This is a genomic window from Geodermatophilus obscurus, assembly GCF_900143215.1.
Taxonomy (GTDB): Bacteria; Actinomycetota; Actinomycetes; order Mycobacteriales; family Geodermatophilaceae; genus Geodermatophilus; species Geodermatophilus obscurus_A.
This window is the reverse complement of record NZ_FRDM01000006.1, coordinates 57244-113985: the sequence shown is the minus strand read 5'-3', so window position 1 is coordinate 113985 and position 56742 is coordinate 57244. Positions and strand designations below refer to the sequence as shown.

Genomic DNA, 56742 nt, shown 5'->3' with positions numbered 1-56742 from the left:
GCGGCTCTCGAGTTCTACGAGACGGCGTGGCTGCGCGACCTCGACCTGCAGCGGATGGCGACCTCGTGACGCCCCGCCCGGTCGACGTCGCCTCGGTGCAGGCCAAGCTCCGGTCGCTGGACGAGCTGGTCGGCGCGCTGCGTCTGGTCAGGGACGTGGATGCCGCCCGGCTCGAGCAGGACGTGCTGCTCCGCCTGGCGGTGGTGTTCCGGGTCCGCGGCGGCCGGATCGCCGAGAAGCCCTTCTATGTGAAGGGCTGACCGTTCCGTCGGTCTCAGCGCCCGACCGTCGTCACCCCCATCCCGGCCGCGGGACCAACGCTGCACACGGGTGGCCGCCGGTGTGGTCGGCGTCCTCTTCGCTCGCTGGGCGCCGCCGCCGTCCACGACCAGCTCCAGCGCTGGCTGCCCGGCTACAGGGACGGCCGATCCCTGCGCCGCGAGGTCTGGTCGCTCAGGCGTCACTCAGCCGGTCGCTCACACCGGGTCGAGTAGCCGGCCGAGGTCAGCCGGATCGGCGGGGCGACCGAGGTACGTGCCCTGCCCGGCGTCGCAGTCCAGCTCCCGCAGGATGGTGACCTGAGCCTGCGTCTCCACGCCCTCGGCGGTGACCGTGAGGCCGAGCAGGTGGGCCAGCGAGACGATCGATCCGACGAGCTGGACGTCGACGGGGTCGGCCGCGTCGACGGAGCGCAGGCCGCGGAGGAAGGAACCGTCGAGCTTGAGCTCGGCGAGCGGCAGCCGCCGCAGGTAGGCGAGGTTGGAGTAACCGGTACCGAAGTCGTCGATGGCCAGGCGCACGCCCATCCCGGCGAGCGCGTCGAGGGTGTGACCGGTGAGCGGGTCGGTGCCGATGACCGCGCTCTCGGTGATCTCGAGCTGGAGCTGCTGCGGGTGCAGCCCGCTGTCGGCGAGCGCGATACGGACGTCGTCGACCAGGTGCTCGTCCCGGAGCTGCCGAGTGGCGAGGTTGACGCTGACGAACGGGCCGCTCCTGCCGGCTCCGAACCAGGAGAACGCCTGCCGGCAGGCGGCCCGGAGCACGTGCCGGCCGAGGGGGACGATCATCCCCGACTCCTCCGCCAGGCCGACGAAGCTCCCGGGGCCGAGGAGCCCCATGCGCGGGTGCTCCCACCGGACCAGCGCCTCCACGCCGTGCAGCCGGCCGTCAGCCAGGCGCCGCAGGGGCTGGTAGTGGACCCGCAGGTCCTCCCCCGCCAGCGCCGCGGGCAGAGCGGAGGAGAGCCGGTACCGGGTGATCTCCCGAGCGTTGCGCTCCGGCTCGAACAGCGCCCACTGGCTCCTGCCGTCCGCCTTCGCCCAGTAGAGCGTCATGTCGGCGGCACGCAGCAGCTCTGCCGGGTCGATGTCGGCGATCGACCGCTCCACCACACCGACGCTGGCGGTGATCTCGACCCGACGACCGCCCAGCTGCACCGGCTGCGCCACCGCGGCCAGCACTTCCTCGGCGAGCGCGACCAGCTGCCCGCTGTCCGACGTCCCCGGGACGAGGACGACGAACTCGTCCCCGCCGAGCCGGGCGACCGACAGCCCACGGTCCCGCACCACGGACACCAGGCGCTGGGCGACCGCGACGAGCAGCTGGTCGCCGACCTCGTGTCCCAGCGTGTCGTTGACCGCCTTGAAACCGTCGAGGTCGAGGTAGCACAGTCCCGCCCGGGCACCCGGTGACGCCTGGCCGAAGACGGCGTCCAGGTGGGCGAGGAACGTCCTCCGGTTGGGCAGTCCGGTCAGCGCGTCGTGCTGGGCCTCGAACTCCAGCTGGCGTCGCAGGTGGCGCAGCGTGGTGACGTCGTGGATCAGCGCCAGCTGGTAGCGGGGCCGGCCGTCCCCGTCGCGGAGCAATGACACCGTGAGGTCGGTCCACACCGACTCGCCGTCGGACTTGAGGAACTGCTTCTCCAGCCGGAAGTGGTCCCGTTCCCCGCGGATCAGCTCCCCGTAGAGCCGCCACACGTGCTCGACGTCGGCAGGGTGCATGAACTCCTGCACGGAACGGCGGCGGAACTCCTCGATCGGATGACCCAGGAGCCGCATCAGGGCCGGGTTGACGTCCAGGATCCGGCCCTCCAGGTCACCGATCCCGATCCCGATCGTGGCTCCCTCGAAGACCGCGCGGAAGCGCTCCTGACTGACGTGCAGCGCCTCGCTCGCCTGTTCCCGAGCCGCCGCGGCCGCAGCCAGGATCTCCTCCTGTTCGCACAGCGCCCGCTCCTGCAACGCCGCACTGAAGCCCTCGGCGACCGTCGCCACGAGCGCGTTCCACCGGCGGTCCGGAGGTGCCGGATCGGGCAGCACCTCCCCTCCACCCGACGGCTCCCCCCGGCCCCCGGCCGCGCCGGCGGCGGGCCTGCCGTCCAGCAGCACGCACAGCGTCTGGGAGAGGGACTGCGGGTTGGTGAAGTGGGCGTCGACCAGGGCGGCCCCCACCTGCTTGCCGACGGACGCCTGGCGGAGCGGCGGCTCGTCGACCGCGGCGAGGAGCCGGTGCAGCAGGCCCCGCAGCAGCTCTGCGACCTCGTCCGGCGGCAGCGGTACGTAGCTCGTCCCGGCAACGGCGGCGGCCCACCGTGCGGTGAGGGCACCGACGGGATCCGGCTGGACGGCGGCATCCGCCCGGTCCCCGCCGTCGCGTCGACCTGCCACCGACGTGCTCACCCGCGACGGCCGACCCCGGCGAAACCGGTGGTCCGCTCCGGGTGCTGAGCCGCGTCGGAGGCGTCCGGTCGCCACAGCGGCAACCACACCAGCCCAGGGTCGACGAGCTCGAAGCCGTCGAAGAACCGCGCGATCTCGTCACGGCTGCGCATCGTCATCGGCGTCGGTGTGCGGCTGTAGAGCTCGCGATGGGAGGCGGCCGCGTCGGGACGCCCCTCGTCGCTGGCGTGGGACAGGACGAGGTGGCTGCCCGGGGCCAGTCGGTCCCGGATCCGGGCCACCGCCCCGAAGGGATCGTCCTCCTCGCTCACGAAGTGCAGGACGGCCACAACGAGCACCGCGATCGGCTGGTCCAGGTCGAGGGTCGCCCGGACCGCCGGGTCCTCCAGGACCGTCTCCGCCTCGCGCAGGTCGGCGTGGACCACCGCGGTCTGCTCGTCCCCGCCGAGGATCGCGCGGCTGTGGGCCACCGCCACCGGGTCGCTGTCGACGTACACGACCCGGGCCCCCGGATGCGCCTGCTGAGCGGCCTCGTGCACGTTGCCCACGGTGGGGATGCCGGAGCCGATGTCGAGGAACTGGGTGATGCCCCGTCCCGCCAGGTAGCGGACCGCCCGGCGCAGGAACGCACGGTTGGCCTGCATGATCGCGGGGAGGTCCGGCCACAGGGAGATGGCCTCCCGCGCCATGCGCCGGTCGACCTCCAGGTTGTGCGATCCCCCGAGGTAGTAGTCGTACACCCGGGCCGCACTCGGGCGACTCAGGTCGACCTCGGCCGGGACCCAGCTCGGACGGTGCATGTTCCGTACTCCTCATCCCGTGTCCGCTGCTCGAACCCGACGGCCCGACAGGCGACGGCCTCGGTTCCACCCGCATCTGTACCCGAGATCCGGCCGTTCGGGTGCTCGATCGTGCCGGTGTCGGGCGACACGCCGGAGCGGCTGTCCGCGCCGGACGCCCCGCCCATCTGGTGGCTTCCCGGTGCGGCGCCGCTGCCGTCCGCCGGTGTCCTCCGTCGGGAGCTGTGCTGCGACGGATCGGTCGCCCGGCTTGTTCGGCTGCTCCGGGGTGAGCTGCTGGCGCCGGCCCCGCCGTCGCCCGCGGGAGTTGTTCGCCGACCGCGGCTACGACCATGACGCCTACCGCCGCCGGCTGCGCGCCCGGGGGCATCACGCCGCGGATCACCCGCCGCGGCGTCGCGCACGGCTCGGACCTGGGCGAGCAGCGCCGGGTGGTCGAGCGCGGATTCGCCTGGCTGCACAGCTCCAAACGGTTGCGCACCCGCTACGAGCACCGCGCCGATGTCCATGTCGGTCCGCGCCGATCGGCCTGCGTGCTGATCTCCTACCGCCGCCTGCCGCCGTCCTGCCACGACCGCTCACAGCAGGCGGGGAGTCCGGGCGATAGGAGCCAGCCGAAAGTCGGGTCGGCGGGTCATCGCCGGGATCCGGTCGACGGACTCCCGGAACGGCGCAGGCGCAAGGGCTACGTCGATGCGGGCACGTCCCCGCCGGTGTGGGCGAAGAGCTTGCTGACCACCTTCCAGCTCCTCTCGATGCGCATGAGCTGGAAGTAGTCGATCAAGGAGAGCGACCCCCAGTAGCCCTCCTCGGCCGCCTCGGCCACAGCCGCGTCGCCGGTCTGCTGCACCGAGAGGATGCGCGTCCGGTGGTTGCCCGTGTCGCCCGGCTGCTTCGCCGCCAGCTCGATGAACTCCGCCATCGGCATGTCGTAGCGGGCGCCCCCGACCGACCCGAACATCCGGGCGTCCGGGTGCGAGGCTTCCCGGAGCTTGGCGGCGTCGCCCCTCGACTCGCCGTCGAGGAAGAGCTGCACGATCCTGCGCACCTGGTCGTACTCGCGGACCGCGTCCGCGGGGCCGGCCCGACTGTTGAGTACCTGGCTCATGACACCACTCCTCCGCCTCGCGTGTGCCGCGTCGACACCAGTTGTGGGCCCGGTCGGCAGCCCAACGACCGCTCCGTCAACGCTCGATGGGTCAGGCGTCGACCGCCCCGGCCAGCAGCGTCGACGGGTCCGGAACGGTGTCCGGCACGCGCGGCGCCGGGGTCGTCGCGGCAGCCTTCGCCGACTGGACGTAGGCGACGGCGAAGGCGTCCGGCATCGAGAAGATCGCCTGCTGAGCCGCCCCCGGCACGCCCGCGAGCCGCACGGTCTCCGACAGATCGGACAGGGCGCGCCCGGCCTGCCCTGCGTCCTGCCACACCTCGACGTCGAGCAGCGTCCGGCCGTCGTGCCGCAGCCGCCGCGCCAGGCAGCCGTCGGCCAGCGCGGTGCCGGTCAGGACGTGCTCGGTGATCTTCGCGTACTCGTCCGGCCCCACACCGTCCCAGCGCAGGTGCACGATGAACATCGTCATGACTTCCCCTCGGTGACCCACGGTGGCGACCGGACTCCGACGCTAGGGCGGTGCACCGCGCCGGTCTGTACGCAGTTGCACGTACGCCCTAGGTCCCCGAGCCCTAGGTCCCCGAGCCCTTCGACCCCGAGCCCTTGGACCCCGAGCCCTTGGACCCCGTGACCTCGGTCCCGTGCCGGCCGTCGTCCCGGCCGGACACCGGTGGGCAGGTCAGACCGGCGGATCCGAGCGCGGCAGCAGGCCGAGGCCCCGGGCGCGCTGCACGGCCACCAGCCGGTCGTGGCAGTCCAGCTTCCGGTAGACGTTCTCCAGGTGCTTGCACACCGTCCGGGTGCTGATCCGCAGCAGATGGGCGATGGCGTCCGCGGTGAGCCCGGCGCCGACGTGGCGCAGCACCTCGGCCTCGCGGGCGGTCAGCCGCATCCGCCCGACGGCGGCAGCGTCCAGTGCCGGGAGCGGGAGTCCGGCCGCCCGGTCCAGGGCGACCAGGACCGGCTGGACGGCGCGCGCGACCGCCACCTCCCGGTCGGTGAAGTCGCGCCCGGAGCGGTTGACCGACCAGGCCCGACCGCTGCCCGGCGACAGGTGCGCGGTGAGCACCACGACCTGGTGCCGGACCCCGAACGGGCGCAGGAAGTCGACGTAGGCCCGGTTGCGCAACAGCTCCGAGCGGGTCGCCACGTCGCTGAGCCGCCGCGGCGACACGTCGCCGTCCGAGCGGCCGTCCAGGTAGGCGCCCACCAGCGGGTGCTCGTCCGCCATCTCGCCCAGTCCACGGGACAGCTCGGCGGCGTCCCACCCCGTGAGCGGGAAGGGCTGCACCTCGGCGCGGCCGGTGGGGAGGTCCACGGCGTTCCAGCTCGTGACGTCCCCAACCAGGAGGTGCAGGAGCATCTCGGCCGCGGACCGCAGGAACTCGTCCCGCTCGACCATCCCGGCGAGCTGATGGCTCAGCTCCAGGCCCGGGAGCCGCGCAGCCCGGTTGCCCATGACGTCCCCCCGGCACCGATCGGTTCCTCGGGACGCCTGCTCCCCGGCCGGTCGGTGTCAGGGAAGAGGCTCTCGCCAGGTTCCAGCCGGCGACGGGAACAGTCCGTCGACCCGCACCTGCTCCCGCGAGGCGTGACCCACAGTCGCTGTCCGGTGGCCACGACGACGGACGACGTCCCTGCACCGACCGGTGGCGCGGCCGCTCACCGACCGCCTCGGTCGGCGCTACGGTCCGCCGGTGACCTCCGAGGACGGCGGGCCGCCACGGGGCCGCCTCGCACGGACGGCGCGGCTGGCCGCGCTGCCCGCGGCGCATGCCGGCCGCACCGCCGTCGGGATCGGCAAGCGCCTCGGCGGCCGCCTGGCCGAGGCGGTCGCCGCGCAGGTGCAACAGCGCACCGCCGAGCAGCTGTTCGCCGTCCTCGGGCAGCTCAAGGGCGGCGCGATGAAGGTCGGCCAGGCGATGTCGGCGATGGAGGCCGCGCTGCCCGAGCAGCTGGCCGGCCCCTTCCGCGAGTCGCTGGTGAAGCTGCAGGAGGCGGCGCCGGCCATGCCGACCCCGCTGGTGCACGGCCAGCTCGAGGGGGCGTTCGGACCCGACTGGCGACGGCTGTTCCGCGACTTCGACGACCGGCCGGTCGCGGCCGCCAGCGTGGGTCAGGTGCACCGCGCCGCCTGGTCCGACGGCACCCCGGTGGCCGTGAAGGTCCAGTACCCCGGCGCCGGCGCGGCGCTCGTCGCCGACCTCGGGGTGCTGCAGGCGCTGACGCCCCTCGTGCAGGCGGCCGCGCCCGGCCTCGACGCCCGGCAGCTGCTCGCCGAGCTGCGCGACCGACTCGTGGACGAGGTCGACTACGTCCGCGAGGCAGACGCCCAGACGGCGTTCGCCGACGCCTACCGCGACGACCCGGACATCGCCGTCCCCGATGTGCTGGCCGTCGAGGGGCAGGTCCTGGTCACCCGATGGGTCGACGGCACTCCCCTGGCGCGGGTCATCGCCGACGGCACCCCGGACGACCGGGACCGCGCCGGGCAGCTGCTGGTCCGCCTGCTCGCCTCCGCGCCGGTGCGCGCCCGCCGGCTGCACGGCGACCCGCACCCCGGCAACTTCCGGCTGCTGCCCGACCGCCGCCTCGCCGTCCTCGACTTCGGAGCGACCGAGGCCCTGCCGGACGGCTGGCCGGCCCGGCTCGGCCCGCTGCTCGCCGCCGGGCGGGACGGCGACGCCGTGGCCCTGCACCGCATCGCCGCCTCCGCCGGACTGCTGCGGCCCGACCGGGTCACCGAGACAGCCCTGCTGGCGCTGCTCGACCCCTACCTGCAGCCGCTGCGCAGCCCGTCGTACCGGTTCACCCGGGCCTGGATGCAGGAGCAGACCCGGCTGGCCTCCGACCCGTTCAGCGCCGCCGCCCGCACCCAGCGCCGGCTGACCATCCCGCCGCGCCACCTGCTGCTCCAGCGCGTGGCCGCCGGGCTGGCGGGCGTCCTCTGCTCGCTGGACGCCACCGTGGCCGTCGACACCGAGCTCCGGCGGTGGCTGCCCGGCTACGACGGACCACGGCTCCACCACCGGTGACCTGACGACCGATACCCCCACCTCGCCAGCCCGACTTGTGGCTACGATCAGGCAGCCGGTGATGGCCACAATGAGGAGTAGGCGACGATGAGCTCGGTCGGCGTTCGTGAGCTGCGGGACGGGCTCAGCCGGTTCCTGGCCGAGGTGCGCGCCGGGCGCAGCATCACGGTGACCGACCACGGCCGACCGGTCGCCCGCATCGTCCCGGTGGACGAGCCGAGCCCGTTGGAGCGCCCGATCGCCGAAGGGCTCGTGCAGCCGGCTCGCCAGCGCCGGCGGTCGGCACCTCGGCCCGTCAAGGCCTCCGGGCCCGTCAGTGACCTGGTCGCCGAGCAGCGCAGGTGATCGCCTACTTCGACACGTCTGCAGTCGTGCCGTTGCTCGTCGAGGACGAGCCCGGATCCGCGGTCTCCCTCCGGGTCTTCCTGCAGGCCGAGACCGTGGCGACCGTCCGGTTGACGTTCGCCGAGGTCTGCGCCGCGCTCGCCCGCGCGGCCCGGCTCGGCCGCCTGACCGCCGAGGCGCAGGACAGCGCACTGGTCGAGTTCGAATCCGTCTGGGCCCAGATGGACGTCGTGGACGTGGACGACGACCTCGTCCGCCAGGCCGGGGCACTTGCTCGGACGCACGCCCTCCGCGGCTGCGACGCCGTCCACTGCGCCGCGGCTCTGCGTGTGAGGAGCACGAACACCATCGGACTGGCCGGCGATCGAGAGCTGCTCGCCGCCTGGCACCGTGAGGAACTCCAGGCCATCGACACCGGAGCCTGACGAGGAGCGGTCGCGCCGCAACCGCCGGTGCCTTCCGGTGACGCACGAGGACCGAGCCGTCACTCAACTGTCAGCCCCTCGTGGACGATGTAACGGAGATGACCAGGACCGATTGCGTCGACATCACGCTCTGCACGAACGGCGTGCTGACGTACGACGAGATCGGCGGACACCTGCGGCCCGCGGGCACCGACGCCGTCGAGATCGACCTGACCGGGCTCAAGTTCATCGACCCGGCCGGTCTGGTGAGCCTCGCCGTCATCGCCGAGCGGGCGAGGCTCCAGCGCCGTCCCGTCCGCTTCCGCAAGCCCGAGGGCGGCGACGTCGCCAACTACCTCACCCGGATGCGGCTCGGTGAGGAGCTCGCCGGGCTCGACGTGGTGCACGACCTGCCGCAGGTGCGCGAGCGCCGGCTCGGCCACCGCCTGGTCGAGCTGCGCCGGTTCGACGGGGAGGCCGGGCTGGACAGCGTCGCCGCCGCCCTCGTGCAGACCTACGTCGACGACCACCCGGAGCTCATCCAGCCGCTGTACGCGGCGCTCGACGAGATGGCCCGGAACGTGCTGGAGCACAGCACCCGGTCGCACGGGTACGTGGCGCTGCAGCGGTACGACAACAAGGGCGACATCTCCTTCGCCGTCGGTGACAGCGGCATCGGTCTGCGGGAGCGGCTCGCCGCGGCGATCCCCGTGCCCGACGACCGGACGGCGATCGTGCGCGCCGCCCAGGTGAACGTGACCTCGATCGGCCGCCCGGGCCGCGGGCGCGGGATCAGCCGGGTCATCGGCATCACCGGCGAGCACCGCGGCAGCGTGACGCTGATCAGCGGGGCGGCCAGCGGTACCTTCCGGCACGGTCGGACGGACCCCCAGCTGACCGATCTGCCCGCGTCCTACCCCGGTACGCTCGCCCACGTGCGCCTGAGCCTGTGAGGAGGTCGATGACCGTGCCTGCTGTCCTCCCACCGATCGAGGTCCCGCAGCTGAGCGGCGGCCGCGAGCGTGCCCGTGCCCTGGTCGACGGCCTCGCCGACCGCATGGCCGGTGCCACCATCGTGGTGGACTTCCGCCGCATGGTCGCCGGGACGCCGTCCTTCGCCGACGAGCTCGTCACCCGCGTGCTGGTCGACGGCGGCGCCGCGCTGCTCCGCGCCGAGCACGTCAGCCGGGAGTTCGGCGGGTACCTCCTCGAGGCCGCCCGGGACCACGGCGTCGCGGAGCGCCTGCAGACCGCCTGAGAGCACTCAGTCCGTGGCGCGGACGGCCTCACCTGTCACCCGCATCGCCGTCTCCCACGCCTCGGACTCCGCCGCGGCGGTGCCGGAGTCGTCGCCCTGGAACCAGGGCAGCGCGGCCGCCTCCCACGCCAGCGCCGCCTCCCGTGCGGCGGACGACGACACGCGGTGCACCAGCATCTGGTACCTCGACCGCGCGGCCGACAGCTGCGCCTCCGTGCTCCGCGAGGGCAGGATCTGGCTCCGGTCCCGGCACAGCGCCTCCCGGTAGTCGGCCATGGCGGCCTGCAGCTCGATCAGGGTCTCGCGCTGGAACTCCTGCGACGCGCGCTCCCGCTGCTCCTGCCGCGCCCGCGCCGCGGCACGGGCCCTGAGCGACTCGGCGGTGGCCTGGGCCGCGACCGTGAGCAGCCCGCCGACCACCACGCCGATGAAACCCCAGACAGCTGTGCTCACCGCGCTCCCCCTCGCTGGTCCGCACTGCAGGTTAGGACGGGAGTACGACGAGTATCGGCCGTTTCCCCGCTGCGCTTGAGCGAGGCGTCGTGCACGGCCGGCCCTGGGCGAGCCGAGCGAGGGTCAGGCGAACAGTCCGCGGATGTCCTCGGCGGTCAACGGGCCCGCGAGTGCGCCGCCGTCGTCCAGCACGCGGGCGGACAGATCCCGCTTGCGCTCCTGCAGCGCCACGACCTTCTCCTCGATGGTGTCCGCTGCCACCAGCCGGTAGACCATCACCGTCTTGTCCTGCCCGATCCGGTGCGTGCGGTCGACCGCCTGCGCCTCCACCGCCGGGTTCCACCACGGGTCGAGCACGAACACGTAGTCGGCCTCGGTCAGGGTCAGCCCGAACCCGCCGGCCTTGAGGCTGATCAGGAACACCGGAGCGCGCCCGTCGCGGAACTCGTCGATCCGCCGCTGCCGGTCCCGCGTCCGCCCGTCGAGGTAGGCGTACGGCAGCCCCGCTGCCTCCAGCTGCCGGCGCACCGTGCCCAGGAAGCCGGTGAACGAGCTGAACACGAGCGCGCGGTGCCCTTCGGCGACCACCTCCTGCAGGTGCTCGAGGAACGCGTCGGCCTTGCTCGACCGGATGCCGGCGTAGGCGTCGTCCACCAGCGAGGCGTCGAGGGCCAGCTGCCGCAGCAGCGTCAGCGACCGGAAGATGGTGAACCGGTTGCGCTGCAGGTCGTCGACGAGGCCGAGCACCTTGCGCCGCTCGCGCTGCAGATGCGTGTCGTACACCTTGCGGTGCTTCGGGTTGAGCACCACCTCGAGCACCTGCTCCTGCTTGGGCGGCAGCTCGGCGGCGACCTGCTCCTTGGTGCGGCGGCGCATCAGCGGCCGGATGCGGCGGCGCAGCGCGGCCAGCGCCTCGGCGTCCCCGCCCCGCTCGATCGGCGTCCGGTAGTGCTCGGTGAACCGCTGCGGGCTCGGGAACAGCCCCGGTGCGACGATCGACAGCATCGACCACAGGTCCATCAGGTCGTTCTCGACCGGCGTGCCGGTGATCGCCAGCCTGAACCGGGCCGGCAACCGCCGGGCGGCGGCGTACGTCTTCGCCTGGTGGTTCTTCACGAACTGCGCTTCGTCGAGCACCAGCCCGCTCCACGGCAGCGCGCGGTAGTCGTCCCCGCCGAGCCGCAGCAGCGTGTACGAGGTGACGACCAGGTCGGCGCCCTCGACCGCCTCGGCCAGGGGCACGCCCAGCTTGCGGCCGGTGGCCTCGATGGTCCGCACCCGCAGGCCGGGGGCGAAGCGGGCTGCCTCGCGCGCCCAGTTCGACACCACGCTCGTCGGGGCCACGACGAGCACCGGCGCGGTCAGCTCGCCGGCCTCCTGCGCCCGGCACACCAGCGCCAGGGTCTGCAGGGTCTTGCCCAGCCCCATGTCGTCGGCGAGCACGCCGCCGAGACCGGCGTCCCAGAGCACGGACAGCCACTGGTAGCCCTGCAGCTGGTACGGACGCAGCTGTGCGGCCAGCCCGGCGGGCGCCACGGGCGGCGGCGCGTCGTCCACCTCGAGCAGGGTCCGGACGTCGCGCGCCCACCGCTCGCTCTGCTCGGCCACGACCCCGAGCTCGACCAGCTCGTCCCACAGCCCGGCCTGGTAGCGGCTGATCCGCAGACCCGGCCGGTCGGCGTCCTGCAGCGCCCGCGCCTCGTCGATCAGCCGGCGCAGCCGGTCGAACTCCGGACGGCGGACGTCGAACCAGGTACCGCTCGGCAGCACCAGGTGCGACTCGCCCGCCGCGAGGGCACCGAAGAGCAGGGCGAACGGGATGTCCTCGCCGTCCACGGTCACCGTGACGCCGAGGTCGAACCAGTCGGCGTCCTCGCCGTCGGTGGCCGACACCTGCACCACCGGATCCGCCTCGGACTGCCGGTAGTCCGGCGGCTCGCCGGTCACCTCCACCAGCACGCCGGCGTCCGCCAGCCGGGGCAGCAGCTCGGTGGTGAGGACGACGGTGTCCATGCCGGACAGGTCCGCGGCCGGGACCGGCCGCCGCTCCGGGCCGTCGTGCCACAGCCCCGACAGCCGCTCCGGCGGCCGGGGCAGCTCCCCCAGCAGCCGGGCCTCGGCGGCGGCGTCACGGCCGGCGTCCGGGGCCGCGCCGTCCGCTGCCGCCAGCGGCAGCCGTCGGACGTCCTCGCCCGTGCGGTACTGCACCGACCAGGTGAGGCGGGCCCGGTGGCCGGGAGCGTGCTCGACGTGCAGGCACAGCTGCGGGGGCAGCACCTCCGGCAGCTCGACCGATCCGTCGGGCGAGCGCACCGGCAGCGCCCGGCGCAGCGCCGGGTAGAACCCGGTCAGGAAACGGGCCCGGTCGGCCGCGGGCACGCGCAGGGACCCAGCGGTGAGCAGCTTCTCCACGCGCCGGGGAACCGGCTGCACGGGGACGAGCAGCAGCCCCCGCTCCGGCACGAGGTCCGGGGGCAGCGCCGGCTCGCCGGAGGGCAGCAGGACGCCGTGCGGCGGGTGGCCGAGCAGCCGCACCGCCCCGGCGGGGAGGCAGCCGCCGGAGCCCAGGTCCACCACCGGCTCGATGCGCAGATCCGCGTCGCCGTCCCGGCGCAGGTCCACGTCGCCGTCCCGGCGCAGGTCCACGGCGAGCGACACCGGCTCCCCGGCCACCCGGACGGGACCACCGCGGGTGGTCACCAGGGTCACCCCCTCGTCCACCACCTGCTGCAGGGCCGGCCACAGCGCGGGGCCGAACTGCTCGAGCCGCACCGGCGCGTCCCCGTAGCCGTAGCCGTAGAACCCTGGACCGTCGTCGGCCGCCTGATGCGCCTGGTACAGGGCGAGGAGTGCCGCGGCGTGGGCACGGTTCCGTTGTCCGGTGTAGTCGTACTGCAGCGTGCGCCAGGACATCCCCGTGCGGATCCAGCGGCCCTTCGCACCCCGCACGACCGGGCGCAGGCGCACCGACACCTGGGAGGCGGCGGCGCGGCGGTCGCCCGCGTCCTCGACGTCGAACTGCAGCCCGAGCGGCGTCCCCGTGCCCGATCCGGACGACGGAGCCTGCACCAGCTCGCCCAGCACGAGCTCCCACTCCGGCGCACGGGCCGGCTCCCGCCGGGCCGCGAGGGCCTGCCGAGCGGTGATGAGCACCGCGGCGACGTGCTTGCAGTCCACGCCGACCGGGCAGCTGCACTCCCCCCACCACCGGGCAGCGGCGCCGTCGTACGCCGCCACGGTCTGGTAGATCCGCCGCTGGCTGCCGAGCACCACGGCGTCGAACTGGTCGTTCGCAGCGGAGTGGGCGATGTCCGTGACCCGCCCCTCGGATGCGTACGCGGCGCCGCGGCGGAACGCGTCGTGGCCGACCGAGCGGCGGATGACGGAGTCGGTGAGCGTCGGGCTCAGCTCATCCAGCACCCGTCCGAGGCTAACGGCGGCCAGGGACACGGGAACCATTCGTCCACAGCCGTCCGGGCAGGCGTCCGTGCCGGCGGAGGCCGACCTGCACCCCCTCCCCGTCGACACGGCCGTGGCCGACGGGTGGGCCCGGCTGCGGCTCCTGCTGGCCACGGCGGGACGGCGGGTGGCCGTGGACGACACCTGGATCGCCGCCACCGCGCTCGCGCACGGCGTCCCGGTGGTCACCCAGGACGTCGACTACGCGGCGCTCGCAGAGATCAGCGGCCTCCGCGTCGTTCCCGTGTGAAGACGCGGGTCGCCGACGTCCCGCTGACCGCGCCGGCGAGACACGGATCCCGGTCCTCGACGACGGTGCCCCGGCCTCCGCGTGGAGGCCGGGGCACTGTCGTCGGGGACTGCGGATCAGACGCCGGCGGGCACGCGGTCGGCCGGGCGCCGGCGGGCACCGAGGACGGTGCGGGCCAGCCGCATCGGACCGGTGTCCCACGGCCGCAGCGTCTCCGCCGCCGGCGCCGCCGGCGCCTCGGCCGCCGCGGCAGCCCGCTCGGCCGCGCGGACAGCAGCCGCCCGCTCGGCCGCAGCAGCCGCCTCCGCGGCCTCACGCCGGGCGACGATCGCGGCCTTCTGCCGGTCGATGCGCTCCTTCTCCGCCATCACCAGCATCTCCTCGCGCGCCGCGGCCACCGTCAGCCGCGACTCCTTCTGCAGCTCCTCGATTTCCACGTCACCGGAGTCCCGCAGCGCGGCCAGCTTGTCGTAGGCCGACGGCGGGCCGAAGTTCAGCAGCAGCTTCATCAGCACCGGGAGGATCTCGATGCTCATGAACAGCAGCGACAGCATCACCTGCGCCGCGGCCAGGGTGGCGTTGCGGTCGCCCAGCCGGTCGAGGGCCTCCAGCCGCGCCAGGATCCCGTCGGCGTCCTCGTTGGTCGCGTCGAACGCCGTCTGCAGCCGGGTCTGCTCCGCGGTCAGCCGCGCCAGCTCCGCCCGGTCCGTCTCCAGCGACGCCGACGCCAGCCCGGCGCTGCGTCCCTCCGCCGCCGACGCGGCCGCGAGCGCGGCGTCCAGGGACGACCGGGCCGACGCGACCACGGACGCTTGCGCGTCCGCGGCCGCCCGGGCCTCGACGTACGCCTGGCCGGTGCCGGCGTCCCCGGTGCCGCAGGTGCCGTCCAGCTCGCACTGCGCCTTGGCCTCCAGCTCCCGCTGGGTCGCCAGCGCCGCGTCGTAGGCCTGCTGGGCCGTCGTCGCGCTGCCGTGCACCGCCGCCAGCTGCGGGTCCGCCGCACCCCCGGTGGCCACGATCGACTCGCCCAGCGCCACCTCCGCGCGCAGCGCATCGAGCCCGGCGAACCGAGCGTCGGTCTCCAGCGTCTCCCGGTAGGCGTCGGCGGCCTCGGCCTGCATCGCCTTGACCTCGGTGTCGATCTCCGAGGAGAACACCTGCAGGGTCAGCGGCGTCGCGATGACCGCGCCGAGGATCAGCGCCAGCCCCACCCGCGGCACGGCGAGCACGAGGTTCCGCTTGAGCGAGGCGTCGTGCGCCATCCCGACCAGCAGCATCCGGTCGAGGTTGACCACGACCGCGCCCCAGCCCAGGCCGACCAGCAGCGCCGGCGGCCACCACACGCCCAGCGCCATCGCCACGGCGAACGCCATCGACACCACGGCGAGCCCGCCGGTGCTCAGCAGCACGCCGCCCAGCGCCACGAACCGCGGCCGCGCACCGGGCGCCGCCTCGAGCACGTCCGGGCGCGCACCGCCCAGCACCGCCAGGCCGTCCCCGAGTCGTCTCAGCACTGCCGACATGGAGCCACTCCCCGACGACGGGGGTAGAGATCGATCCGTCGTCTCCCCTGCGCTATCGGCAGGGGGGCGGCGGAACGGGGACCCTCGTCCCACCAGCACCACCCTGTGATCAGCGCCACCGGCTCGCCGCCACGGGAGGCCGCGCCGACCCCGCCCGAGTTGCCCTGCCGTCCGGCCCGGCGGAGGCTCGGCGTCTGTCGACCACGGAGCCGTCATGCCCCGCGTCCGCCGCAGCGCCGCGGCCCTCGCCGTCGTCCTGACGGCTGCCGCGTGCACGGGTGACGGCGACGCGGGCCCGTCCCCGCGCCCCGGCACCGACGGCGCTCCCACCCTGCTCGGCACCGTCGACCTCGACGCGGCCGTCGGCGGCGACGCCCGGCTGCTCGACCTCGCCGCCGCACCCGGCGACGACCCGGTCGCGCTGCTGGGGGACGGCGGCACGCGTGCCTGGCTGGTCGAGGTCGGCCCCGGCGAGGACGGCCCGACCGCCACCGCGCTGCTCGAGCTGCCCCTCGTCGGGGACGACGCCGCGCTCTCCGTCCTCCCCGGCGGCTCGTTCCTCGTGGCCCACACCAGCCCGACCGCCGGCTACCAGCTGCTCACCGTCCCGCGCGACGGGCAGGCGAGAGTCACCGCCCTCGGGCTGCGCCCCGACCGCGCGGCCACCACGCTCTCCCCCGACGGGCGCACGCTCTACGCCGCGCTCACCCTGACCGACCTCGGCCCGGCCCAGCTGCTCGCCGTCGACCTGGCCGCCGGCGTCGTCACGATGACCGCACCCGTCGTCCCGGACGGAACGGTCCCCGCACTCGCGACCCGGCCGGACGGCGGCGTCGCCGCGCTGGTCGAGTCCGAGGACGGGCGCGCCCTGCTCACGGCGTTCGACGCCGATCTGCGGCCGGTCGGCGAGCCGGTCGACCTCGCACCCGACGCCCCGGTCGGCACACCGGCCGGCCTCGACGTGACCGCCGACGGCACCGTCGTCGCCACCCTGTTCGTCAGCGACGGACGCGAGCTGGGGCGGCTGGTCACCGTGGTGGACGGCGTGGTGGCCGGCTCGATCGAGCTGGACGGCGTCGGTGACTCCGCACTGCAGGTCGTCGTCTCGCCCGACGGCGGCTCCGCGTGGGTGCCGCAGGCCGATCTCTCCTATCCCGCCGAGCTGGTGACCGTCGACCTGGCCAGCGGGGAGCGGGTGTCGGCGGTGTCGCTGTGCGCCGGCGCCGCGGTGCTGGGCGACGTCGCCCCGTTCGGTGCGGACGCCGGTCTCGTCGCCACCGGGTCGTGCGTGGACGGCGACGGCCCGCAGGCCACGGCCTTCCTCGTCGGCTGAGATCGTGCGCGACGTGTCCCCGCGTTGATCATGGGGTTCTGGCCGCTGCGCACGGCGTGTCCGCGCGTGTCGGCGGCAACAACCCCATGATCAACTCGGCGGCGGCGGCGGCGGGCGGGAGCGGGCGCGGGGAGCCCCCGCCGCCCTGGGAACCGGCGCGTGTCGAGGCGTCAGCCCTTCATCGAACGGACGGCCAGCGCGGCCGCGCCGTAGGCCACCGAGCTGACGACCGCCCGCAGCGTGGTCGGCCGTCCGGCCTGGGCTGCCGCCGCCAGCGCGGTCAGCGCGTCGATCGCGTTCATGCCGGCCACCACGGCCAGCCCGCGGTCGACCTCCTCGTCGGTGCGGGCGGTCAGCGCCAGGACCGAGATCGCCAGTGCCCGGCTGCCGAACAGCCGCTGCACCTGCAGCCCCGCCGGGGTGACCGGGACGCCGTAGCCCGCGGCGACCACTCTCGGCGCGACGATGCTGGTGAGCCCGAAGGCCGCCCCCGTGGCGCCCAGCACCCTCGCCAGCTGCTGCTTAGACATCCCCGCGACCGTCGTCGCCATGGCTGATCCCTCCCGGGCCGACCCGGACGGCTCGGCCCACCGTCTGCCGGGAGTCAACCAGCAACGCCGTTCCGCCGCAGCGGACGCCGTTGGCTACGGTCGCGCCATGACCGCCGACCCCGGGGTCGCACTCAGCCACCGCCGCACCACCTGGGGGGTGATGCGCAGCCGCACAGTGGGCGCCCGGCGCGACGGCGTCCCCGAGGTGGTCGCCGTCCCCGGCCTGGCCGTGGCCGACTACCTGCAGCCGGCGCTGTGCGAGCTCGGCGGCTGGACCCGCGCCCACCTGGTCGAGCTGCCCGGCTTCTCCGGCAGCGGGGAGCCGCCGCACCCGCTGGACGTCGGCCAGTTCGCCGACGCGGTGGTGCAGTGGCTCGACGCCGGCGGCCTCGGCCGGGTCGTGCTCGCCGGGCACTCCAGCGGCACCCAGGTGGCGGCGCACGTCGCGGTCCGCCGTCCCCGGGCGGTGCGGGCCCTCGTCCTGGCCAGCCCCACCGTCGACCCGCGGTTCCGCAGCCGCCGGCGGGTGCTGATGGCCTGGCGCCGGAACCGGCAGCTGGAGCCGCCGAGCCTCGACGAGCAGCACACCGCCGAGCGCGAGCGCGCCGGCCTGCGCCGCGTGGCGCACGCGCTGGGGGTCCACCTGGCCGACGCCCTGGAGGACGTCGTCCCGTGCGTGCCGGTCCCGGTGCTCGTGCTGCGCGGCGACCGGGACCGGCTGTGCACGGAGGAGTGGGCGCGCGAGCTCGCCGACCTGGCGCGCGAGGGGCGGTTCGTGCCCGTGCCCGGCGCGCACAGCTTCGTGTGGTCGGCGCCGGAGGCCTGGTCCGGCCCGATCGAGGACCTCGCGCGCCAGTCGCCCTGACCCCGGGGAGCGCGGTGGAGCCGCGGCCGGAGGGCGGCGTGCCCCAGCCTCGTCCGCCTCCCTCGTCGATCATGGGGTCGTCGCATCCTCGGGCGGCGTGTCGAGGCGTGTCGGCGGTAACAAGCCCATGATCAACTCGTCGGCGGGCGCCAGGCGGGGTCGCGGCCGGTGAGCCCGAGCAGCCGGTCCAGCGGCGGGGCGTCGTCGGGCACGGGCACCGGCGGGCCGAACAGCCCCGGCGTGGGCCCCTCGGCGGCGGCCTGGGCGGCGAATTCCGTGCACACCGCCACCGACGCCGGGTCGGCCGCGTACTCCTGCCCGGTGGCGACGGCGAGGTCCCAGCCGTGCACCAGCACCTCGTCGAGCGCCACGGCCGCCGCGACCGGCGCGGGCATCGTCACGCCGCCGGCCTGCGCGATCCCCTCCCACGCCGAGGGCCGCCGCCAGGCCTCCACCAGCGCGTCGAGCTGGGCGGGGAGCCCGGTGCGCCAGTCGGGCGGCAGGTCATCCGGTGACGCCGACGGCCCACCGGACACCCGCGTGTTCTCCGCGGCCATCCGGAACGCCGTCGTCAGGCCCACCACGTGCGCGAGCAGCCCCGCCACCGAGGTGCCGGTGCAGGGGGTGGGATCGCCGAGCTGGTCGTCGCGGATACCGGCCACCACCCGGGCCAGCTCCGCCGCCTGTGGACCGAGGTCGGGCTGCATCGTCTCCATGCGAGGACAGACCGGTCGGCGCTCCGGAAGTCACCGGCGCGTCGGCGCGTGTCGCGCTGGCAGAATCCGCCGAACAGGACGACCGAGTTCCGGTATGTCGCTGCGTGACCGATCGGTCACGGATGGGTGATGGTGGTCACCCCACCGCCGTTCTCGGGAGATCCCATGCGCACCACCACCGCCGCCGCCGGCGTCCTCCTCACCGCCGTCCTCAGCCTCGGGTTCGCCGGCACCGCGAACGCCGCCACCGACCGCGACTGCCCGGACTTCGCCAGCCAGGCCGCCGCGCAGGCCGCCTTCGACGCGGTCCCGGGCGACCCCGAGCGCCTGGACGCCGACGACGACGGCATCGCCTGCGAGGACCAGCAGTACGCGCCTGCCTCGTCGACCAGCGGGCAGGCCAGCACCGGCTCGCAGGTCTCCACCCGGCCGGCCGGCGCCGTCGCCGCCGGTGACGGCAGCGCGAGCGAGGACGGGAGCGCCCTGCCGTTCGTCCTCGGCGGCGCGGCCCTGGCCGCCGCGGGTGGCGCGGCCGTCGCGGCCCGCCGCAGCGCCCGCACCTCCGCCTGACCGGCGGGCCGTGCCCCAGCGCCCTCCTGCCGCCCGCCCCGGTCCGCACCCGACCGGGGCGGGCGGAGCCGCGCTCGGCACCGGCACGCTGGCCATCCGGCTCCGCGACGACCCCGACGGCGACGGCGACGTCCGGATCATCGGCGCCTATCCGCCGCCGCTGGTCCCCGCGGACGTCGCCGCGCTGCTCACCCGGCCGCCCCGGGTCACCCGTTACGGCCGCCACCGCCGCCGGCGACCGCGCGCCGCCCGCGCCTGGAGGGCCACCTCCGTGGTCCTCGCCGCGGCCGGTGCGGGCCTCCTCGTGCTCGGCCCCTCCTCCGCCGACGCGCCGGTGCACCGCGTGGTAGCCGCGCCCGCCGAGCTGCCGCCGGAGCAGCCGGCCCGGGCGGCGGCCCCGGCCGTCGCACCGGTGGCCGTCGTCCGCCAGCTGCCGGCCAGCCCGCCCACCGCGGTGCGCATCCCCGCTCTCGGGGTCACCTCCGACGTCATGGAGCTGGGCCTGCGGCGCGACGGCTCGATGCAGGTCCCGCCCGGCGCGTACCCGGTCGGCTGGTACGACCGCAGTCCCACCCCCGGCCAGCTCGGGCCCGCCGTCCTGGCCGCGCACGTCGACTGGGCCGGCGAGCCGGGGGCGTTCGCGGGTCTCGACGAGCTGCTGCCCGGCGACACCGTCGAGATCGACCGCGCCGACGGGAGCACCGCCGTCTTCGTCGTCGACCGGGTCGAGGAGCACGCCAAGGAGGCCTTTCCCAGTGATGCCGTCTACGGCGACCTCGACCACGCCGGCCTGCGGTTGATCACCTGCGGCGGCGCCTTCGACGAGGACACCGGCGACTACGCGGACAACGTCGTCGTCTTCGCGCACCTCACAGGCTGAGCTCCCTGGGCCTCACCCTCCGCCGCTTTACCATGACGGTTCGCGTCCACCAGGGAGAACACCGCCCCATGCCCCACGGCTCACCGGATCGCTGGCCCGGCGTCCGCCGCCGCCGGACCCGCGGCACCACGACCGCCGACCGGCCCGGGAGCGGCTGGTCCGGGTACGACGACGCGGTCCCGTCCCGGCCGGTACCCCCGCTCCGCTCGCCGTGGGACGACGCCGACCGGTACGGGTCCGATGCATACGGCCCCGGGCCGGAGGAGCAGCCCGGGCGCCGGTGGCGGCGCCGCGACCGGGAGGACCGCGACGAGCGGCGTCCCCGGGGCGGACGGCGGGACGGGTACGACCGGCCCCGCCGGCGCCAGCAGCTCGCCGGGCGGGTCGGGAAGGTGCTCGCCGTCGGCTTCGTCGTGCAGGCGCTGGTGATGGTCTCGCTGCGCTGGGTCGACCCGCCGACGACGGCGTTCATGGCGGCCAACCCGAACGGCGCCATCCAGCAGTCGGTGCCGGTCGAGCACGTGTCGCGCAACTTCCTCGCCGCCGTCATCGCGCACGAGGACGCCAAGCTGCCCTACCGGTCCGGCGCCTTCACCTGGGACCAGATGTGGGCCCGCGCGCAGGCGCACCTCGTCGGCGACGAGGACCCCTCGGGCTCGACCATCCCGCAGCAGGTTGCCAAGAACCTCTTCCTGAACCAGGAGATGAGCGCCTGGCGCAAGGCCGTGGAGGCCGGGCTGTCCGCGGAGCTCGCGCTGGCGGTCGACGACCGCCGGATGCTCGAGCTCTACGTCAACTACGCCCAGTTCGGGCCGTCGCTCTACGGCGTCTGCGCGGCCAGCTGGTACTACTTCGACCGTCCGCCGCAGGACCTCCCGGTCGAGCAGGCGGTGCAGCTGGTCGGGCTGCTGCCCTCCCCCGGCCACGTGCAGCGAGCACCCGGCGGCGGCCTGGACTTCGACGTCGCCGACGGTCAGGGCTGGCTGTCCCGCTCGCACGTGATCAACGCGCAGAACCGGGTGCCGCGGCACATCGAACGTCTCGGCTTCCGGCCGGTCGAGGACGCCGGGATCACCGGCCTGGCCGGTGACCAGCCGGCCTCGGGCGACGACTGCTCGACGCGCCCGCGGGCGGTCACCGACCTGATCGCCGCCGAGGGCACCGCCTGACGCGACCTCGTCCCCTGCCCACGGGTGCGGGGAAGGGGACGGCCCTGCGAGGAGACCACGCCGGGTCGGCAGCCCGCTCCGGCTCGTGCCGGTCGGCCCCTTCGACCGCAACCCCCGCGCGGACACTCCGCTCTCGACGTCGTCCTCCCGCACCCCGCGCGGCCGGACCCGCGGTACCGACGCTCCTCTCCTGCCCACGGCGCGGGCAGGGGTGACTTCGGAGAGAACGGCACCACCCCGGCCGGACCTCAGCCCCTGGTTCCACCGGTAAGCAGGGGCTGAGGTGGCCGGAGGGCACCTGGTGCAGGGCTCAGCCCGCGTCGTCGTCCGAGTCGCCGGGGATGTCGCTGCCGGTCGGGTTGTCGGTGTCATCGTCGTCATCGATGCCGCCGGTGCCGGGGTCGACGCCGTCGGCGTCCTCCTCGCCGCCGTCCACCGGGTCCGGGTCGCCGACGCTGTCCGCCTCCTCGTTCGGCACCGCGTCGCCGGGCGAGTCACCCGCCGCGCTGCCGGAGCAGCCGGTCACCCCGAGCCCCACCGCGAGCACCGTTGCCGTCAGCCACCGTCGCGTCGTGCGCATGCCGTCCCCTCTCGCACTGCGGTCGTCCGGATCTCGCTGCCCACGGCGCTGGAGGCCATGCCGGGGACGGCGGTACCGACACGACTTCGTCATCTACGGTCCCTCGGCACGACCGGAGCCCACGGAGGTGCGCATGGACGTCGTGGCGCTGGCGCGCGCCGAGCGCGAGGACCTGCTCGACCTCCTGCTCGCACTCATCCCCGAGCAGGAGCGGGCGCCGTCGCCGTGCGCCGGCTGGACCGTCGCCGGACGGCGCGGGATCGCCGCGGAGCTGACCGGGCCCGGCCGGGAGCGGATCGCCCGGCCTCTCGCCGCCCGAGCCGCGCGGACGGTCAGACCGGGCGGACGGCGGCGGTCACCGAGCGCGAGCCTCCCGCCCAGGTCGGCAGCAACGCCATCTTCCCGCCCGCCCCGCCGGTGACCACGATCCGGACGTCGTCCGCCGAGGCCGCCACCCGCAGGTCCCCGGCGGCGTACACCGGCAGTCCCGCGCGGAACGCCAGCGCGGACGCCGACGCCTGCAGCAGCGCACTGCCCTGCTCGAAGAGGAACCCGGCCATCCGGTCGGCGCCCCAGCCCTGCTCCGCCACCAGCGCGGCCAGCTCCGGCGGCAGCAGCAGGAACTGCTCGCCGTTCCGGAAGCGACCCGGGTCCCCGGCGGCCATCGCCGCGCCCGCCATCGCCGCCGCAGCCGGACCCAGCACGGACGGCGGCTCGCGGTACCCCTCGCCCGGCAGCACCTCGACCAGCCCGCCGACCCCGACCACGGTCACCGCGTCGACGTCCACCCCGAGCCCGCGTCGCTGGGCCAGCGAGGGCAGCGGGCGGGCCGCCTCCGCCGTGCAGCAGCCGTACTTCGCCGGCGAGCCGATCGTGGCCATGTCGGTGAGCCCGGCGCGCGCCCCGCCGATCCCGGCGAGGGCGAGGGAGACCGCCCGCCCGACGCCGGCGTTCCCCGCGTTCCCGGTGCCCAGCCCGCCCGCGCCCGAGGTCATGCCGATCCGGCGGGCGACCGACCCGTGCACCAGCACGCCCACCGCCGGCGCGCCGGTCGTCGTCGCGATGCCGAGCAGGTTGAACCCCGGTTCCAGCGCCGCCCGCACCGCGGCCACCACCACCGGGAGCGCGGGCGCCGGGCACCCGGCCAGCACCGCGTGCCAAGCCACGGCCCGCACGGTCAGCTCGCCGAACAGCGGGGGCACCTGGCCCAGGACGGCGTCCGGGTCGGCGGCCCCGGCCACCATCGCGTCGAGCCGGGCCGCGGTCGGCGGCACCACCGGCAGCCCGTCGCCGTGCCCGGCGTCGAGCAGCTCGGCCGCCACCGCGGCGGGGTCGGCGTCCGGCGCGAACAGGGGCCGGTCAGACACGCGGCACGGCGCGCGACACCGCCGCGGTCGCACCGAACGACGGGATCCACACCGAGTGCTTCCCCGCTCCCCCGGCCACCAGCACGTGCAGCATCTCCGGGCCGGTGCTCACCGGGTACGCGTCGCCGTCGGGCACCACGCCCCAGTCCTCGAACTGCCGCTGGTTGGCCTGCGACACCTTCGACACCGGGATCCGCGCCCGCTCCCACAGCGCGTTCCGCACCGCCTCCGCCGTCCACCCGTCGCGGGCGAACGTGGCCGCGTGCTCCGGACCCAGCACCAGGAAGTGCGGGCCCTTGACGTACACGTTGTTCGACCCGGGCTGGGCCATCGTCCCGGCGATGGTGAGCAGCAGGTCCTCGGCCGTCGTCCCGCCGTGGTCGTTGACGTTGTGCGGGCCCTCGGTCGCCGCGACGGTCACCACCGACTCCCCCGGCGCGAAGCCGCGGCGCACCGAGAAGGGCGGGAACGGGCTGTCCTCCTCGTTCTCGCCGAAGCAGAACGTGTACTTCGCCGGCCCGCCCTGCGTCGCGCGGTCCATGACGCCGGGCCGGGCGCCGCCGATGTGCATCAGCGTCAGCTGCACCGCCCGGCCGATGACGGCGTTGGCCCGGGTGCCCTGGCCCAGGCAGTTGGCGCCCGAGTTGATGCCGAGCTCCCCGCGCACCGGGCCGTTCACGACCACCATCGGCGCGCACGGGTGCGTCGTGGCCAGCACGCCGTGCAGGTTGTACTCGGGGGCCTGCAGCGCGCGGACGGCGGCGAGCACCACCGGCAGGTCCGCGGGCCGGCAGCCGGCCATCACCGCGTTGGCCGCGAAGCTCTCCCGGGTCGGCACCAGCCCGGACGGCGGCAGCGGACCGAGCTCCAGGTCGATGCCGTCGAGCGCGGCCAGCGCCGCCGCCACCCGGGCCGGGGTCGGCGCCACCAGCGGCAGCCCGTCGCCCCAGCCGCGGCGGTACGCCTCCTCCTGCCAGCTCTCCTCCGTGACCCCGGGCAGGTCGAGCACGGCACTCACGACAGCCCCCTCGCCTCGTCGGCCATCCGCAGCAGCTCGGCGGCCGCGCCCTCGATCCGGCCGGCCAGCTCGGCTTCGTTCAGCCCGCCCACGGGGTGCGGGACGACGACCAGCCGGGGCCGCACCCGCCGCGCCCGGGCCTGCGCCTGCACCAGCGGCAGGAACGTCTCGGTCACCACCAGCGGCGCGACGACGCCACGCTTCTCCAGTTCCACCGAGTCGTGGAGACTCCACGACGAGCACGAGCCCTAGTCGCCGACCGCCACCAGCACCATCTTGAAGCGCTGCGACAGCCAGTCGATGGTGTCCTTGTCCGCCGCGACCGAGGCGCTCTCCTTGGCCGCGAAGCCCAGCTCCGGCAGCTCCCAGTGCGCCTGCAGCCGCTGCCCCAGCCCGCGCAGCAGCTCGGTCGCGTTCGGCTTGGAGTTGGTGAACAGCGCGACGTCGGTCCACGTCGCCGTGCTGCCGGCGGCCTCCACCGGCCCGGCGTCGTCCTCCGGCGGCAGGCCGTACGTCGGGTCGACGATCCGCAGCGACCCGGCGGTCGCCGCCAGGGCGGCGACCGCGGCCTCCCCGGCGGCGCGTCCGTCGGCCTCGGCGGCGGCCAGCGACTGCTCCGCACCGGCCCGGGCGTCACCCGCGACCAGCACGTTCCCGGCGCCGACCAGCCGGCCGTGCTCGTCGGCGGCCAGCCCGTCGACCAGGCCCTCGGGCCCGCGGCGGTCCACGAACGGGAACAGCCCGGCGACCGGCAGGTCACGCTCCCCGTCGGCGGTGCGGACGACGACGCCGGACAGCACGCCCTCGCCGCGCAGCGCGGTCACCGCCGCACCGGTCAGCACCTCGACCGTCCCGGCGGCCGCCAGCCGCTCCGCCCGCTCCGGCGACCAGCGCGGCGGGCCCGGCACCAGCACGGTCACCGCCGACGCCCAGCCGGCCAGCTCGAGCGCCTCCTCCGCCGTCCACTCGTCCTCGCCGACCACGGCGACCGCGCGCCCGCGGAACAGCGGGCCGTCGCACCCGGCGCAGGTGGAGATCCCGCGCCCGACCAGCGCCTCCTCCGCCGGCAGCCCGAGCCGCCCGGGGCCGAGCCCGGCCGCGACGACGACCACCCCGGCGGTGACCTCGCCGTCGCCGGTCTCCAGCCGCACCGCCGAGCCCGGGTGCACCCGGGTGACCTCGGCGTAGCCGATCCGCACGCCGGCGGCCTCGGCCGCGGCGGTCAGCGCCGACACCAGCTCCGGACCGGTGCCGCCCGGGTGGTCGTGCAGCGCGGTCAGGTTGACCAGCTGACCGCCGGGGGTCAGCCGGTCGTAGGCGACCACCCGCAGACCCCGGTCGGCGGCGACCCGCGCGGCGGTCAGCCCGGCGATCCCGGCGCCCACGACGGCGACGTCCCAGTCGGTGCTCATGCGAAGCTGCCCTCGGGTGAGCTCGCCGGCTCGCTGACCAGCCCCGTCGAGATGCTCGGCCACAGCGCGTCGGCGCCCGCGGCGGCCAGCCGGTGGCCCAGCTCCCGGCTCCAGTACCGCTCGCTGCCGAACTCGTCGCGCCACGACCACAGCCGGCGGGAGAGCTGGCCGAGCTCGTACTCCTTGGTCATGCCGATCGCGCCGTGCGCCTGGTGGGACGCGCGCGCCGCGATCGTCGCCGCCTCGCCGGCCGCCGCCTTCGCTGCCGCGACGTCGAGGAAGGACGGGTCGGGGCGCGCGTTCAGCGCGGCCACCGAGACGGCGAGCCCGGCCAGCTCCGCCTCCTCGGCGATGGTGACCAGGTGCGCCTGCACCGCCTGGAACCGGGCGACCGGGCGGCCGAACTGCTGCCGCTCGCCGGTGTAGCGGACGGTCAGCTCGGCCACCCGCGCCAGCGCCCCGGCGATCAGTGCTGCGCGGGCCAGCGCGCCGCGCAACCGCAGCGCCGCGCCGTCCACCCCGGGCGGGGCGGGCGCGAACGCGTCGTCGGGCAGCCCGACGTCGTCCCACACCAGGGTGTCGCGCGGCTCGGCGGCGAGGTTGCGGCCGTTCGTGACGGTCGCGGCTGCGGTGGGCGCGGAGACGACGAACCGCTGCCCGCCGCTCCCGGCGAGGGCGACCACCCGGTCGCTGCGCCCGCCCCACGGCACCCGGGACAGCCGCGCGGAGAACCGCCGGCCGGCGAGCTCGACGGCGTCCCCGGGCGCGCCGACGGCCACCGACAGCGGGCCCTCGGGCAGCTCGAGCCCGGCCGCGGCCAGCGCCCAGCCGCCGAGCAGCCCGGTCTCGGCCAGCGGCGCGGGGGCGGCGAAGCGGCCGGCGACGGTGAGCAGCGCGCAGGCGTCGGCGACATCCCCGCCGGAGCCGCCGGCCTCCTCGGGCACCGACACCAGCGGGAAGCCGGACTCGGTGAGCGCCGACCAGAGCCGCTCGCTCCACCCGGTCGCCTCGGCGGCGACGACGTCCCCGGGGGTGCACAGGTCGCGGAACAGGCCGGTCGCGACCTCGGTCAGCACGGTGCGGTCGTCGCTCATGCAGCCAGTCCCTTCGCGGCGACGGAGCGGAGGATCTCGGTGGTGCCGCCGCGCAGCGTGTACGACGGCGAGGTCAGCACCGCCTCGGCGAGCAGCGACGGGAACAGCGAGCGCGAGCCCTGGTCGAGCTCGGTCTCCGCGGCCTCGCGCAGCGCCTCGACCAGGTCCTGCTCGAAGCGGGTGCCGACGTCCTTGACCAGCGCCGCCTCGACCACCGGTGCGCTGCCGCCGTCGAGCGCGCGGGCCACCGACAGCGACAGCTGCCGGATGGCCCGGAACCGGGCCGCGAGCCGGCCGAGGACGACGGCCTCCTCGCCGGAGACCGCTGCGCCGCGCTCGCGCAGCCACTCGCGCAGCACCGGGAAGGTGGACAGCCACCGGTCGGGGCCGCTGCGCTCGTAGGCCAGCTCGCTGGTCACCTGCTGCCAGCCGGAGCCGAGCTCGCCGAGCACCATGTCGTCGGGCACGAACACGTCCTCCAGGGCCACCTCGTTGAAGTGGTGGCTGCCGTCGAGGTACGGGATCGGTGAGATGCGCACGCCCGGTGCGGACAGGTCGACGATCAGCTGGGAGAGGCCGGCGTGCTTGCGGCCCTCCTCGACCGGAGAGGTCCGGCAGAGCACGGCGAAGAAGTGGTTGCGGTGGGCCTCGCTGGTCCACACCTTGGTGCCGGTGACCGTCCAGCCGCCCTCGACCCGGGTCGCCCTCGTGCGCACCGAGGCGAGGTCGGAGCCGGAATCCGGCTCGCTCATGCCGAGGGAGAAGTAGACCTCACCGGCGGCAATGCCCGGCAGGAACCGCTGCCGCTGCTCCTCGGTGCCGAAGTGCAGCAGCGCCGGCGCGGTCTGCCGGTCGGCGACGAAGTGCGCGCCGATGGGAGCACCGGCGGCGAGCAGCTCCTCGGCGACGAGGAACCGGTCGACGGCGCTGCGCCCGTGCCCGCCGTACCGGGGCGGGATCGCCATGCCGACCCAGCCGCGCTCGGCCAGCGTGCGGGAGAACTCCGGATCGTGCCGGCCGGCGAACCCGAGCGCCGGCCGGTGCCCGGCGGGGAGCTCGGCGGCGAGGAACTCGCGCACCTCGGCGCGCAGTGCCTCCTCGGCCGGGGTGAGCACGGTCGGCGCGAACTGCACGGCATCCCTCCTCGGGTGGGTCCCGCCGGGCCGGCTCCGTCGCCGGCCCGGCGGGGGTTCGGATCAGGCGGTCTCGCGCCGCCGCTGCGACCACATCTGGGTCGCCCGCTCGAAGTGCAGCGCGGCCTCCCAGCCGATCCCGGGCGGGCCGGCCTCGGTGCGGAAGGAGCGGACCGCCTCGCGGGCCAGCTCCGGGTCCTTGGCGGCGCGGCCGGCGAGCTCCAGGGCGAGGTCCTCGACCTGGTCATCGGGGACGGCCTTCCAGGCCAGGCCGATCTCGGCGGCGCGCACGCCGTCGATCTCCTCGCTGAACAGACCCATTGCGGCGGTGGCCTCGCGGCCCGCCGTCCGGCTGCTGATGGTGAAGTAGCCGCCGCCGGGGTGCAGGCCGATCCGCAGGAAGCCGGCCATCAGCCGGGCGCTCTCGGACACGATGCGCAGGTCGGTGGACAGCGCCAGGTTGATCCCCGCGCCGACCGCGGCGCCGCGCACCGCGGCGATGGTCGGCACCTGCAGCGTGCCCACCCGGCGGAAGGCGGTGTAGACCGCGCCGAGCTCCTTGTACGTCTTGTCCTCGGCCTGGTCGCTGCCCGGCGTCCAGCGCCGGCGGTCGGCGCCGGAGCAGAAGGTGCCGCCCGCGCCCCGGACGACGGCCGCGCCGATCGCCGGGTCGGCGTCCACCTCGTCGCACAGCTCCGACAGCTGCAGCCCCATCTCCGGGGTGAGCCCGTTCTTGACCTCGGGCGAGTCGACCGTGAACACGGCGACGCCGCCGTGCCGCTCCAACTGGATCTGTCCCACGGGGGTGTCCTGCCTCTCTGCTGGGGTCCGGGGTGTGCCGCTGAGGATGCCTACTCGCCGATCGGCTCCCGCGAGCCGGTGGTGCGCACCAGGACGTCGACGGCGGTCGCCCCCCGCCCGCGCGGCGCGACGATGAGCGGGTTCACCTCGAACTCGGCCAGCCGGTCGCCCGCCGCCAGCGCCGCCTGGGACAGCCGGACGACCGCGTCGACCGCGGCCGGCACGTCGGCGGGCTCGGCGCCGCGGAAGCCGGCCAGCAGCGGCCAGGCGCGCAGGCCGCGCAGCATCGCCCACGCCTCCTCCGGTGAGACCGGGGCGAGCGCCGAGGCGAGGTCGCGGTACAGCTCGGTGGTCACCCCGCCGAGGCCGACGGTCACCACCGGCGGGAAGCCGTCGCGGCCGGCGGTGACCGCGAGGATCAGCTCGGTGCCCGGCGGGACGAGCTCCTGCACGTACACGCCCCCCACGCCCGGGACGTGGTGCCGGCGCGCGGCGTCGAGCAGCTCGGTGAAGACGGCCGCCGCCGCGTCGGGGCCCACGCCGACCCGCACGCCACCGACCTCGCTCTTGTGCGCCAGGTCCGCGGCGGCGAGCTTGAGCACGCCCGGGCAGGGCAGCGCGGCGACCGCGTCGCGCGCGGCCTCCGGGCTGGTCACCAGCGTGGACGCCGGCTGCGCGATGCCGATCGACCGCAGCAGCGCCGCGCCGTCCACCACGGGCGCCTCGAGCAGTGCGCGCACCTCGGCGGCCGGGACGTCGGGCACCGCCGGCAGCGGCGGCGGGGTGCCCCGGTGCCGCGGCGGGGCCAGCCGCGCGGCGACGCGGGCGAGGTCGCCGACCGAGCCGAACACCGGGACGCCGGCCTCGCGGAACACCCGGCGGCCCTCGACGGTCAGCTCCTGCCCGGCGATCCAGCCGACCAGCAGCGGGCAGGGCAGCTTCGCCGCGGTGGCGACGAGGTCCTCGGCGAGCCGGGCGCCGGCCTCCCCGACGACCATGGTCACCAGGACGGCGACGACGTCCACGGCGTCGTCCTCGGCGATGATCCGGCAGACGTCCCCGAAGGCGTGCGCCCCCCGGTTGAACAGCTGAGCGGTGACGTCGACCGGGTTGGCCAGCGCGCCGAAGGGCGGTATCAGCGGGCGCAGCCGCGCCTGGGTCGCCGCCGACAGCTCGGGCAGGTGCAGGCCGACGTCCTCGCACTGGTCGGCGGCGAGGCTGCCGGCCCCGCCGGAGGTGGTGACGACGGCGACCCGCGGCCCCTCGGCCGGCTTCCCGGCGGCCAGCACCGCCGCGACCGCGAGCAGCTCGTCGATGTCGTCGACCAGCACCACGCCGTACCGCCGGGAGGTGAGCACGAAGGCGACGTCGTCGCCGAGCATCGAGCCGGTGTGGCTGGCCACCGCCCGGCGGCCGGCGCTGGAGCGCCCCGAGCGCAGCACGACCAGGGACTTGCCGGCCTGCTGCGCGCGGCGGGCCAGCTCGGCATAGGCCGCACCGTCGCCGGTGGCCTCGACGTAGAGCATCAGCACCCGCACCGTCGGGTCGGCCAGCAGGTGCAGCGAGACCTCGGTCAGGTCGAGGTCGGCCTGGTTGCCGGTGCTGAACCAGGCCGCCAGGCCCAGGCCCATGTCGGTGGCCAGGTCGAGCACCGAGCCGCCGACGGCGCCGCTCTGCCCGACGTAGGCGACGCCGCTGCCGGAGGTCAGCGGCCGGTCGGCGGCGGCGGTGAAGGTGGCCACCACGCCGGTGGGCGTGTACAGGAAGCCCTGGCAGTTGGGTCCGACGACGCGGACGCCGGTCTCCCGTGCCACCGCGGCCAGCCGCTGCTGCAGCGCCACGCCCTCCGGACCGACCTCGGCGAACCCGGAGGCGTAGACGACCGCCGCCCGCGCGCCGACCGCGGCGGCCTGCCGGATCGCGTCCTCCACCCGGTCGGCGGCGACGAGCACGAGCACCAGGTCGACCGGGTCCGGGACGTCGGCCAGCGCGGGGTAGCAGCGGCGGCCGACCAGTTCCCCGTAGTTCGGGTTGACCGGATAGATGCCGCCGTCGTAGCCGTGCTCGACCAGATAGCGCAGCGGCCGGGACATCAGGTTCTCCGACCGGCCCGAGATGCCGAGCAGCGCGATCCCCCGCGGTCGCAGCAGCGCCTGCAGCCCGTCGTCGTGCGGGTCCGGCGTCGGCACGGTCATCGGGCGGCACGCCTCCTCGGAGGGACGACAGCGGAGCTGCACAGCAGCTAAGTTGACATCGACGTCAATGTCAACGACGAGGGCGGGAGGTGCCCGTGCCCCCACCACCGGAAGCGGTGCGCGGCCCGGCCGGCGCCGCCCCGGCCGCCCTGCCGACGACCGAGCGCGGCCGCCGGATGCGGGCCCGGCTGCTGGCCGCCGCCCGCGAGGTGTTCGAGCGCGACGGGTTCCTGGCGGCCCGGGTCACCGACATCTCGGCGGCGGCCGGCGTCGCGCACGGCAGCTTCTACACGTACTTCGGCTCCAAGACCGCCGTCTTCCGGGCGCTGGTGGCCGAGACGATGGACGATCTCTACGCCTCGATGGGCACCCGCCGCGAGCCCGGCCCGCCGGACGGCTCACCGGAGGAGGTCGCGGTGCACCGCATCGACCGGGCCAACCGCCGGTTCGTCGACACGTACCTGCAGAACACCGCGCTGATGGCGCTGTTCGAGCAGGTCACCACCTTCGACCCGGAGGTGCGGGCGCTGCGCCAGGCCGCCCGGGAGCGCAACGTCGGCCGGGTGCGGCACAGCATCGAGCAGTTGCAGCGCGACGGCCTGGTCGCCGCCGACCTCGACGCCGAGTACAGCGCGCACGCGCTCGTCGCGATGGTCAACGGGCTGGTGCACTACTGGCTGGTGCTCGACGGCGAGTTCGAGCAGGAGCGGCTGGTCGCCGCGCTGACCCGGCTGTGGGCGCAGGCCCTCGGTCTGCCGGTGCGCGGCTGACCGAGCTGCGCCCATCCGGTCCCGGGAGAGTCAGCCGCTGCTTCCAGGGGGAAGCAGCGGCTGACTCGTCGGGGAGAGATCCGGGGCTCAGCTCGCGACGATGCGGGTGGACAGCGACCCGATGCCCTCGAGGGTCACGGTCACCTCGTCGCCGGCCTGCAGCGGCCCGACGCCGGCCGGGGTGCCGGTGAGCACGACGTCCCCGGGCAGCAGGGTCATGGTCTGGCTGACCCACGACACGCACGCGGCGACGTCGAGCAGCATGTCCGCGGTCGTGCCGTCCTGCTTCACGTCGCCGTTGACGGTGGTCCGCAGGGACAGCGCCGCCGGGTCGACGCCGGTCTCCACCCACGGCCCCAGCGGGCAGGAGCGGTCGAACCCCTTGGCGCGGGTCCACTGCTTCTCCGCACGCTGCATGTCCCGCATCGTGAGGTCGTTGGCGACGGTGTAGCCGAGCACGACGTCGGCCACCCGCTCGGCCGGGACCCGCGTGCACTCCCGGCCGATGACGACCGCCAGCTCGCCCTCGAAGTGCAGGTTCTCGGTGTCCGGCGGATAGGGCACCTCGGCGTCGGGACCCACCACCGACGTGGAGAACTTGGCGAACACGACCGGGATCTCCGGCACCTCGTTGCCCAGCTCCTTGGCGTGCTCGGCGTAGTTGCGGCCCAGGCACAGCACCTTGCTGGGCTCGACCGGGGCGAGCAGCCGCACCTGGCCGAGCGGGATCCGCTCCTCCGTCGTCCGGACGCCGTCGAACGGGTCGCCCTCGAGCCGGACGACGACGGCGCCGTCGCCGTCCCCCTCGACCAGGCCGTACGAGGCCGGACCGCCGGCGGCCGGGGTGTAGCGCGCGATCCGCATCAGATGGCCCGCACCATGCCGCCGTCGACCAGGAAGTTCTGGCCGGTGACGTAGGTGTTGGCGCCCGAGGCGAGGAACGCCGCCACCTTGCCGAACTCCTCCGCGGTGCCGTAGCGGCCCAGCGGGATGCCCGCCTCGCTCTGCGCGCGGACCTCCTCGACCGACTGCCCGGTCTTCTCGGCGCGACCAGCGTCGAGCGAGGCGACGCGGTCGGTGGCGATCCGGCCGGGGCCGAGGGTGTTGACCAGCACGCCGTCGGCGGCCACCTCCAGGGCGACGCTCTTGGCCAGCCCGAGCAGGCCCACCCGCAGGGTGTTGGACAGCGTGAGGTTGTCGATCGGCTGCCTGATCGAGGAGGACGCGACGGTGACGATCCGGCCCCAGCGCTGCTCGCGCATGTGCGGCAGCACGCCGCGGAACAGCCGCACGGTGGACAGCAGGTTCAGCTCGAACGCCTGCTGCCACTGGGCGTCGTCGAGCGCGTCGAACCCACCCGGCGGCGGCCCGCCGGCGTTGTTGACCAGCACGTCGACGCCGCCGAGCCGCTCCCGCGTTTCGCGCAGCAGCCGGTCGAGGTCGGCGGCGTCGGAGACGTCGGCCGGGCACGACTCGACCTGCGCGCCGGTGGCGTCGGCGATCTCCTGCGCGGTGCGCGCCAGCTGGTCGGCGCCGCGGCTGGAGATCATCACCCGCGCGCCCTCGGCGGCCAGCTGGGTCGCGGTGGCGCGGCCCAGGCCCTTGGAGGCGGCGGTGACCAGGGCGACCCGGCCGGTGAGTTCGAGGTCCATCGGTTGTCCTCCGTCGGTCGGGCGGTCAGGCCACGGGGTTGGTGAGCTCGCGGAAGCCGGTGATCTGCACACCGGCGGTGTCACCGGAGCGGATGTGCACGGCACCTGGCGTGCCGGTGGAGATGACGTCGCCGGGCAGCAGCGTCATGACCCGGGAGTGGAAGGCCACCAGCCACCAGGGCCGGAAGGTCATGTTCGAGACGACGTTGCGCCGGTGCACCTGGCCGTTGTGGATCGTGGCGACCTCCAGCGCGTCGACGTCGTCCACCTCGTCGACGGTCACCAGCTCGGGGCCGAAGCTGAAGAAGGTGTCGAAGCTCTTGGACCGGGTGAGGTAGCGCGGGTTCTTCTCGAGGATGTCCTCGGCAGTCATGTCCACGATCGTGGTGAAGCCGGCGACCACCGAGGGGGCGTCGGCCTCGTCGACGTCCTTGCACTCGCGGCCGATGACCACGCCCAGCTCCCCCTCGGCCGTGGTGCGCTGCGACTGCGGGGGGATCCGGATCGGGTCATCCGGGCCGATGATCGTGGTGTCGGGCTTGAGGAAGCTGGCCGGCTCGGTCGAGGGCGCCAACTCCTTCAGGTCGGCGGCGTGCTCGACGTAGTTCAGCCCGATGCCCCAGATCTTGCGCGGGCGCCGGTAGAGCGGCGCGTACGCCAGCTGCTCCTGCGGCACGACGAGCTCGTCGAGCCCGGCGGCGTCCTGGCCGGCGACCCAGTCGCGCAGCTCCTCGACCCGGCCGCGCTCCAGCAGCTCCTGCACCGTCTCCGGCCAGTCGGTCCGCAGGCGCCGGTTGAGCGCGGGCAGCGGTACCGCGCCGCCCGGGCGCACCAGGGCCCCCGGCTCCGCGCCGTCCAGTCGCAGCGTCGTCAGTCGCACAGCGGTGTCCTCTCGCAGGCGGGCGCGGGCCGTGCGGCAGCACGACCCGCGGGGGTGGGCTACAGGCCGACGGCGGCGATCAGGTCGTCGAGCTCGGCGAGGGTGAGCTCGTCGACCGGCGGGGCCGGGAAGCGGGCGTGCGGGGAGGCGATGGCCCCGCGCCGGGCGAAGACCTGCTTGCGGATGGTCACCCCGCCGACGCCGAGCTGGGCCTCGTAGCGGATCAGCGGCAGGTACCGGAAGAAGAACTCCTGCGCGCCCGCACGGTCGCCGGCGACGAACCGCTCGTAGGTACCGACCAGCACCTGGGGGAAGCCGAAGCCGGTCATGATGCCGTCCGCGCCCCGGAGCAGCTCCTCGTACAGGTAGAGCCCGCCGAGGCCGCCGAAGATGCCGACCGGCTCCTTCGCCCGCTGCCGCACCGCGGTGATCTTGGGCAGCGTCGGGGTCTCCTCGAGCTTGAGGTAGCGGCACCCCTCGATCTCGTCGAGCAGCCGGACGAGGAACGGCGCCGGCATCACCACGCCGGTGTTCACCGGCTCGTCCTGCACCACGACCGGCACCGACACCGCCTCGGCGACCAGCCGGAAGTGCTCGAAGACCAGGTCGAGGTTCCGGGTGTTGTCCGGCGGGGCGAGCATCACGGCCGCCGCGCCGGCGTCCTCGGCCCGCCGCGCGTAGTCCAGCGCCATGCGGGTGGCCCGGGCGGAGACGCCGGCGACGACCGGCACCCGCCCGGCGGTCGCCTGCAGGTAGCGACGCAGCACCCGCTCGCGCTCGTCGTCGAGCAGGCGGGCCGCCTCACCCATGATCCCGAGGATGGTCAGCCCGTGCGCCCCGGCGCCGAGGTAGTCCTCGACGAGGCTGTCGATGCTGCCCTCGTCGACGTCGTCGTCCTCGGTGAACGGGGTGAGTGTGATCGGCAGCACACCGGTGAGGGCGGTCACCGGGAACTACCCTGCGAACGGGAGCAGAGGCCGGGGGCTCGGCGCGCGACGGAGATCACATCGGCACCGTAGCCGCCTGCCGGGAACCGTTCCCACACCCGCCCCCCGCGACGTCGCGGGCGGCCGAGAGGACGGAGCGCGATGCCGGTCCAGCGATACGCCGTGGTCGGGGGCGGGATCATCGGGACGGCCGTGGCCCGCCGGCTGCTGGCCCGCGCCCCCGACGCCGTGGTGACCGTCCTCGAGAAGGAGGACCGGCTCGCCGCCCACCAGACCGGCCGCAACAGCGGCGTGGTGCACGCCGGCCTCTACTACGAGCCCGGCTCGCTCAAGGCGACGCTGTGCCGCCGCGGGGTCGCCCTGCTCCGCGAGTTCTGCGCGGAGAAGGGGCTGCCCTACCGGGAGATCGGCAAGGTCCTCGTCGCGCTCGACGGGGCCGAGGAGCAGCGGCTCGGGGCGATCGCCGAGCGGGCCCGCGCCAACGGCGTCCCCGGGGTCCGGGTGATCGACCGCGCGGAGCTGCACGATCTCGAGCCGCACGTCGCCGGCATCGCCGCGCTGCACTCGCCGACCACCGCGATCGTGGACTACGTCGCCGTCACCGAGCAGCTCGCCGAGGACGCCCGCGAGGCCGGGGCCACCGTCCGCACCGGCTTCGAGGTCGCCGGCCTGCGGTCCGCCGGCGGGGAGGTCGTCGTCACCAGCACCGCCGGCGAGGAGGTCACCGTCGACCGGGTGGTGCTCTGCTCCGGGCTGCAGGTCGACCGGCTGGCACGGCTGGCCGGGGACGACGACGCCCCGCGGATCGTGCCCTTCCGCGGCGAGTACTACGCGCTGCGGCCGGACAAGCGGGCGCTGGTGAACGGCTTGGTCTACCCGGTGCCCGACCCCCGGTACCCGTTCCTCGGCGTGCACCTGACCCCGCGGGTGGACGGCGAGGTGCTGGTCGGCCCCAACGCCGTCCTGGCGCTGGCCCGCGAGGGCTACCGGTGGCGGGACGTCTCCCCCGCCGAGCTGGCCGCGATCGCCCGCTTCCCCGGCTTCCGGCGCTTCGCCCGGCAGCACTGGCGCACCGGCCTGGCGGAGATGCGCGGCTCGCTGAGCAAGCGCGCGTACACCGCCGCGGCCCGCCGTTACGTGCCCGAGCTGGCCGTCGAGGACATGGTCCCGGCCACCGCGGGGATCCGGGCGCAGGCGCTGGATTCCGACGGCAGCCTGGTCGACGACTTCCGCATCACCCGGCGGGGCGCGGTGGTCGCCGTGCGGAACGCCCCCTCCCCCGCGGCGACGTCGTCCCTCGCGATCGCCGAGCACCTGGTGGAGCTGCTGCTGGCGGAGGAAGGCGCGCCGTGAGAGCGCGCCGGGAGCGGCCGGCGGGCTCGGTCCGGGCGGCGACCGCCGCGGTCACGGTGACGACCGCGGGCGTGCTCCCGGCCTACCTGGTCGGCGTGCTGTGGGTGCAGCTGCGCGCCGACCTCGACGTCGGGCCGTCGCGGCTGGGCCTGCTGGTCGCGGCGTTCTTCGCCACCTCGGCGGTGTCGGCGCTCTTCGCCGGCGCGCTGGTGCGCACGCTGGGCAGCATCCGGGTCGTGCGGCTCTCCGGGCTCACCGCGGCGCTCGCGATGTTCGTGGTCGCGGTCGCCGCCGTCGACACCGCCGTCCTGGTCGCCGCGCTCGTCGTCGCCGGGTGGGGCAACGGCGTCGGGCAGCCGGCCAGCAACGACCTCATCGCCCGGTCGGTGGCCGCCGACCGGCAGGGTCTGGCCTACGGCCTCAAGCAGGCGGCGATCCCGCTGTCCACGCTGCTCGCGGGCGTCGCCATCCCGCTGGTGGCCATCCCGCTGGGCTGGCGGACCGCGTTCGGCCTGGGCGCCGTCCTGGCGCTGCTGGTGGTGCTGTCGGTGCCCGGCGCGCGGCGGATGGGATCGGCCGGGTCCTCGGCACCGCCGTCGGAGGCGGCCGGGCCGTTCCGGCGCGGGCCGCTGTACGTGCTGGCCGCCGGGCTGATGCTCGGCGCGGGCACCGGCAACGCGCTGGGCTCCTTCTTCGTCAGCACCGCGGTCGCCGGCGGCATCGCCCCGGCGACCGCCGGCGTGCTGGCCGCGGTGGCCAGCGGGATGGGCGCCCTGGCCCGGGTGGCCGCCGGCTGGCTGGCCGACCGGGTGCGCACCCGCTGGCTGCTCGTCGTCGCCGCCCAGATGTCGGTGGGCGGGCTGTCCTACGCGCTGCTCGGCACCGGGGTCGAGGCGCTGATCGCCGTCGGCGCGGTGGTCGGCTACTGCACCGGCTGGGCGTGGGCGGGGCTGTCGACCTACGCCATCACCCGCATGCACCACGGGATGGCCGCGCAGGCGACGTCGATCACCCAGGGCGGCATGGGCATGGGCGCCGCGCTCGGGCCCTTGGCCTTCGGCGCGGTCGTGTCGGCCGGCTCCTACGCCGTGGCCTGGACCGCCACCGCCGCCCTCGCCGTCGTCGGTGGGCTGGTCATCGTGCTCGGCCGGCACCTGCTGCTGCGCGACCGCCCCGGGCTGGTGGCCGCCCACCGCCGCCGGGCCGCCGCCCGGGCCTGAGCGCGGGTCCCGGGCGTTCAGGCGAAGGGGTCGGTGGCCCGGCGGAGTGCTGCGCCGGCGTCAGCGGTCACCGGCTCACCGTGGCCGAAGCAGGCGACCTCGACGTCCAGCGCGGCGAGGCGCTGCAGGGACGCCCACGCGCCGGCACGGTCGGTGTTGAAGGGGCCGAGCACGACCTGACCCCGGTGCTCGGCGACGGTGTCGCCGGTGATCAGCACCCCGTGCCGCGGCAGGTGCAGCGCGATGCTGCCCGGGGTGTGACCGGGCGTGCCGAGCACCACGGCGCCGCCGGCGAGGTCCAGCAGGTGCCCGTCCTCGACCTCCTCGTCCACCCGAGCCGCCGGCGCCGGCTCCAGGTCCGCGGCGACGACGGCGTGCAGCGCCTGCTCCGCCGGGGTGAACGCCGGGGGCGGCCCGGGGACGTCGCCGCGCACGAACGGGGCGTCCGCACGTCCCACGACCACCCGTGCGCCGACCCCGGAGGCGATCTCCGCGGCCGAGCCGGCGTGGTCGTCGTGGAAGTGGGTCAGCACGATGCGGCGCAGGTCCTGACGGCGGAGGCCGACGGACTCCATCGCAGCAGCGACGGCCGGGCCGCTGCCGGGCGGGCCGGTGTCGACGAGGGTGGCGCCGTCCCCGTCGTGCCACAGATAGGCGTTGGCGATGCCCAACCGCAGCAGGTGCAGGCCCGGGACCACATCGACCACGTCCATGTCCGGACGCTAGACGCCTGACCCGCCGCCTCGCCCCCGTGTTCGCCGTAGGGGGAGAGCCGCCCGGTCAGTCCGGGGCGGGCCAGGCGGCCAGCGGCGGGAGGTCGTCGCCGTGGCTGCCCCCGGCGTGGGCGACGGCGGCCAGCACGAGGGCGAGGCCGTCGCGGTCGAGGCCGGCGGCGAGGTCGCCGAGGTCGACCGGCTGCCCGTCGGCGAGGGAGGCGGCCGCTCGCAACAGCCGCAGCTGGCTGCCGGTGCCACTGATGGTCCCGGCGCGCAGTGCGGCCTCGAGGTCGGGCCAGGCGACCTGCGCCCAGAGCCCCTCGCCGTCGACGTCGCCGAGCAGGCAGATCAGCCCGGCGCCCCGCAGCTGGGGCAGCCAGTGTCCGGCGTTGGCGAGCAGCAGGACCGCCGCCTCGGCGGAGTAGTCGCCGACCGCGGCGCGCAGCAGCGCGTTCTCCACCTCGACGAGGTCCAGATCGGTCGCCCTGGGCTCGAGGATCACCGCGTCCCCTCCCGGAGTCCGTGTCGGGTGTCGGAGAAACCCTGCCTCCGGGGTACGACAGTTCCGGTCGGCGGTGTCCGCGGCTGACCGCGGGACGACGCAAGGCAGTGGACCGGGCCCCGCTGACCTCGACCCGCTGATCCCTCGATCAAGAGCCGAGAACTGTCGTACCTCGTACGTATGTTCGGGTCATGACGTCAGCCGGTGCCCTGCGCTCGCCGCTGGAGGCTGAGCTGGTCGGCCGGCTGCTCGACCGTCCCCCGACCACTGCGCGGTTGCCGGTGGGGCTGCTGACCCGGGAGGGGAAGGCCGCCGAGCTGCGGCGCCTGCAGGCCCGCAAGGCGATGGACGCCGCCTACGAGGCCGAACTGGTGCTGGGACTGGCCGAGGACACCCCGGACACGCTGGATCCGCCGCCGGGCCACCCCGGCGCGAAGAAGGGGTCGTGGGCGCCGGATGCCGAGTTGCCGGGGGTGTCGGCGTTCTTCACCAGCGAGCTGGCCACCGTGCTCAACTGCGGGCGGGGCACCGCCGCCCACCTGGCGCATCGGGCCTGGACCTATCGGGAGAGCCTGCCGGCGACCTGGGCGGCGCTGGCCGCCGGTGGCCTGGACGAGGCCCGCGCGAAGGTGCTCGCCGAGGTGCTGCAGCACACCTGTCCGGCGGTCGCCCGGGCCATCGAGGCGCGGCTGCTGCCCGCGGCCACGCACCTGTCCACCGGCCGGCTGCGGGTCCGGGCGCTGGCGCTGCTGCTGGAGTGCGACGCCGACGCCGTCGACAAGCGGCGGAAGGACGCCCGCCGGCAGGCCGACGTGCGCTCCTATCCCTCGCATCGGGAGGGCATGAGCGCGCTGGCCGCCGACCTGCCCACCCCGGTGTCGGCCGAGTGCCTCGACGGGGTCGACCAGTTGGCCGCGATGCGCACAGCCGACGGTGACCCCCGCCCGATCGGCGAGTTGCGTGCCGCGGTGCTGGCCGACCTGATCCGCCGCCCCTGGGACACCAGCCGGACGCCGGTCACCGCCCAGCTGACGATCACCGCCGCACTCGACGCGCTGGCCGGCCGGACCGATCAGCCCGGGGAGGTCAACGGGCAGCCGATCACCGCCGCGCACCTGCGCGAGCTGCTCACCCGGCTCGGTGCCCTGGCACTGCAGACACCCGAGGGCGGCACGGTGACCCTCGCGGTCACCGACGCCGACGGCCGGCTGCGGGCCACCGCCACCCCCGAGCAACTGGCCCGGCTGGCCCGCCGCGGCTGCCCCACCCACCCCGAGCAGAACTGCGGCTGCCCGGTGCTCGACCGGCCGGCACCCACCGCCGCCTACACGCCCACCGCCGCCCAGCACGCGTTCCTCACCACCCGCGACCGCGTCTGCCGCTTCCCCACCTGCGGGCAGCGCGCCGGCTGGACCGACCGCGACCACGTCATCCCGCACGCCGCCGGCGGGGCCACCGACTGCGCCAACCTCTGCTGCCTGTGCCGCAGCCACCACCGGCTGAAGACCCACGCCCGCGGCTGGCGGTTCGTCCTGGACGACGACGGCACCCTGCACGTCACCACGCCCTCCGGCGTCACCCGCACCACCCGACCACCCGGCCTGCGACCGCCCGAGCCACCAGCGGCCGCGTCGACTCCGCCAGCGGTGGCCATACCGGACGACGATCTGCCACCCTTCTGACCTCGCACGAGCGGACGAGGACCCCAGACGCCCGCCGACCGGAACTGGCACACCGCTGTGACGGTTCCGGTCGGCGGGTAGCGCGTGTCGCGGCTCAGCCGGGCAGCGAGCGCAACACCTCCAGCGCGTCGGCGAGCGTCGGCGGCACCTCTCCCGCCTGCCGTCCGGCCTGCTCGAGCCCGCGCGCGGTGCGCTCCTGCCGGGCCACCAGTGCCGCCGACATGAACGGCTCGACGCCGGTGCCGGCGACGGTGTCGCGCACCATGCGGGCCTCCGCCTGCCGGCGGCCGGCGTGCGCGACGTGGGTGGTGACGAGCATCGTGGCGAAGTCGCGGGTGGGCCAGCGGTCCAGCGTCTCCTCGACCATGGCGATCAGCGGCTCCACGACGTCCAGCTCGTGGGCGGCCAGCAGCGCCTCGGTCCACAGCCCCTCCAGGCCCTTGACCACGACGCTGCGCAGCATCTTCAGCGCCGCCGCGGCCCCCACCTGCTCGCCGACGACGGCGGTGCGGAACCCGGCCCCCGACAGCAGCCGGGCCGCCTCCGGGGCGTCCGGCCCGGCCAGCGAGATCGGGATGCGGCTGCCGTCGAGCCGGATGCCCCCGCCGGTCATCACGCCGTCGACCACCCGCGCGGCGGGCAGCGCGGCCGCCACCGCCTCCTTGACCTGCGGCGCGGTGGAGTTGAGGTCGACGTAGAGGACGCCGTTGCCGACGACGTCCGCGAGCCCCTCGGCCACGGCGAGCGCGGTGGCCGGGGTGACCAGCGAGAGGACGACGTCCCGGCCGGCGAGCGCGGCGACGTCGGCCACCGGCTGCGCCCCGGCCGCCCGCACCGCCTCCGCCAGCCCCGGGCCGCGCTCCGGGTCGAGGAGCACCCGGTCGTGCACCGCCAGGTCGGCACCGGAGGCGGCCAGCGCGGTGCCGATGACCCGGCCGGCCTCGCCGAAGCCGACCAACCCCCACCGGGTGCTCACGCGACCACCCCGGGACCGACCCGCACCTCGGTGAGCGCGGCGGCCACCCACGACCGGTCCCACGTGCCGGCGGCGATGTGCGCGAACACCGCCGCCTCCGTCCGCACCTGCTCCTCGCCTGCCGCGACCACCTCCGCGACCCGCTCGTGCGGCACGACCACGACGCCGTCGGCGTCGCCGACCACCACGTCGCCCGCCCGCACCACCGTGCCGCCGGCGTGCACCGGGCCGCCGATCTCACCGGGGCCGTCCTTGTACGGGCCGACGTGGTTGACGCCCCGGGCGAAGACCGGCACGGCACCCGCGGCCAGCCCCTCGACGTCGCGCACCGCACCGTCGACGACCAGCGCGGCCAGCCCGCGGGCGGCCGCGTAGCGCGCCATGATCTCCCCGAGCAGCGCCCGGTCCAGCGCGCCGCCGCCGTCGACGACGAGCACGTCGCCGGGTCCGGCGACGTCGAGCGCGCGGTGGACGACCAGGTTGTCGCCCGGTCGGGTGCGCACGGTCAGCGCGGGCCCGGCCACCCGCGGCCAGCCGCCGCCGGGCACCCGGTGCACGCCGCAGACCCCGCCGCTGCGGGCGAGGCAGTCGGACAGGATGCTCGTCGGCAGCGCGCGGCAGCGCTCCAGCAGGCCGGCGTCCGGACGGGGGCCGGGTGGGTGCAGCCGGCAGGTGCTCATGTCGGGGCTCCTCAGGTCGGGGCGGTCAGGTCGGGGGCGGCTGTGGCGCGGCGCCGGCGTCCGGGCAGCCGGCTCACCGGCAGTCCGCGCGACCGGCGGACCATCCGGCGGCTCACCCGGACGGTGACCGCTCCGGCCAGGCTCAGCGCCGCGGCCGTGAGCCAGGCCGCGGAGTAGGACCAGGTCTGCGCAACGACGCCGAACAGCAGCGGACCGGAGGCGGCACCCAGCGACAGGCCGGTCTGCACGAACCCGGTGACCGACGCCGCGGCGTCGCGGTTGTCGCGGATGACCGCGAAGTGGAGCAGCCCGGTCCACGCCCAGCCGGCGCCGTAGGCGAGCACGCCGCCGGCGACGAAGGCCGGCACCGGGCCCGCCGCGAGCAGCACGTAGCCGGCGGTACCGGCGGCCAGCAGGTTGGCGATGAACAGGTAGGCGCTCCGGGTGGGGTGCCGGTCGACGAGCAGGCCGTAACCGATCCGGACGACCAGCCCCAGCACCGAGCAGCCCGCGAACAGCAGCCCGGCCGGACCCGCGTCGATGCCGGCGGCGACCGCGGAGTCGACGAGGAAGACCCCGGTCGGGGTGGCCGCGGCCGAGCCCAGGAAGCCGCCGACGGTGAGCACCACCAGCCCGCCGCGGGGCAGCCCCCGATCCGGCGCCCGGGGGGCGCGGGGGTCGCGTGGCGCCCCGGCCCGCCGCCCGGCGTCCCGGCCGGTGAGGGAGGCCAGCAGCAGGACGACGGCGAGACCGACGGCGCAGGCGACCGCCCACCGCCAGCCGAAGACGAGAGCCACCCCGGGGACGGCGAGCCCGCCGAGGAGCGTCGCCGCGGGGATCGAGGACTGCTTGATGCCGAAGGCGACGCCGAGCCGCTGCTCGGTGACCAGCTCGGAGACCACCGCGTTGGCCGACGGCTGGGCCACGGCGTTGCCCAGGCCGCCGACGGCCAGCCCGGCCATCAGCGCGGCCGGCGAGCCGGCCAGGGCGATGACGGTGAGCGAGGTCGTGGCCAGCGCCGCGGCCAGGGCGGCGCCGCGGCGCGACCCGAGCCGCTGCACCAGCCGCCCGGCCGGCCGGGCGAGACCGCCGGAGACGGCGAACAGCGTCGCCGCGGCCAGGCCGAACAGGCCGAGGCCCACCTGCAGGTCGGCGCGGATCTGCACCGCCAGCGCCCCGACGAGGAAGGCCGGCAGCACGCCGAGCACCGAGACCGCCACCGCCCGGAGCACCGCGCCCACCGCGGCCGGGGACCGGGCCCGCCTGTTCCGGGCAGCGGTGCGCCGGCCGGGTTCGTCGGGGTCGGCGTCCACGTCCCCGGCCGGGTCAGCCACGCGCCACGGCCGCGAGCGGCCGGCCGACCTCCCCGGCCAGCGCCTGCAGCGCGCGGTGCGTCTCGGCGTCCAGCGGGATGCCGTGCTCCCGGCGTCGGGCACGCTCGGCGGCGGCCCGCTGGCCCGGCGTCCGGACCGGCAGCTCCGGGTCGACCGGGGCCAGCGCCCGCAGCTCCGCGAGCAGCCGGGCGGCGCCGGCGCCGATGGCCTCCGGATCGCCCAGCCGCGCCGGGTCGAGGACCACGACCAGGTGGCTGGTGCCCGGCGACCGGGCGCCGGACCGGAACGTCAGGTTGCCCACTCCCGGGGCCGTCGGCCCACCGGCCAGGACGGCGGTGAGGAGCTCCACCAGCAGGCCCAGCCCGTAGCCCTTGTGGCTGGAGCGCTCCCGATCGCTGCCCAGCGGCAGCAGCGCCCCCCGGCCCGGGAAGACCGCGGCCGGGTCGGTCGTCGGCCGGCCCTCGGCGTCCACACCCCAGCCCAGCGGCACGGGCTTGCCGAGGCGCAGCGCGATCTCGAACTTGCCGGCGGCGACCGCGGAGGTCGCCATGTCGAAGACCAGCGGCTCCTCGCCGGGCACCGGCACCCCCAGCGCCAGCGGGTTGGTGCCGAGGAACGGGCGGGCGGCTCCGGTGGGCGCGACGACCGGGCCGGTGTTGGTCGCCGCCAGCCCGACCAGGCCGAGCCGCGCCGCGTCGTACACGTAGCAGCCGCTGGCGCCGTGGTGGCTGCTCCTGCGCACGTTGACCCAGCCGACGCCGTACCGCCGCGCCCGCGCGACGGCCTCGTCGAACGCGAAGGTGGTGACCGGGTGGCCGAGCAGGTCGGAGCCGTCGACCAGTGCCACCGCACCTCCGTCGGAGTGCACGCTCGGCTCGCCGTCGACGGCGATGACGCCGTTGCCGATCGCGCCGACGTAGGCCGGCAGCCGGGCGACGCCGTGCGAGTCGATGCCCGACAGGTCGGCGTAGGCGAGCACCCGCGCGGCGTCGCGGGCGTGGGACGGGCGGGCCCCGACGGTCTCGAGCACCTCGGCCGTCCACGTCTCCAGGACGTCGGCCGGCACGCGCACCGCCGGCTCCTCGAGCACCTCCACGGCCTCCACCCCGGCCGGCTCGGCGGACGGGGACGCGGGGGCCGACGGCTCTGCCGACCCGAAGGCGGCGAGGACGGCGTCGGCCACCTCGCTCGTCGACGCCGCCGCTCCGCCCTCCGGCGCCAGGTCGTAGGTCCACGGGCCCGCGCGCAGCACCGTGTCGACCGCCGCCCGCACCCGCTCGCCGGCCTCCCGGGTGGCGGGGAAGTGCCGCAGCAGGGCGGCCAGGGCGAGGAAGCCGCCCAGGGGGTCGACCTGGTTCCGCAGCGCCCGCCGCGGAGCCGAGCCGTGCGCCGGCTCGAACAGGCCGACGCACCGGCCGCGTACCGGCTCGCCGGGGTGCAGCGACGCCGACCCGCACAGGGCCGGGGAGCCGGCCCGGCCGGCGGCGAGGTCGGAGAGGATGTCGCCGAGCAGGCCCTCGGTGACCAGGACGTCGGGCACCGGGGCGCCCGAGCCCAGCTCGAACGCCGCGCGGTCGACGTACCGGTGCTCGACCTCGATCCCGCGCTCGCGGGCGACGTCGCCGGCGACCTGCCGCCAGAGCCGGCCGGTCGCGTAGAGGTTGGCCTTGTCCACCGAGACCAGCCGTCCGCCGCCCCGCCGGGCCAGCACGTCGCAGGCGGTGTGCACCACCTCGGCCACCCGTTCCCGGGTCAGCCGCAGCACGTCGGCGGCCTCGCTGCCGTCCTCCCGCAGCACCCGGTCGTCCGCGCCGCCGTACGAGCCGCCGATGAGGTTGCGCACGACGGTGAGCTCGCGGCCGTCGCCGAACGGGATCTCGCGCACCGAGATGCGCAGGTCGTAGCGCTCCCGGAGCCGGTGCAGGGCGACCTCCGGGCGCGGGCACACCCCGGCCGGCACGCGGGGGTCCTCCCCCACGGCGCCGAGCAGGACCGCGTCGGCGGCGTCGCAGGCGGTCAGCGTCCCGGCTGGCAGCACGTCGCCGGTCTCCGCGGCGGCCCGGGCCCCGACCGGCCAGGGCCCGGTGACCTCGACCTGCCCCCGCTCGGCCAGCCGGCGCAGCAGCCGGGTCGGCCCGTCGAGCACCTCCTCGCCGACGCCGTCCCCCGGCAGCAGGGCGATCCGGATCACCGGAGCACCAGCTCCCGGCCCACGGTGGTGAGGGCCCGCTCGGTGCCGGCCTCGCCCAGGCACGCCTCGAGCTCGGCCAGCCAGCCGGGCAGCGCCTGCGCCATCGTCGGGTGGTCGGCGTGCCCGAGGTCCCCGCCGAAGGCCAGCTGGTCGTGCGGGTAGACCTCGCCCAGCGTGGTCGACCGCGGCCCGTCGGGAGTGAGGATGTCGGGCAGGATGCCCAGCTCCAGCACCACGCCGAGCCGCGCCAGCTCCGGCGCGGCGGCGTCGTCCCACTGGAGGAACGGCATGCGCGGGTGGTTGAACAGCATCCGGCGCACCCCGGCCGCCGACGCCGCACGGAAGAGCACCAGCGCCTCCGCGCAGGTCAGGTGACCGGAGGCCAGCACCAGGTCCGAGGCGGCGACCACGTCGAGCACCTCGTGCCACGCGGGCAGCAGCGCACCGGCGTCGTCCAGCACGTCGACCTGCCGGAAGGACAGCGTCCGGTGCACCGAGAGCTCGGGGGCGGCCGCCGACGCGACGTGCGCGGGCGCGGAGACCGTCGGCATCCACACCACGCGCCCGCCGAGCCGGGCGGCCACCTCCACCGCGTCGGGGTTGGCCCCGCCGGCCGGTGAGTTGAGCACGATCCCGCCGACCACCCGGACGCCGTCGGTCTCCGGCCGGCCCGCGGCCAGGGCCGCGCGCTCCGCCGTCGAACCCTCGTGCGCCTTGAGGACGGCGAGGTCGATGCCGACCTGCGCGTGCGCGCCGACCACCTCGTGGTCGAGGCCGTGCCGCGCGACGAGGCTGGGTGCCCCGTGCACGTGCAGGTCGGCGACCCCGTCGATGAGTCGCGGGCTCACCGCTCCGTCCGGGGGCGGTCGGCAGCGGTGGCACCGGCCGTCGGTGGCGCGTCCGCCGAGCCGCTGGGCGCGTCGGACGTCCCCTCCCCGGGCTCCGCCGCACCCGCGTCGTCGTCCGGCGTGGCCCGGCGGCGGCGGGTGATCATGTGCACGGCCACGCCGGCCACGATGAAGCCGGCGCCGATCGCGATGAACATCGGCGTCATGACCAGCAGCGCGATCGCCGCCACCAGGAACAGCAGCCGCTCGGGGATGCGCGCCGGGCCGAACAGCCAGGCGCCGGTGACCACCGCCAGCGAGGCGACGGCGAACACGGAGGTGACGAAGGCGATCGCCACCGTGGCGGCGCCGCCCTCGAAGAGCAGCCCGACGCCGCGCGGGGAGAGCACGAAGATGAACGGGACGAGGAACGCCGGCAGCGTGTACTTCCACGTCAGCCACATCGTCTTGACCGGCTTGCCACCGGTGATGGCGGCGGCGGCGAACGGCGAGAGCGCCGTCGGCGGGGAGACCTCGCTGAGCACCGCGTAGTAGAAGATGAACATCGCCGCGGCGAACGGCTCGACGCCCACCTGCTGCAGCGCCGGCGAGATGACGACGAACGAGATGATGAAGCTCGCCGTCACCGGGACCGCGAGACCCAGCAGCACGACGACCACCGCGGAGAACAGCGCGGTGAGGACGACGTTGCCGTTGGAGAAGTCGACGATGATCCCGGCCAGCCGCAGCGCCAGCCCGGTGAGGGTCATGACGCCGACGATGAGGCCGGCGACGGCCATGACGGGGATGACCGACAGCGCTCCGACCGCGCCCTGGGCCAGCGCGTCCCACACGCGTCGGGGCGTCATCCACGACCGCCGCTCGAAAAAGCTGAGCAGGAAGGCCAGCACGGTGGCGTAGACGACCGCGCGGAACGGCGTGAACCCCAGCACGAGGAAGAAGACGATCGCGGCCAGCGAGGAGAAGTGGTAGCCGAAGCGCAGCAGCAGCTTCCACGGCGACTGCGTCTCCATCGCCACGGTGTGCGTCTTGTGCCGCCGGGCGTCCATCTCGATCGCCAGGATGATCCCGAGGTAGTACAGGATCGTCGGGATCGTCGCCCAGATGAGCACCTCGAGGTAGGAGACCTGCAGCAGCTCGGCGATGATGAACGCCGCCGCGCCCAGGGTCGGCGGCGACATGATCGCGCCGATGCCCGCGGCCGCCAGCACGCCGCCGCCGGCCTCCTTCGGGTAGCCGGCCTTCCTCAGCAGCGGCCAGGAGATGCCACCCAGGGTCACCGTCGTGGCGACGCCCGAGCCGGACACCGTGCCCAGCAGGAAGCCCGAGAGGGTCACCGTGCGGCCGGGGCCGGCCGGGGACTGCCCGAACGCGGCGAAGGACAGGTCGATGAAGAACCGGGTGGCACCCGAGGCGGCCAGGACGGCGCCGTAGATGGTGAACAGGATGATGTAGGTGGCGGCGACCTCCAGCGGCGTGCCGAAGATGCCCTGCAGGCCCATGACGTTGTGCCCGACCAGCCGCGGCCAGCCGAAGTTCGCGGTGGTGAACGGCGCCGGCATGAACGAGCCCCAGTACGCCGAGGCGATGAACAGCAGCACGACGATCGGGACCAGGATGCCGACGGTGCGCCGTGCGGCCTCCAGGCACAGCAGGATGAGCAGCGTGCCGATGAGCAGGTCGGTGTCGGTCGGCAGGATCGCGCGCCGGAAGAAGCCCTGCCAGTCCGACACCATGTATATGGCCGGCACCAGCGAGGCGAGCGCCAGCAGCCAGTCGAGGACGTTCGGGTCGTCGCGCTTGCCGGACTCCTTGGCCTTGGCCGACCGGGGCCAGCCGCGGTAGGTCAGGAAGGTCAGGAACAGGCCGATGGAGAGGAACGTCGGCAGGTACACCTGCCGCGGCATGGGGTTGAACACCCAGTAGAGCCCGAAGAGGGACAGCCCCACGCCGACCACCGCGGCGACCCAGCTGGGCCAGCCGGCCAGGTGGCGCGCCGGCTTCTCCGCCTCGAACTCCGCGATCAGCGCCTCCTCGTCGATCCGGTCGGGATCGTCGACCGGCTCGGCGCCGGGGCGCTTGTCCAGGGTGGCGACGTCCACGATGCCGCCCTGCCGGTGCGCGGCGTGGTGGGCGGCCTTGTGGACGCTGTCGTGTCGGGAGTGCTCAGCGCGGGCCTGCTCGTCCTCGGCCGTGAGCGTCCGGGTGCGGCCGGGCAGCTTCATCTTCATCGCTCGATCTCCAGTAGCACGGTGGGGTCCTCCCCGGTCACGAGCCGCCAGATCGGGACGGGGTCGGCGCCCGGGGTGTACAGGGTGCGCTCGCCCAGGTCGGTGGCGGCGATGTTCAGGACGTCGAAGACGGCGGGCCGGGCCGGATCGGGCTCGGCCACGTGCGCCCGGCGGTCGCCGGACGGTGCCGGCCGGGGAGCGCCCGGGACGGCGTAGTACTCCTCGAGCACGGCCACCTGGTCGGCGGCCAGCTCGACGAGCTCGAAGCGGCCGTCCGGGAGGACGCGGTACCGCTCCTCGGCCAGGGTGGTGTAGACGCTGTTGCGGTAGCCGACGGCGAACCGGTCCCCGTCCAGCGGGACGCTGGCGACGACCTCGCCGTCCGGCGTCCGGACGACGACCGCCGGGCCGTCGGACCCCGCCGGCGCTGCGGTGGCAGCGACGCCCCCCGCCCCGATCAGCACCGCGGCTCCGCCCAGCCCGACGGCGGCTGCCCACCGGGGCGTCCGGCGGCGGGTGGTCGTGCCGCCGGGGCCCGGGGCGCGAGCCCCGGACCCCGGCCGCACGGCCACGACCGACTCCTCCGCGCGCCAGCCGGTCAGCCCACCGAGTCGAAGTAGGCCTGCGCGCCGGGGCAGGTCTCGATGAAGGCGACCTCGCCGGCCGTCGCCGGGTCCAGCTCCTCGGCCGCCGGGTGGACGGTGAGCAGCTGCTCCTTGTTCTCGAAGATCGTCCGCGTGATGTCCTGCTGCAGCTGCTCGTCCATGTCCGTCCGGGCGACGAGGATGTTCGGCGAGACGACCTGCGGCGAGGCCTCCGTCTGGCCCTCGTACGTGTTGGCCGGGATCTCGTCGGCGAAGTAGTAGTCGCCGTACTGCTCGGCCATCGCGTCGGTGTACTCCGCGGTCGGGATGAGCACCAGATCGGCGTTGTTGGCCAGCTCGACGATCGCGCCGGTGGGCAGGCCGCCGGACCAGAAGCCCGCGTCGACGGTGCCGTCCTGGATCGCCGCGACGGTCTCCGCGACCCCCAGCTGGGCACGCTCGATGTCGGCCTGCGGGTCGAGGCCGGCCGCCTCCATGATCCGGTCGGCGGTGACCTCCGAGGCCGAGCCGACCGCACCGGGCGACACCCGCTTGCCGCGGAGGTCCTCGATCGAGGTGATCCCGGTCGCCGCGGTCGTGAAGACGTGCGTGAAGTTGTTGTAGATGTTGCCGAGCGAGCACAGGGGCAGCGCCTCGGTGAAGGTGTTCTCACCGTTGGCCGCGTCGGAGACGACGTCGCCGAGGCCGAACGCCAGCTGCGCCTGACCCGAGGCCAGCAGCTGCATGTTGTCGACCGAGGCGTTGGTCTCCTGGACCGTGACCGTCGTGCCCTCCAGCTCCGAGCTGAGCAGGTTCGCGATGCCGCCGCCGTAGGGGTAGTAGACGCCGCCGGTGCCACCCGTGGCGAAGGTCAGGGGGCCGCCGGCCTGCGCGCCCTCACCACCCCCGGCGCCGCCGCCGGACTCGCCCCCGCCACAGGCGGTGAGCAGGAGGGCTGCGGCCAGCGCGGTGCCGAGGAGACGGCGGGTCGGCCGGGCGGGGATCGGGCTGGAGGTCATCGTTGGCCTTCCTGGTGCGTGCGGTCGGGGACCCCGGAGCCGGCGTCCTCCCTGGTCCGGACGGCTCCAGGGTGGTGCCGGAGCGGTCGGTCGTCGAGTGAACCAGCTCACAACAAATCTTGTCTACTGTTAACGATCCGTGGAACGATCCCGCTGCACATCGACGCGGGAAGTGGGGGTTCGAACGTGTCCGGCGCCGACCACATCCACGCCCTCCCGCTGCGCGAGCACGTCTACGAGCGGCTGCAGGAGCTGCTCATCGCCCGGACCCTCGGGCCCGGCGACCACCTGGTCGAGGAGCGCCTCGCCGCCGAGCTCGGGGTCAGCCGCGGTCCGGTGCGCGAGGCCCTGCAACGGCTGCACCGCGACGGCTGGATCACGCTGCGGCCGCGCCAGGGGGCGTTCGTCAACCAGCCGACCCGGCAGCAGGTGGAGGAGTTCTTCGAGGCCCGGGAGGTGGTCGAGCGCTCCGCAGCCGAGCTGGCCGCGCAGCGCTGCACGCCCGAGGACGCCGCGGCGCTGCTGGGCATCTGCGACGAGGCCGACGCCGACTGGGCGCGCGGCGTCCCCGCCCAGCAGATGGCCGGGCACACCGCCCGCTTCCACCGCACCGTGATGCTCTGCGCGCGCAACCACCTCCTGCTGGAGTTCGGCGAGCAGCTCTCCCAGCGCAGCCGCTGGTTCTTCGCGCCCCTGGTCAGCAGCATCGCCCCGCGCGCGTGGGCCGAGCACCGCGAGGTCGCCGAGCTGATAGCGGCCGGCCGGCCCGGCGAGGCCGCGGCCGCCATGCGCCTGCACGTCGAGCAGTCCCGCGACTCCTACCTCGACACCCAGCTGGTCGAGGACACCCCGCCCGAGCCGGTCGCCTTCCGCCGCACCCGGGCGCCGTCGGGCTCGCGGGCCGGCGACGCCCCCCGCGCCCGGCGCGCCCGCGCCTGACCGTCCCATCCGCCACCTCCTCCCCCGAGCACAGGAGCCCCCGTGAGCACTGCACGAGTCGTACTGGTCACCGGAGCCTCGAGCGGCATCGGCCGGGCCTGCACCGAGGCGTTCCTGGCCGAGGGCGCCCGGGTGATCGCCGCCGCCCGCCGCACCGAGCGGCTGGCGGACCTCCACGCGCAGCACGGGGACGCGGTGCTGCCGCTGACCATGGACGTCCGGGACCGCACCCAGGTGTCGGCCGCGCTGAGCTCGCTGCCGGCCGACTGGACGCCGATCGACGTCCTGGTCAACAACGCCGGGCTGGCCGCCGGCCGCGGCCCGATCCACACCGACGACCCGGAGAACTGGGACCGGATGCTGGACACCAACGTCCGCGGCCTGCTCAACGTCTCGGCCTGCGTGCTGCCCGGCATGGTCGAGCGCGGCTCCGGCCACGTGGTCAACGTCGGGTCCAACGCCGGCCGCGAGGTCTACCCCGGCGGCGCGGTGTACTGCGCGACCAAGGCCGCCGTGGAGCGGATCACCCGCGGCATGCGGATGGACGTGCTGGGCAGCGGCGTGCGCATCAGCCAGGTCGACCCGGGGATGGTGGAGACGGAGTTCTCGCTGGTCCGCTTCGACGGGGACGAGGCCCCGGCGAGGGCCGTCTACGACGGGATGACGCCGCTGTCGCCCGGGGACGTCGCCGACGTCGTCACCTGGATCGCGAGCCGGCCGCCGCACGTCGTCGTCGCCGACGTCCTCGTCTACCCGGTCGACCAGGCCGGCTCCGGCAGGGTCGCCCGCCGCGGCTCGTGAGGTCCCGCTGAGCGTGGGACCCGCGCGGGAGGCGACCGTCCGGCGGCGCCGGGACTTCCCCGGCTGGCGGATGGTGTGGGCGCTGTCGGTCACCGAGACCGTCGCCTACGGGGTGCTCTACTACTCGTTCGCCGTCTTCCTCGTGCCGATGCGCGAGGAGCTCGAGGCATCGACGGCCCAGGTGTCGGGAGCGCTCACGCTTTCCCTTGCGCTCAGTGGGCTCGGCGCCGTCGTGGTGGGCCGGTGGCTCGACCGGTTCGGCGCCCGCTGGGTCATGGCAGGCGGGAGCCTGCTCGGTGGGGCGTCGGTGGTGGCGTGGTCGCAGGCGCAGGACCTCCCCCAGCTCTACCTGGCCTTCGTGGGCATCGGCCTGGCGAGCGCTGCGGTCCTGTACGAGCCGGCGTATGCGGTGATCAACACGTGGTTCCGCCGCGACCGTCCCCGGGCGCTGCTGACCCTGACCGTGGTCGCCGGGTTCGCCTCGACGATCTTCCTGCCCGCATCGCAGTTGCTCATCGACGGCCTCGGCTGGCGATCGGCGCTGCTCGTCCTCGCCGGCGTGGTAGCGGCCTGCGCCCTGCCGCACGCGCTCGTGCTGCGGCGGTCACCGGCCGACATGGGGCTGGTGCCCGACGGCCGCCCCGACGACGGCACGCCGTCGGCCCCCGCGTCGGCGGCGCCCGAGGTCGACCTGTCCCCGTACCGCGGCGCGGGCGGGGCGTGGCGGCGGCCCGCGGTGCGCTGGCTGACCCTGGCCGCGGCCCTTCAGATGGTGGCGAACGCGACCGTGGCGGTGTTCCTCGTCGCCTACCTGCTCGAGGCCGGGGCACCGGCGGGACTGGCCGCCCTGGCGGCCGGCGGGCTCGGCGCGCTGTCGGTGACCGGGCGCGTGGTGCTCACCGTGCTGGCCGCACGGGTGGGCATCGGCACCGTCACCGCGGCGATGGTCGTCGGGCAGGCGGTCGGCGTGGCCATGCTGTTCGCGCTCCCCCAGCCGGCGGCCACCGTGGTGTTCGTGCTGCTCTTCGGCATCGGCTTCGGCGTCCTCAACATCGCTCGGCCGGCGCTGCTCGGCGAGTACGTGCCGGGGCCGGTCTTCGCGGCGGTGTCGGGGCAGCAGGCGCTGGCCGTCCAGTTCGGGCGGGTCGTGGCCCCTCTCGCCGCCGGGGCGCTGATCACCGCGTTCGGTTACGGGCCGGGGTTCACGTTCAGCGCCGGGTGCGCGCTGGCGGCGGCGATCCTGCTCGTCGCGTCGGACCGCGCCGCCGCCCTCACCCGGGAGCGGGCCGCTCCCCGGTGACCGGCCGGGCGGTCCCGGCTTCGCGGACGGCGTCGTCGTCGAGACCGAGCCGGCGCAGCGTCTGCTCCGTGTGCTGGCCCAGGGTCGGCGCGCCGGGGAGCGTGGGGGCGCCGCTGCGGCCGAAGGTCCACGGCAGCCGGGCGTGCACCAGCGTGCCCTCGGTCGGGTGCTCGACCTCCTCGAAGAACCCGACCGCGGCCAGGTGCTCGTCGTCGAAGAGGTCCTCGACGGTGTTCACCGGCATGGCCGGGATGTGCCGGTCGCGCAGCGTCGGGAGCCAGTGCGCCGTGGGACGGCGGGCGAGCTCGTCGTCGACCAGCCGGTAGAGCTCGTCGATCCGCCGGGTGCGGCCCCGGATGGTGGTCAGCTCCGGGTCGTCGGCCAGGTCGGGCCGGTCGACCAGCCGGAAGAACTCGCGCCAGTGCGCGTCGGTGTAGAGCAGCACCGAGATGACGCCGTCGGCGGTGCGGTGCGGCCGGCGGTAGGGCGAGGCCGTGCGGGCGTACCCGGTGCCGCCCGTGCGGCCGGCGTACACCCGGCCGCCCTGCTGCTCCATGAGCAGGAAGCCCGCCATGGACTCGAACATCGGCACCTCGACCGCCTGCCCCCGGCCGGACACCGACCGCTCGTGCAGGGCGGCGAGGACGGCGGCCAGCGCCATGACGCCGACCGTCTTGTCGACCACCTGGGTGCGCACGTACTGCGGCTCCCCGGTGCCGCCCTGGACGGCGGCCAGCCCGGAGACGCCCTGGACGACGTCGTCGTAGGCCGGCTCGTCGCGGTACGGGCCGGCCGAGCCGTAGCCCACGGCGGCGCAGTGCACGACCCGCGGGTTGCGGGCAAGCACCGTCTCGGCGTCGATGCCGAGCCGGGCGGCGGCCCTCGGCCGCATGTTGTGCAGCACCACGTCGGCCTCGTCGACCAGCAGGTCGAGGGCCTCCCGGCCGGCCGGCGTCGTCAGGTCCAGGACGACGGACTCCTTGCCCCGGTTGAAGGTCAGGAACGCCGGCCCCAGCCCGGACCCCCGCTCGTCGCCGACGCCGCGGATGATGTCGCCCGACGGCGGCTCGACCTTGATCACCCGCGCGCCCATCTGCGCCATGAGCACCGCGCAGTACGGGCCGAGGAACGTCGAGGTGAGCTCCACGACGGTCAGCCCCGCGAGCGGTCCGGGCGACGGCGGCACGGGCACTCCCCTGCTGGGTGGGCGGCGGTGCACGCAGCGTGCCAGAGCGCGGCGACGGCGATCCCATCGGGCGCGCGAGCCGGTTGCCCGGCCGGGCGACCGGCGTCCTCGCGCGCGATCCGGGTCACGCGTGCCCCACTCGGCACGAGAGCCCCGGTGCTCCCCGTCCGGGGGGAACGCGGGCCGTACCGTGGGCGAGGCGCCGGGCGACCCGGCGGCCGGTCGGCGTGGTCCGCCCCGGCCGGGACCGGCGGAGCGCGTGCTGCGCGAGCCGGACGCTCCGGACCACTCCGGACGCGGGGGCTGTGCCAGCCTGCGCGTACGCCACGAGGCTGCAGAACCACGAGGCTGCAGAACAGGGAGGACCCGGCACGGTGACGACGTACCTGGACGCGGACCCGGCGGTCGTCGAGGACGCGGTCGCGCTGGGCGACGCGCTCGTCGACGCCTGGGGCAGCTGGGGCCCGAACATGACGCCGGACGCCCGGCAGGTCGCCTTCATCAGCGACCGCTCGGGCGTGCCCCAGCTCTACATCAAGGACGTCGTGCTCGACGGGCCGCGGCCCGTGGCGCGGCACGTCAAGCTCTCCGACGACCCGGTGGTCTCCGTGCGGTGGGCGGCCGACAGCGGCTGGCTCACCTGCGAGGTCGCCACCGACGGCGGGGTCCGGACGTCGGTGTGGGTGGTGCGCCCCGACGGCAGCGACGCCCGCCGGATCGCCGGCGACGCGACCACGCACGCCGAGCTGGGGCCGTGGACCCGCAGCGGGCACCGCTTCGTCGTCACCTTCCCCGGCGCCGCCGAGGGGGTGCCGACCCGCTGCTTCCTGGCCGACCCGGCGACCGGCCGGCTCGACCCGCTGGCCGAGGGCGAGCTGATCCGGGTGCTCGACGTGTCGCTGGAGGAGCGCTTCATCGTCATCCGCGACGGGACCCGCGGGCAGCAGTACGTCGTCGTCGTCGACCGGCTCACCGACGAGGCCCTCAGCGTGCTGCCCCAGGGCGCGACCGGCTCCACCGAGGTCGCGCTCATCCGGCCGGCTCCCGCCGAGCACGGCGGGCCGGTCTACGTGTACCTGGCCTCCGACGTGGGCCTGCCCCGGCGTCAGCTGATCGGCCTGCCGTTCGGCCCGAACGGCTGGCGCGGCGAGCCCCGGACGCTGGCCGCGCGGGACGACGCGGAGCTGGAGTTCATCGACGCCGACGACGCCGGCCGGCTGCTGCTGCTGGTGTGGAACGTCGCCGGGCGCAGCGAGCTGGAGCTGATGGACACCGCCACGGGCGGGCGCACGCCGATCTCCGGCCTGCCCGGGCTGGTGGCCGCCGACCCGGTGCTCAGCCGCGACGGCTCCAGCGTGGTGCTCGGCGTGGAGGGCCCGACGCGTCCCCGCGAGCTCTGGCACCTGGACACCACGACGCACGCCTGGACCCGGGTCTCCTCCTCCCCTCCCCTGCCCGCGCGGCGGCTCGTCGTCCCGGCGCCGGCGACCTTCGCCGGGCAGGACGGCCTGCCGCTGACCGGCTGGCTGTACCGCGCGCCGAGCCGGCTGAAGGGGACCGGCCCGGCGGTGCTGTGGCTGCACGGGGGGCCCGAGGCGCAGGAGCGGCCGACGTTCGACCCCGAGCACCAGGCGCTGGCCGCGGCCGGCATCACCGTGTTCGCGCCCAACATCCGCGGCTCGTCGGGGTTCGGCCGGGAGTTCGTGCACGCCGACGACCTGCACGGCCGCTACGACGCGTTCGCCGACGTCCTGGCCGCCGCGCAGCACCTGGTGGACACCGGTGTCGCCGACGCCGACCGCATCGCGGTGACCGGCCGCTCCTACGGCGGCTACCTGACCCTGGCCTCGCTCGCCTTCTCCCCCGGGGTCTTCGCCGCGGGGGTCGACATCTGCGGCATGTCCGACCTGGTCACCTTCTACCGCGACACC

At 75.5% G+C, this 56742-nt stretch carries 53 protein-coding genes and 2 pseudogenes (2 of these 55 cut by a window edge); 22 read left to right on the top strand and 33 right to left on the bottom strand.

The window, feature by feature from the left end:
• Together BUB17_RS08450 and BUB17_RS08445 are read left to right on the top strand one after the other, a co-directional pair.
• Positions 1-69, top strand: the final stretch of a protein-coding gene (locus tag BUB17_RS08450; RefSeq protein ID WP_072916318.1) for a nucleotidyltransferase family protein. Its footprint begins 339 nt before the window's first position; only the last 69 of its 408 coding nucleotides appear in the window; its start codon lies beyond the left edge, outside the window; the stop codon is at positions 67-69.
• A complete protein-coding gene (locus BUB17_RS08445) occupies positions 66-260 on the top strand; it encodes a hypothetical protein (protein ID WP_072916316.1) in 195 nt (64 codons plus the stop codon). The genes BUB17_RS08450 and BUB17_RS08445 overlap by 4 nt, the downstream gene beginning before the upstream one ends.
• A gap of 216 nt (positions 261-476) precedes the next feature.
• Here the strand turns inward: BUB17_RS08445 and BUB17_RS08440 are convergent, their stop codons facing one another.
• Both BUB17_RS08440 and BUB17_RS08435 read right to left on the bottom strand, forming a co-directional pair.
• Positions 477-2666 carry a putative bifunctional diguanylate cyclase/phosphodiesterase gene (locus BUB17_RS08440; RefSeq protein ID WP_083606187.1) on the bottom strand — a complete coding sequence of 730 codons (2190 nt, stop codon included), beginning with the start codon at positions 2664-2666 and terminating at the stop codon, positions 477-479.
• Positions 2667-2674: 8 nt separating this feature from the next.
• On the bottom strand, positions 2675-3478 hold the full coding sequence (locus BUB17_RS08435) for an SAM-dependent methyltransferase (RefSeq protein WP_072916313.1): 804 nt from the start codon (positions 3476-3478) through the stop codon (positions 2675-2677).
• A gap of 283 nt (positions 3479-3761) precedes the next feature.
• On the opposite strand from BUB17_RS08435, the pseudogene BUB17_RS08430 reads away from it, so the two are divergent.
• Positions 3762-4035 (top strand): annotated as a pseudogene (locus BUB17_RS08430) (transposase); the annotation flags it as partial.
• A gap of 128 nt (positions 4036-4163) precedes the next feature.
• On the opposite strand, the gene BUB17_RS08425 reads toward BUB17_RS08430, so the two are convergent.
• The 3 genes from BUB17_RS08425 to BUB17_RS26720 all read right to left on the bottom strand — a co-directional run bounded on the left by BUB17_RS08425 (position 4164) and on the right by BUB17_RS26720 (position 6048).
• Positions 4164-4586 carry a nuclear transport factor 2 family protein gene (locus tag BUB17_RS08425; protein ID WP_072916309.1) on the bottom strand — a complete coding sequence of 141 codons (423 nt, stop codon included), beginning with the start codon at positions 4584-4586 and terminating at the stop codon, positions 4164-4166.
• Positions 4587-4677: 91 nt separating this feature from the next.
• Positions 4678-5058 carry a hypothetical protein gene (locus BUB17_RS08420; RefSeq protein ID WP_072916306.1) on the bottom strand — a complete coding sequence of 127 codons (381 nt, stop codon included), beginning with the start codon at positions 5056-5058 and terminating at the stop codon, positions 4678-4680.
• Between the two features lie 210 nt (positions 5059-5268).
• The gene (locus tag BUB17_RS26720; RefSeq protein WP_072916304.1) at positions 5269-6048 is read right to left on the bottom strand and encodes a response regulator transcription factor; all 780 of its coding nucleotides are present in this window, start codon (positions 6046-6048) and stop codon (positions 5269-5271) included.
• A gap of 238 nt (positions 6049-6286) precedes the next feature.
• Between BUB17_RS26720 and BUB17_RS08410 the strand changes: the two genes are divergently transcribed.
• The 5 genes from BUB17_RS08410 to BUB17_RS08390 all read left to right on the top strand — a co-directional run bounded on the left by BUB17_RS08410 (position 6287) and on the right by BUB17_RS08390 (position 9631).
• Complete coding sequence (locus BUB17_RS08410; RefSeq protein ID WP_072916623.1) at positions 6287-7624, top strand: ABC1 kinase family protein; 1338 nt, start codon at positions 6287-6289, stop codon at positions 7622-7624.
• 87 nt (positions 7625-7711) lie between these two features.
• A complete protein-coding gene (locus BUB17_RS08405; RefSeq protein WP_072916301.1) occupies positions 7712-7969 on the top strand; it encodes a type II toxin-antitoxin system Phd/YefM family antitoxin in 258 nt (85 codons plus the stop codon).
• On the top strand, positions 7966-8394 hold the full coding sequence (locus tag BUB17_RS08400; RefSeq protein WP_072916299.1) for a type II toxin-antitoxin system VapC family toxin: 429 nt from the start codon (positions 7966-7968) through the stop codon (positions 8392-8394). Before BUB17_RS08405 ends, BUB17_RS08400 begins: the two co-directional genes overlap by 4 nt.
• A 98-nt stretch (positions 8395-8492) precedes the next feature.
• The gene (locus BUB17_RS08395; RefSeq protein ID WP_072916295.1) at positions 8493-9326 is read left to right on the top strand and encodes an ATP-binding protein; all 834 of its coding nucleotides are present in this window, start codon (positions 8493-8495) and stop codon (positions 9324-9326) included.
• 8 nt (positions 9327-9334) lie between these two features.
• Positions 9335-9631 (top strand): hypothetical protein, encoded by a 297-nt coding sequence (locus BUB17_RS08390; protein ID WP_072916291.1) that lies wholly within the window; start codon positions 9335-9337, stop codon positions 9629-9631.
• A gap of 6 nt (positions 9632-9637) precedes the next feature.
• Here BUB17_RS08390 and BUB17_RS08385 read toward each other — a convergent pair whose 3' ends face one another.
• Positions 9638-10084: a hypothetical protein gene (locus BUB17_RS08385; protein ID WP_141242952.1), complete on the bottom strand. Its 447-nt coding sequence runs from the start codon at positions 10082-10084 to the stop codon at positions 9638-9640.
• Between the two features lie 123 nt (positions 10085-10207).
• Positions 10208-13504 (bottom strand): DEAD/DEAH box helicase, encoded by a 3297-nt coding sequence (locus BUB17_RS08380; RefSeq protein ID WP_072916286.1) that lies wholly within the window; start codon positions 13502-13504, stop codon positions 10208-10210.
• 67 nt (positions 13505-13571) lie between these two features.
• Here BUB17_RS08380 and BUB17_RS08375 point away from each other — a divergent pair, with 67 nt between their 5' ends.
• Positions 13572-13793 carry a PIN domain-containing protein gene (locus tag BUB17_RS08375; protein WP_083606169.1) on the top strand — a complete coding sequence of 74 codons (222 nt, stop codon included), beginning with the start codon at positions 13572-13574 and terminating at the stop codon, positions 13791-13793.
• A gap of 116 nt (positions 13794-13909) precedes the next feature.
• Here BUB17_RS08375 and BUB17_RS08370 read toward each other — a convergent pair whose 3' ends face one another.
• A complete protein-coding gene (locus tag BUB17_RS08370; protein WP_072916281.1) occupies positions 13910-15316 on the bottom strand; it encodes a DUF4407 domain-containing protein in 1407 nt (468 codons plus the stop codon).
• 214 nt (positions 15317-15530) lie between these two features.
• On the opposite strand from BUB17_RS08370, the gene BUB17_RS08365 reads away from it, so the two are divergent.
• Positions 15531-16649: a hypothetical protein gene (locus BUB17_RS08365; RefSeq protein WP_072916278.1), complete on the top strand. Its 1119-nt coding sequence runs from the start codon at positions 15531-15533 to the stop codon at positions 16647-16649.
• A 170-nt stretch (positions 16650-16819) separates the two neighbouring features.
• On the opposite strand, the gene BUB17_RS08360 is transcribed toward BUB17_RS08365, so the two are convergent.
• Positions 16820-17179 carry a hypothetical protein gene (locus BUB17_RS08360; protein ID WP_141242951.1) on the bottom strand — a complete coding sequence of 120 codons (360 nt, stop codon included), beginning with the start codon at positions 17177-17179 and terminating at the stop codon, positions 16820-16822.
• Between the two features lie 127 nt (positions 17180-17306).
• Here BUB17_RS08360 and BUB17_RS08355 point away from each other — a divergent pair, with 127 nt between their 5' ends.
• Complete coding sequence (locus tag BUB17_RS08355) at positions 17307-18065, top strand: alpha/beta fold hydrolase (RefSeq protein WP_072916273.1); 759 nt, start codon at positions 17307-17309, stop codon at positions 18063-18065.
• 131 nt (positions 18066-18196) lie between these two features.
• Here BUB17_RS08355 and BUB17_RS08350 read toward each other — a convergent pair whose 3' ends face one another.
• Complete coding sequence (locus BUB17_RS08350; RefSeq protein WP_072916269.1) at positions 18197-18781, bottom strand: TIGR03086 family metal-binding protein; 585 nt, start codon at positions 18779-18781, stop codon at positions 18197-18199.
• Between the two features lie 165 nt (positions 18782-18946).
• Here BUB17_RS08350 and BUB17_RS08345 point away from each other — a divergent pair, with 165 nt between their 5' ends.
• The 3 genes from BUB17_RS08345 to BUB17_RS08335 all read left to right on the top strand — a co-directional run bounded on the left by BUB17_RS08345 (position 18947) and on the right by BUB17_RS08335 (position 21400).
• Positions 18947-19351 (top strand): excalibur calcium-binding domain-containing protein, encoded by a 405-nt coding sequence (locus BUB17_RS08345; protein WP_072916267.1) that lies wholly within the window; start codon positions 18947-18949, stop codon positions 19349-19351.
• A gap of 10 nt (positions 19352-19361) precedes the next feature.
• Positions 19362-20231 carry a class F sortase gene (locus BUB17_RS08340; RefSeq protein ID WP_244277055.1) on the top strand — a complete coding sequence of 290 codons (870 nt, stop codon included), beginning with the start codon at positions 19362-19364 and terminating at the stop codon, positions 20229-20231.
• 68 nt (positions 20232-20299) lie between these two features.
• Positions 20300-21400, top strand: a complete 1101-nt coding sequence (locus tag BUB17_RS08335) for a transglycosylase domain-containing protein (RefSeq protein WP_072916264.1) — start codon at positions 20300-20302, stop codon at positions 21398-21400.
• A 310-nt stretch (positions 21401-21710) separates the two neighbouring features.
• On the opposite strand, the gene BUB17_RS08330 is transcribed toward BUB17_RS08335, so the two are convergent.
• The 8 genes and pseudogenes from BUB17_RS08330 to BUB17_RS08290 form a co-directional block, all read right to left on the bottom strand.
• Positions 21711-21980, bottom strand: a complete 270-nt coding sequence (locus tag BUB17_RS08330) for a hypothetical protein (RefSeq protein ID WP_072916260.1) — start codon at positions 21978-21980, stop codon at positions 21711-21713.
• A gap of 332 nt (positions 21981-22312) precedes the next feature.
• Entirely contained in the window at positions 22313-23347 is a 1035-nt protein-coding gene (locus BUB17_RS08325; protein WP_072916256.1) for a hypothetical protein, read from the bottom strand.
• Positions 23340-24365, bottom strand: coding sequence for a hypothetical protein (locus BUB17_RS08320; protein WP_208983344.1), 1026 nt, complete (start codon positions 24363-24365; stop codon positions 23340-23342). Before BUB17_RS08320 ends, BUB17_RS08325 begins: the two co-directional genes overlap by 8 nt.
• Positions 24362-25777, bottom strand: a pseudogene (locus tag BUB17_RS08310) (UGSC family (seleno)protein). Before BUB17_RS08310 ends, BUB17_RS08320 begins: the two are co-directional and overlap by 4 nt.
• Complete coding sequence (locus BUB17_RS08305) at positions 25774-26871, bottom strand: acyl-CoA dehydrogenase family protein (RefSeq protein WP_072916247.1); 1098 nt, start codon at positions 26869-26871, stop codon at positions 25774-25776. Before BUB17_RS08305 ends, BUB17_RS08310 begins: the two are co-directional and overlap by 4 nt.
• Entirely contained in the window at positions 26868-28004 is a 1137-nt protein-coding gene (locus tag BUB17_RS08300; protein WP_072916244.1) for an acyl-CoA dehydrogenase family protein, read from the bottom strand. The genes BUB17_RS08305 and BUB17_RS08300 overlap by 4 nt, the downstream gene beginning before the upstream one ends.
• 63 nt (positions 28005-28067) lie before the next feature.
• Positions 28068-28805, bottom strand: coding sequence for an enoyl-CoA hydratase/isomerase family protein (locus BUB17_RS08295; protein WP_072916240.1), 738 nt, complete (start codon positions 28803-28805; stop codon positions 28068-28070).
• A 50-nt stretch (positions 28806-28855) separates the two neighbouring features.
• Positions 28856-31000, bottom strand: a complete 2145-nt coding sequence (locus BUB17_RS08290; RefSeq protein ID WP_072916237.1) for an acetate--CoA ligase family protein — start codon at positions 30998-31000, stop codon at positions 28856-28858.
• A 95-nt stretch (positions 31001-31095) separates the two neighbouring features.
• Here BUB17_RS08290 and BUB17_RS08285 point away from each other — a divergent pair, with 95 nt between their 5' ends.
• The gene (locus tag BUB17_RS08285) at positions 31096-31770 is read left to right on the top strand and encodes a TetR/AcrR family transcriptional regulator (RefSeq protein ID WP_072916611.1); all 675 of its coding nucleotides are present in this window, start codon (positions 31096-31098) and stop codon (positions 31768-31770) included.
• 87 nt (positions 31771-31857) lie between these two features.
• Here BUB17_RS08285 and BUB17_RS08280 read toward each other — a convergent pair whose 3' ends face one another.
• The 4 genes from BUB17_RS08280 to BUB17_RS08265 are packed head-to-tail and all read right to left on the bottom strand — an operon-like array spanning position 31858 to position 35249.
• A complete protein-coding gene (locus BUB17_RS08280; RefSeq protein WP_072916235.1) occupies positions 31858-32634 on the bottom strand; it encodes a fumarylacetoacetate hydrolase family protein in 777 nt (258 codons plus the stop codon).
• The gene (locus BUB17_RS08275) at positions 32634-33422 is read right to left on the bottom strand and encodes an SDR family oxidoreductase (protein ID WP_072916232.1); all 789 of its coding nucleotides are present in this window, start codon (positions 33420-33422) and stop codon (positions 32634-32636) included. The genes BUB17_RS08280 and BUB17_RS08275 overlap by 1 nt, the downstream gene beginning before the upstream one ends.
• Before the next feature lie 25 nt (positions 33423-33447).
• On the bottom strand, positions 33448-34302 hold the full coding sequence (locus BUB17_RS08270; RefSeq protein WP_072916229.1) for a fumarylacetoacetate hydrolase family protein: 855 nt from the start codon (positions 34300-34302) through the stop codon (positions 33448-33450).
• A gap of 59 nt (positions 34303-34361) precedes the next feature.
• A complete protein-coding gene (locus BUB17_RS08265) occupies positions 34362-35249 on the bottom strand; it encodes a dihydrodipicolinate synthase family protein (RefSeq protein WP_072916225.1) in 888 nt (295 codons plus the stop codon).
• Positions 35250-35390: 141 nt separating this feature from the next.
• Here BUB17_RS08265 and lhgO point away from each other — a divergent pair, with 141 nt between their 5' ends.
• Complete coding sequence (lhgO, locus tag BUB17_RS08260) at positions 35391-36602, top strand: L-2-hydroxyglutarate oxidase (protein WP_072916223.1); 1212 nt, start codon at positions 35391-35393, stop codon at positions 36600-36602.
• Entirely contained in the window at positions 36599-37822 is a 1224-nt protein-coding gene (locus BUB17_RS08255; protein WP_072916220.1) for an MFS transporter, read from the top strand. Before lhgO ends, BUB17_RS08255 begins: the two co-directional genes overlap by 4 nt.
• A gap of 17 nt (positions 37823-37839) precedes the next feature.
• Here BUB17_RS08255 and BUB17_RS08250 read toward each other — a convergent pair whose 3' ends face one another.
• Positions 37840-38535 carry an MBL fold metallo-hydrolase gene (locus tag BUB17_RS08250; protein ID WP_072916216.1) on the bottom strand — a complete coding sequence of 232 codons (696 nt, stop codon included), beginning with the start codon at positions 38533-38535 and terminating at the stop codon, positions 37840-37842.
• A gap of 67 nt (positions 38536-38602) precedes the next feature.
• A complete protein-coding gene (locus BUB17_RS08245; RefSeq protein WP_072916212.1) occupies positions 38603-39040 on the bottom strand; it encodes a hypothetical protein in 438 nt (145 codons plus the stop codon).
• Between the two features lie 191 nt (positions 39041-39231).
• On the opposite strand from BUB17_RS08245, the gene BUB17_RS08240 reads away from it, so the two are divergent.
• The gene (locus BUB17_RS08240; RefSeq protein WP_072916209.1) at positions 39232-40722 is read left to right on the top strand and encodes an HNH endonuclease signature motif containing protein; all 1491 of its coding nucleotides are present in this window, start codon (positions 39232-39234) and stop codon (positions 40720-40722) included.
• 94 nt (positions 40723-40816) lie between these two features.
• Here the strand turns inward: BUB17_RS08240 and BUB17_RS08235 are convergent, their stop codons facing one another.
• From BUB17_RS08235 to BUB17_RS08195, 8 genes are read right to left on the bottom strand one after another with little or no spacing between them, the layout of a single operon-like run.
• Positions 40817-41698, bottom strand: a complete 882-nt coding sequence (locus BUB17_RS08235) for a DUF1932 domain-containing protein (protein ID WP_072916205.1) — start codon at positions 41696-41698, stop codon at positions 40817-40819.
• Positions 41695-42378, bottom strand: coding sequence for an RraA family protein (locus BUB17_RS08230; RefSeq protein WP_072916202.1), 684 nt, complete (start codon positions 42376-42378; stop codon positions 41695-41697). The genes BUB17_RS08235 and BUB17_RS08230 overlap by 4 nt, the downstream gene beginning before the upstream one ends.
• A gap of 11 nt (positions 42379-42389) precedes the next feature.
• Positions 42390-43712, bottom strand: coding sequence for an MFS transporter (locus BUB17_RS08225; RefSeq protein ID WP_072916200.1), 1323 nt, complete (start codon positions 43710-43712; stop codon positions 42390-42392).
• Entirely contained in the window at positions 43705-45903 is a 2199-nt protein-coding gene (locus BUB17_RS25435) for an Ldh family oxidoreductase (RefSeq protein ID WP_175561317.1), read from the bottom strand. The genes BUB17_RS08225 and BUB17_RS25435 overlap by 8 nt, the downstream gene beginning before the upstream one ends.
• The gene (locus BUB17_RS08210) at positions 45900-46751 is read right to left on the bottom strand and encodes a DUF6282 family protein (RefSeq protein ID WP_072916196.1); all 852 of its coding nucleotides are present in this window, start codon (positions 46749-46751) and stop codon (positions 45900-45902) included. The genes BUB17_RS25435 and BUB17_RS08210 overlap by 4 nt, the downstream gene beginning before the upstream one ends.
• A complete protein-coding gene (locus BUB17_RS08205; protein WP_244277053.1) occupies positions 46748-48982 on the bottom strand; it encodes a TRAP transporter permease in 2235 nt (744 codons plus the stop codon). Before BUB17_RS08205 ends, BUB17_RS08210 begins: the two co-directional genes overlap by 4 nt.
• The gene (locus BUB17_RS08200) at positions 48979-49554 is read right to left on the bottom strand and encodes a hypothetical protein (RefSeq protein ID WP_072916190.1); all 576 of its coding nucleotides are present in this window, start codon (positions 49552-49554) and stop codon (positions 48979-48981) included. Before BUB17_RS08200 ends, BUB17_RS08205 begins: the two co-directional genes overlap by 4 nt.
• A 26-nt stretch (positions 49555-49580) precedes the next feature.
• Positions 49581-50585, bottom strand: a complete 1005-nt coding sequence (locus tag BUB17_RS08195; RefSeq protein ID WP_072916187.1) for a TAXI family TRAP transporter solute-binding subunit — start codon at positions 50583-50585, stop codon at positions 49581-49583.
• 186 nt (positions 50586-50771) lie between these two features.
• Between BUB17_RS08195 and BUB17_RS08190 the strand changes: the two genes are divergently transcribed.
• Genes BUB17_RS08190 through BUB17_RS08180 form a run of 3 tightly spaced genes read left to right on the top strand, consistent with a single transcriptional unit; the run spans position 50772 to position 53625 of the window.
• Entirely contained in the window at positions 50772-51524 is a 753-nt protein-coding gene (locus BUB17_RS08190) for a GntR family transcriptional regulator (RefSeq protein ID WP_244277051.1), read from the top strand.
• Between the two features lie 42 nt (positions 51525-51566).
• On the top strand, positions 51567-52325 hold the full coding sequence (locus tag BUB17_RS08185) for an SDR family NAD(P)-dependent oxidoreductase (protein ID WP_072916184.1): 759 nt from the start codon (positions 51567-51569) through the stop codon (positions 52323-52325).
• 13 nt (positions 52326-52338) lie between these two features.
• Positions 52339-53625 (top strand): MFS transporter, encoded by a 1287-nt coding sequence (locus BUB17_RS08180; protein ID WP_244277049.1) that lies wholly within the window; start codon positions 52339-52341, stop codon positions 53623-53625.
• Here the strand turns inward: BUB17_RS08180 and BUB17_RS08175 are convergent.
• Positions 53597-54811 carry a CaiB/BaiF CoA transferase family protein gene (locus BUB17_RS08175; protein ID WP_072916180.1) on the bottom strand — a complete coding sequence of 405 codons (1215 nt, stop codon included), beginning with the start codon at positions 54809-54811 and terminating at the stop codon, positions 53597-53599. The genes BUB17_RS08180 and BUB17_RS08175 overlap by 29 nt on opposite strands.
• A 374-nt stretch (positions 54812-55185) precedes the next feature.
• On the opposite strand from BUB17_RS08175, the gene BUB17_RS08170 reads away from it, so the two are divergent.
• Positions 55186-56742, top strand: partial view of a S9 family peptidase gene (locus BUB17_RS08170; protein ID WP_072916176.1) — the 5' portion only. Its footprint extends 348 nt past the window's final position; only the first 1557 of its 1905 coding nucleotides appear in the window; it begins with the start codon at positions 55186-55188; its stop codon lies off the right edge, out of view.

Bases quoted from the DNA above. Each gene is read 5' to 3' on its own strand.
- BUB17_RS08435 (WP_072916313.1), bottom strand. From the start codon at position 3,478: ATGCACCGTCCGAGCTGGGTCCCGGCCGAGGTCGACCTGAGTCGCCCG.
- BUB17_RS08195 (WP_072916187.1), bottom strand. From the start codon at position 50,585: ATGACCTCCAGCCCGATCCCCGCCCGGCCGACCCGCCGTCTCCTCGGC.
- BUB17_RS08250 (WP_072916216.1), bottom strand. From the start codon at position 38,535: ATGGACGTGGTCGATGTGGTCCCGGGCCTGCACCTGCTGCGGTTGGGC.
- BUB17_RS08205 (WP_244277053.1), bottom strand. From the start codon at position 48,982: ATGAAGATGAAGCTGCCCGGCCGCACCCGGACGCTCACGGCCGAGGAC.
- BUB17_RS08275 (WP_072916232.1), bottom strand. From the start codon at position 33,422: ATGGACCTCGAACTCACCGGCCGGGTCGCCCTGGTCACCGCCGCCTCC.
- BUB17_RS08370 (WP_072916281.1), bottom strand. From the start codon at position 15,316: ATGTCGGCAGTGCTGAGACGACTCGGGGACGGCCTGGCGGTGCTGGGC.
- BUB17_RS08420 (WP_072916306.1), bottom strand. From the start codon at position 5,058: ATGACGATGTTCATCGTGCACCTGCGCTGGGACGGTGTGGGGCCGGAC.
- lhgO (WP_072916223.1), top strand. From the start codon at position 35,391: ATGCCGGTCCAGCGATACGCCGTGGTCGGGGGCGGGATCATCGGGACG.
- BUB17_RS08335 (WP_072916264.1), top strand. From the start codon at position 20,300: ATGCCCCACGGCTCACCGGATCGCTGGCCCGGCGTCCGCCGCCGCCGG.
- BUB17_RS08425 (WP_072916309.1), bottom strand. From the start codon at position 4,586: ATGAGCCAGGTACTCAACAGTCGGGCCGGCCCCGCGGACGCGGTCCGC.
- BUB17_RS08350 (WP_072916269.1), bottom strand. From the start codon at position 18,781: ATGGAGACGATGCAGCCCGACCTCGGTCCACAGGCGGCGGAGCTGGCC.
- BUB17_RS08290 (WP_072916237.1), bottom strand. From the start codon at position 31,000: ATGACCGTGCCGACGCCGGACCCGCACGACGACGGGCTGCAGGCGCTG.
- BUB17_RS08345 (WP_072916267.1), top strand. From the start codon at position 18,947: ATGCGCACCACCACCGCCGCCGCCGGCGTCCTCCTCACCGCCGTCCTC.
- BUB17_RS08390 (WP_072916291.1), top strand. From the start codon at position 9,335: ATGACCGTGCCTGCTGTCCTCCCACCGATCGAGGTCCCGCAGCTGAGC.
- BUB17_RS08305 (WP_072916247.1), bottom strand. From the start codon at position 26,871: ATGAGCGACGACCGCACCGTGCTGACCGAGGTCGCGACCGGCCTGTTC.
- BUB17_RS08360 (WP_141242951.1), bottom strand. From the start codon at position 17,179: ATGTCTAAGCAGCAGCTGGCGAGGGTGCTGGGCGCCACGGGGGCGGCC.
- BUB17_RS08395 (WP_072916295.1), top strand. From the start codon at position 8,493: ATGACCAGGACCGATTGCGTCGACATCACGCTCTGCACGAACGGCGTG.
- BUB17_RS08280 (WP_072916235.1), bottom strand. From the start codon at position 32,634: ATGCGGATCGCGCGCTACACCCCGGCCGCCGGCGGTCCGGCCTCGTAC.
- BUB17_RS08365 (WP_072916278.1), top strand. From the start codon at position 15,531: ATGCCCCGCGTCCGCCGCAGCGCCGCGGCCCTCGCCGTCGTCCTGACG.
- BUB17_RS08405 (WP_072916301.1), top strand. From the start codon at position 7,712: ATGAGCTCGGTCGGCGTTCGTGAGCTGCGGGACGGGCTCAGCCGGTTC.
- BUB17_RS26720 (WP_072916304.1), bottom strand. From the start codon at position 6,048: ATGGGCAACCGGGCTGCGCGGCTCCCGGGCCTGGAGCTGAGCCATCAG.
- BUB17_RS08240 (WP_072916209.1), top strand. From the start codon at position 39,232: ATGACGTCAGCCGGTGCCCTGCGCTCGCCGCTGGAGGCTGAGCTGGTC.
- BUB17_RS08355 (WP_072916273.1), top strand. From the start codon at position 17,307: ATGACCGCCGACCCCGGGGTCGCACTCAGCCACCGCCGCACCACCTGG.
- BUB17_RS08330 (WP_072916260.1), bottom strand. From the start codon at position 21,980: ATGCGCACGACGCGACGGTGGCTGACGGCAACGGTGCTCGCGGTGGGG.
- BUB17_RS08230 (WP_072916202.1), bottom strand. From the start codon at position 42,378: ATGAGCACCTGCCGGCTGCACCCACCCGGCCCCCGTCCGGACGCCGGC.